This is a genomic window from Amycolatopsis sp. NPDC043885, from assembly GCF_056435685.1.
On sequence record NZ_JBWKEA010000031.1, the window covers coordinates 1 to 49,534 of the forward strand.

At 68.5% G+C, this 49,534-nt stretch carries 34 protein-coding genes and 1 pseudogene; 16 read left to right on the top strand and 19 right to left on the bottom strand.

What is annotated here, in order from left to right; genetic code table 11:
- The 13 genes and pseudogenes from AC069I_RS43230 to AC069I_RS43290 form a co-directional block, all read right to left on the bottom strand.
- A pseudogene (locus AC069I_RS43230) lies at window positions 1–287 on the bottom strand (hypothetical protein); the annotation flags it as partial.
- Window positions 288–370: 83 nt separating this feature from the next.
- Window positions 371–2,209 (bottom strand): ABC transporter ATP-binding protein, encoded by a 1,839-nt coding sequence (locus AC069I_RS43235; protein WP_478230750.1) that lies wholly within the window; start codon window positions 2,207–2,209, stop codon window positions 371–373.
- Entirely contained in the window at window positions 2,206–2,634 is a 429-nt protein-coding gene (locus AC069I_RS43240) for a lasso peptide biosynthesis B2 protein (protein ID WP_340684107.1), read from the bottom strand. The genes AC069I_RS43235 and AC069I_RS43240 overlap by 4 nt, the downstream gene beginning before the upstream one ends.
- Complete coding sequence (locus tag AC069I_RS43245) at window positions 2,631–2,885, bottom strand: lasso peptide biosynthesis PqqD family chaperone (protein WP_478230749.1); 255 nt, start codon at window positions 2,883–2,885, stop codon at window positions 2,631–2,633. Before AC069I_RS43245 ends, AC069I_RS43240 begins: the two co-directional genes overlap by 4 nt.
- Window positions 2,882–4,678: an asparagine synthase-related protein gene (locus tag AC069I_RS43250; protein WP_478267996.1), complete on the bottom strand. Its 1,797-nt coding sequence runs from the start codon at window positions 4,676–4,678 to the stop codon at window positions 2,882–2,884. Before AC069I_RS43250 ends, AC069I_RS43245 begins: the two co-directional genes overlap by 4 nt.
- Window positions 4,679–4,747: 69 nt before the next feature.
- Window positions 4,748–4,876, bottom strand: coding sequence for a lasso RiPP family leader peptide-containing protein (locus AC069I_RS43255; RefSeq protein ID WP_478230747.1), 129 nt, complete (start codon window positions 4,874–4,876; stop codon window positions 4,748–4,750).
- Between the two features lie 236 nt (window positions 4,877–5,112).
- Entirely contained in the window at window positions 5,113–5,859 is a 747-nt protein-coding gene (locus tag AC069I_RS43260) for an AfsR/SARP family transcriptional regulator (RefSeq protein WP_478230746.1), read from the bottom strand.
- A 3-nt stretch (window positions 5,860–5,862) separates the two neighbouring features.
- Window positions 5,863–6,666, bottom strand: a complete 804-nt coding sequence (locus AC069I_RS43265) for a hypothetical protein (protein ID WP_478230745.1) — start codon at window positions 6,664–6,666, stop codon at window positions 5,863–5,865.
- A 19-nt stretch (window positions 6,667–6,685) separates the two neighbouring features.
- Window positions 6,686–7,162, bottom strand: coding sequence for a poly-gamma-glutamate biosynthesis protein PgsC/CapC (locus AC069I_RS43270; RefSeq protein WP_340684112.1), 477 nt, complete (start codon window positions 7,160–7,162; stop codon window positions 6,686–6,688).
- Window positions 7,163–7,165: 3 nt separating this feature from the next.
- On the bottom strand, window positions 7,166–8,434 hold the full coding sequence (gene pgsB, locus AC069I_RS43275) for a poly-gamma-glutamate synthase PgsB (RefSeq protein WP_478267997.1): 1,269 nt from the start codon (window positions 8,432–8,434) through the stop codon (window positions 7,166–7,168).
- Entirely contained in the window at window positions 8,391–10,463 is a 2,073-nt protein-coding gene (locus AC069I_RS43280; RefSeq protein ID WP_478267998.1) for a hypothetical protein, read from the bottom strand. Before AC069I_RS43280 ends, pgsB begins: the two co-directional genes overlap by 44 nt.
- A 213-nt stretch (window positions 10,464–10,676) precedes the next feature.
- Window positions 10,677–10,874: a DUF397 domain-containing protein gene (locus AC069I_RS43285; RefSeq protein WP_478230743.1), complete on the bottom strand. Its 198-nt coding sequence runs from the start codon at window positions 10,872–10,874 to the stop codon at window positions 10,677–10,679.
- Window positions 10,875–10,879: 5 nt separating this feature from the next.
- Entirely contained in the window at window positions 10,880–11,734 is an 855-nt protein-coding gene (locus AC069I_RS43290; protein ID WP_478230742.1) for a helix-turn-helix domain-containing protein, read from the bottom strand.
- 1,206 nt (window positions 11,735–12,940) lie between these two features.
- Between AC069I_RS43290 and AC069I_RS43295 the strand changes: the two genes are divergently transcribed.
- The gene (locus tag AC069I_RS43295; RefSeq protein ID WP_478230740.1) at window positions 12,941–13,243 is read left to right on the top strand and encodes a hypothetical protein; all 303 of its coding nucleotides are present in this window, start codon (window positions 12,941–12,943) and stop codon (window positions 13,241–13,243) included.
- Between the two features lie 119 nt (window positions 13,244–13,362).
- On the opposite strand, the gene AC069I_RS43300 is transcribed toward AC069I_RS43295, so the two are convergent.
- Together AC069I_RS43300 and AC069I_RS43305 are read right to left on the bottom strand one after the other, a co-directional pair.
- Window positions 13,363–14,016 carry an RlpA-like double-psi beta-barrel domain-containing protein gene (locus AC069I_RS43300; RefSeq protein WP_478230739.1) on the bottom strand — a complete coding sequence of 218 codons (654 nt, stop codon included), beginning with the start codon at window positions 14,014–14,016 and terminating at the stop codon, window positions 13,363–13,365.
- Window positions 14,017–14,052: 36 nt separating this feature from the next.
- Window positions 14,053–15,342 carry a glycosyltransferase family 2 protein gene (locus AC069I_RS43305; protein ID WP_478230738.1) on the bottom strand — a complete coding sequence of 430 codons (1,290 nt, stop codon included), beginning with the start codon at window positions 15,340–15,342 and terminating at the stop codon, window positions 14,053–14,055.
- Window positions 15,343–15,661: 319 nt separating this feature from the next.
- On the opposite strand from AC069I_RS43305, the gene wecB reads away from it, so the two are divergent.
- The 5 genes from wecB (at window position 15,662) to AC069I_RS43330 (ending at window position 21,331) form a co-directional block, all read left to right on the top strand.
- The gene (gene wecB / locus AC069I_RS43310; RefSeq protein WP_478267999.1) at window positions 15,662–16,915 is read left to right on the top strand and encodes a non-hydrolyzing UDP-N-acetylglucosamine 2-epimerase; all 1,254 of its coding nucleotides are present in this window, start codon (window positions 15,662–15,664) and stop codon (window positions 16,913–16,915) included.
- A 110-nt stretch (window positions 16,916–17,025) separates the two neighbouring features.
- Complete coding sequence (locus AC069I_RS43315; protein WP_478268000.1) at window positions 17,026–18,579, top strand: DUF2334 domain-containing protein; 1,554 nt, start codon at window positions 17,026–17,028, stop codon at window positions 18,577–18,579.
- A 62-nt stretch (window positions 18,580–18,641) separates the two neighbouring features.
- Window positions 18,642–20,222, top strand: a complete 1,581-nt coding sequence (locus tag AC069I_RS43320) for a DUF2334 domain-containing protein (RefSeq protein WP_478268001.1) — start codon at window positions 18,642–18,644, stop codon at window positions 20,220–20,222.
- Between the two features lie 61 nt (window positions 20,223–20,283).
- Window positions 20,284–20,649 (top strand): helix-turn-helix domain-containing protein, encoded by a 366-nt coding sequence (locus AC069I_RS43325; RefSeq protein ID WP_340684123.1) that lies wholly within the window; start codon window positions 20,284–20,286, stop codon window positions 20,647–20,649.
- A gap of 97 nt (window positions 20,650–20,746) precedes the next feature.
- Entirely contained in the window at window positions 20,747–21,331 is a 585-nt protein-coding gene (locus AC069I_RS43330; RefSeq protein ID WP_478230734.1) for a lamin tail domain-containing protein, read from the top strand.
- 340 nt (window positions 21,332–21,671) lie between these two features.
- Here AC069I_RS43330 and AC069I_RS43335 read toward each other — a convergent pair whose 3' ends face one another.
- Complete coding sequence (locus tag AC069I_RS43335; protein WP_478268002.1) at window positions 21,672–21,833, bottom strand: hypothetical protein; 162 nt, start codon at window positions 21,831–21,833, stop codon at window positions 21,672–21,674.
- 14 nt (window positions 21,834–21,847) lie between these two features.
- Between AC069I_RS43335 and AC069I_RS43340 the strand changes: the two genes are divergently transcribed.
- On the top strand, window positions 21,848–22,117 hold the full coding sequence (locus AC069I_RS43340; protein WP_478224609.1) for a hypothetical protein: 270 nt from the start codon (window positions 21,848–21,850) through the stop codon (window positions 22,115–22,117).
- Between the two features lie 48 nt (window positions 22,118–22,165).
- Here the strand turns inward: AC069I_RS43340 and AC069I_RS43345 are convergent, their stop codons facing one another.
- Window positions 22,166–22,519: a hypothetical protein gene (locus tag AC069I_RS43345; RefSeq protein WP_478224608.1), complete on the bottom strand. Its 354-nt coding sequence runs from the start codon at window positions 22,517–22,519 to the stop codon at window positions 22,166–22,168.
- A gap of 262 nt (window positions 22,520–22,781) precedes the next feature.
- On the opposite strand from AC069I_RS43345, the gene AC069I_RS43350 reads away from it, so the two are divergent.
- The 8 genes from AC069I_RS43350 (at window position 22,782) to AC069I_RS43385 (ending at window position 47,051) form a co-directional block, all read left to right on the top strand.
- Window positions 22,782–26,210, top strand: coding sequence for a non-ribosomal peptide synthetase (locus AC069I_RS43350; protein ID WP_478268003.1), 3,429 nt, complete (start codon window positions 22,782–22,784; stop codon window positions 26,208–26,210).
- Window positions 26,207–29,662: an acyl carrier protein gene (locus tag AC069I_RS43355; RefSeq protein ID WP_478268004.1), complete on the top strand. Its 3,456-nt coding sequence runs from the start codon at window positions 26,207–26,209 to the stop codon at window positions 29,660–29,662. Before AC069I_RS43350 ends, AC069I_RS43355 begins: the two co-directional genes overlap by 4 nt.
- Before the next feature lie 13 nt (window positions 29,663–29,675).
- Window positions 29,676–34,988, top strand: coding sequence for a type I polyketide synthase (locus AC069I_RS43360; protein ID WP_478268005.1), 5,313 nt, complete (start codon window positions 29,676–29,678; stop codon window positions 34,986–34,988).
- A 112-nt stretch (window positions 34,989–35,100) separates the two neighbouring features.
- Entirely contained in the window at window positions 35,101–38,139 is a 3,039-nt protein-coding gene (locus AC069I_RS43365; RefSeq protein WP_478268006.1) for a non-ribosomal peptide synthetase, read from the top strand.
- Complete coding sequence (locus tag AC069I_RS43370) at window positions 38,136–43,568, top strand: non-ribosomal peptide synthetase/MFS transporter (RefSeq protein WP_478268007.1); 5,433 nt, start codon at window positions 38,136–38,138, stop codon at window positions 43,566–43,568. Before AC069I_RS43365 ends, AC069I_RS43370 begins: the two co-directional genes overlap by 4 nt.
- Window positions 43,565–44,836: an ATP-grasp domain-containing protein gene (locus AC069I_RS43375; RefSeq protein ID WP_478268008.1), complete on the top strand. Its 1,272-nt coding sequence runs from the start codon at window positions 43,565–43,567 to the stop codon at window positions 44,834–44,836. Before AC069I_RS43370 ends, AC069I_RS43375 begins: the two co-directional genes overlap by 4 nt.
- Window positions 44,833–46,110 carry an ATP-grasp domain-containing protein gene (locus tag AC069I_RS43380; protein WP_478224601.1) on the top strand — a complete coding sequence of 426 codons (1,278 nt, stop codon included), beginning with the start codon at window positions 44,833–44,835 and terminating at the stop codon, window positions 46,108–46,110. The genes AC069I_RS43375 and AC069I_RS43380 overlap by 4 nt, the downstream gene beginning before the upstream one ends.
- Entirely contained in the window at window positions 46,107–47,051 is a 945-nt protein-coding gene (locus AC069I_RS43385; RefSeq protein WP_478224600.1) for a TauD/TfdA family dioxygenase, read from the top strand. Before AC069I_RS43380 ends, AC069I_RS43385 begins: the two co-directional genes overlap by 4 nt.
- 310 nt (window positions 47,052–47,361) lie before the next feature.
- On the opposite strand, the gene AC069I_RS43390 is transcribed toward AC069I_RS43385, so the two are convergent.
- Window positions 47,362–48,750, bottom strand: coding sequence for an MFS transporter (locus AC069I_RS43390; protein WP_478268009.1), 1,389 nt, complete (start codon window positions 48,748–48,750; stop codon window positions 47,362–47,364).
- Here AC069I_RS43390 and AC069I_RS43395 point away from each other — a divergent pair.
- Window positions 48,749–49,099 carry an ArsR/SmtB family transcription factor gene (locus tag AC069I_RS43395; protein ID WP_478268010.1) on the top strand — a complete coding sequence of 117 codons (351 nt, stop codon included), beginning with the start codon at window positions 48,749–48,751 and terminating at the stop codon, window positions 49,097–49,099. The two genes, AC069I_RS43390 and AC069I_RS43395, sit on opposite strands and share 2 nt — an antisense overlap.
- Before the next feature lie 37 nt (window positions 49,100–49,136).
- Here the strand turns inward: AC069I_RS43395 and AC069I_RS43400 are convergent, their stop codons facing one another.
- A complete protein-coding gene (locus AC069I_RS43400; protein ID WP_340681308.1) occupies window positions 49,137–49,478 on the bottom strand; it encodes an ArsR/SmtB family transcription factor in 342 nt (113 codons plus the stop codon).
- Window positions 49,479–49,534 lie beyond the last annotated feature (56 nt).

Sequence of the window (49,534 nt, forward strand, 5' to 3'; positions counted from 1 at the left end):
ACCAGATCATAATCCTGAAGATGCCGATAAATATACTCAGTCGCCATCTGAGTCTTACCGATACCACCAAGACCATGCAACGCCGAAGGAAGCACCGCCGCGGTACCCCTGTTCCGCCGTTTGGCCAGTTGCTTCAAAAGTTCGCCGCGCCCGGTGAAAAGGGGATTGCGCGGCGGAACATTACCGAACAACCATGGCGGATCGTCCGCCTCACGGGCCGGAAAACGGCCGGTGGCACTCAGTGCTGCGCACGCTGAGGCAAGGGGACGTTCGGCTGTCTCAGGCATCTTGGGCTCACAGTCTTGCTGGACTCATATTCGGGCACGACACTCGCCAGGGTCGCTGTCGAGTCGACAGGGTTCTGGAACGATCACCCAACTCCTTCTTCGCTTTCCACCACAAGCGCGTCCTGTCCCGGCTTCTCCGCCAAAGTGCCAGGCTCAGGATCCGGGCCGGCGGAGAGGAGCCGCCGGTAAAGCGCGCTCGTCCGGAGAAGCTCCTCATGGGAACCCACCGCCTCCACCCGGCCCTCATCGAGCACGATGATCTGATCCGCCGCGCGTACGGTGGACAACCGATGCGCGATCACCAGAAGCGCACGGTGTGTGGAAACCTCTCGCATCGCCGCGGTGAGGGCCCGCTCGTTGAGCATGTCCAGCTGCGAGGTCGGCTCATCCAGCAACAGCAACGCCGGCCGGGCGAGCAAGGCCCTGGCAATGGCGATACGCTGCCGTTCGCCGCCGGACAGGAGCGTGCCGTGGTCACCGACCTCGGTATCGAGACCGGCCGGCAGTCGTGCCACCAGTTCTCCGAGGCATGCCTCGTTGACGACCCACCGAACCTCGTCCTCTGTCGCTTCGGGTACGGCGTAAGTGATGTTGTCGCGAAGCGTCCCATGCAGCACAGGTGCCTGCTGCTCCACAAGATTCACCAGAGTACGGGCATCCGCTCGGGTCATGGAACTCGCCGGACGCCCATCGATCTTGATCTCCCCACGGTCTGGATCGTAAAAGCGCTCGATGAGCTCCAGCACCGTCGACTTGCCCGCTCCCGACCTGCCGACCAGCGCGATGTGACCACGACTGGGCAAGACGAAGGAAAGTCCTTTCAGGACAGGACGGTCGTCGTAGCCGAACCAGACGTCACGAAACTCCACTACCGGGGTCTCACGAACTCGTCGGAGTGCCATCACCTGACCACTCCCCAGCGCTCGGTCCTTCTCGCGCGGCATCGCGAAAACCTCATTCACGCGATCCAGCGCGCCCAGCCCTCGCTGTGCCGTGGAAAAGGCGTTGAACAAGGATGACAACGGCATCACCAGATAGGTGACATAGAGCAGGAACGCGACGAGATCTCCCAGTGACGTCGTACCATTCGTGACCCGGAGACCGCCGATCAGCAGAACGACCAGTACCGAACCGTTGACCGCCAGCTCGATCGCCGGCGCCACCGTCGAGTCCAGCCTGGCCAGCCGCACCCCGGCCCGATAGGCGTCGCGGGCATGAGAACCGACACGTTCGATCTCCCGCCGCTCGGCCTGACAGGCACGGACCGTCCGAGTGGCGCTGAGCGCACGTTCGAGTGCCGCGGTCATGCTACCCACGCTGGTCTGTGCTTCGTTGGAGGCACGTCGGATGCGCGTCAAGACCGCCAACACCGTGGCACCTGCGACAGCGACGGCCGCCAGTACAAGCAGGAACAGCTGCGCGTCGAGCCACACCATCAGGACAACCGCGCCGGCAACCCCGAGGGAATTCGTGACGATATCGGAAAAGCTTTGTGTCGCCGCCTCGCGCACCATCGACGTATCGGTGTTCGCCCGGGAGATCAGGTCACCGATACGCTGACGGTCGCAGACCCGCATATGCAAACGCATCAAATGGGCCGTCAGGCGTAACCGGAGACCGAGAAGGATGCTCTCGCTGGTGCGGTCCAGCAGAAAGCGGCCGACAGCGTCCACGACGGCTTGGATGACGAACACCGCGAGAAGCGCGACCACCAGCCAGCTCGCGACGGTGCCGGCCTGCGCGGCGTCGATCACCTGTTTCACCAGCATCGGCTGGACCAGCCCGACAAGCGTACCCAGCAGGGTCAGCAGGGTGGCGATGACGACCTGCCGCCCATGACCGCGGAGCAGTCGCCACAAATGAGGCAAACGAGTCAGCGATTCACCGCCCGCCGCCTCGGCATTTTGGCTCTCCTCGTTCACGAGTCCACCGGGGGAACGATCATCAGACGCTGGAAATAGTCGTCGGAGAACTCTTCTCCCACGAGGACGCCGTCCACCTCGACCCACGCATGGGCGGCGAACGGACCGACCTTTCTCGCGCCCACGCACCAGGTCGGCCATACACCCCAGGCGCGGCAGAGCAACGCGGTGGAAATGGACCGGGGAACACACCCCTGCGCGCCCCGGCACACCAGGCTCACCGTCGTGACCGCGTCACGTGCGGCCGATGCTTGGCCGAGGCCCGCCGGACGAGCTCCCCTGCGGATGTAGCCGAGTACCATACGGATCCGCGCGGGCGGCAGCAAGGCGAGCAGCCGGGCAAGAGCGACGGCTGCCCGCGCCAGCAGCCGCCGCGGCAACGGGATTCCCTCGCCACGCCGGGGCAAGGTCATCGGGGTGGTCATTTCTCCTCCACAAGGCCGGCTTCACGGAGCTGATCCAGAAGGTTGCCGACGTCGGTCGAAACGGCGTCGCGGCGCGCCGGATAGAGTTCGACCACCGCATCGACGGCATCGTCCTCGTTCTTGCCATCGAGCAGCACACCTATGGCCAGGGCGCCGGTCGGATTGAGCGTCCAATACCGACCGCTCGCCTCGTTCAGCACCACGGCGCCGTAGTCGGTTTCGCAGAAGACGACGTTCTTGGCCAGCTTCACGATCGCGGTCCCGCCTGCGCTGACTGGATTCCGAGCCGTCGAAGCCAAGCCTCGGAAGTGAAAGTCTGCTGAAGCGACTCGTGCGGACGGGTCAGCGAAGGCGAGTAATGACTGGCTGCCCGCAACTGATCGGCATCGACAAGTCCCAGTTCCGCGAGCCGGGAGTCCTCACACAGCGCCATCAGGTCAAGATGGTTGGCGCGCAACCCTGCCTCCTCCTCGGCCGAACTTTCGGCCTTGGTCGTGCGTTCGAGCGAAGCCTCGGGGACGATCCCCTTCATGGCCTCCTTGATCAACGGTTTGTATTCCCAGGGCGTGGACCGCTCATACGCGCGAACGGCCAAGCACGCCTCAACGACCTGATCGTCGAGAAAAGGCACAGCGAACGGCACGCCGGTCGGTCCCACCAGCTGCCCGAACGATCGGGCGATCCGCGCACTCGACCGGATGGCGAGGAGATCGGCATGCTTGCTGGGGTCACCTGCCAGCGGGCGTACGGCTTCTTGCCTCACTCGAAGCATCTGGCGGACAAGATCGACGCAGTCGCGACTGACCCACGGCGGCAACCGCGGTGGCTCGTCCCAGTCGAACTTCGGAGACCTCAGCGCTTGGCGCGGATCGGTGATCCGCTCAGCGGTGCCTGCCCACCAAGAACCGTACGAACGTGGTCGAAGCAGCTGCCACACGACGTTCATGAGCGGCCAACGCCCCTGAGCGTGGTACGCCCGAAGCCGGGGCAACGCGATCCATGGCGCCATACGAGTCAACGAACGCAGATAGTTCAGATCGCCTTCCAGGACCTCGTCGCCCCCGAACCCGGTGAGGTGGACCCGCGACCCCAGCGCGGCCATCCGTTCGAAGCCCGTCAGTATCTGAGCCCGGTCGATCTGCCCGATGAAGGGCCGGTCCAGGCAGTCGGCGGCGGTGGCTATGCCCTGATAAACCAAGGGAAGTTCGTTTCGGGGCAGGATCTCGTGTCCCACCCCGGGCAAGGCGAAGATCGCCCTCATGGCCCAAGGGACGTCGTCATCAGCCGGATCCAGACCGACCGTGGTGTAGGCGATCAGTTCGGCAGGACTGTCTGCCGCGAGAAAGCATACCGAGGTCGAGTCGAGGCCGCCGGAAAGGTCGCAGCTCACTCTGCCGCCGGCGGAAGTCCTGACCGCGACCGCATTGGTGAGCGCGAGTCGAAGCGCGCGTGCGCCGTCCTCGAGCGGCACCACCGGTTCGGGCGGCGACCACCAACGGAAGGTCGCCGGTCGCCCGGCCTCGTCGGTCAACAGAAAATGATCCGGTGGAACAGCGTCGACGCCCTTCCACATGGGGAGATCGTCCAGTGGGTACGGTGGCATCGGGTCCAAAAGTGACAGTGCCACCGCGTCGAGGTCCAGTTCGGCACCGAGCACCCCGGCGAGCACGTCGGCCCGGTCGGCGGCGAGCACTTGTCCATCCACGTCGGCATAGAGGACCTGGCGGACACCGGCCGCCGTTCCCCGCACCAGTGAACGGCCTTTGACGTACGCGATCACGTGATAACTGCCGGGTAGCGAAGACAGCACCGTGCTGACAGCAGTGACGTCGCCGGTCCTCTCGAGGATGCCGGCGAGACGGGCGGCGGTGACGGACACGTGCCCGATCACCGCCACCCGCGAATTCCCCGCCTCGGCTACCACGATCTCGTCGTCACCCCAGTTGCCCACCAGCCAGGGGCGGCCAGAATTGTGAGACACGGACACCCGCCCCTGGGCGAGTAGCAGCCTCGTGACCGTGCTTGTCACGTCGGCGTCTGGCATGACGACGAACCATGAAGTGTCGGGCGCCAACGCAGGGAAATCCATCATCTGGCTAGATACCTATGCCTCTCACCAGTGCCAGTGGCGGTGGCCGCGACGGCAGTAACGGTCACGGCCCCAGCCGCACTTGCCACATCCGGTCACCTTCGAGAAGGCCCCGGCGGCCTGCAGCGCCGGGGACTCGTAAACACCCTTCACAACTACTCCTTACATTTCGGTTAATTGCAACAGCCTGACCGGACGCATCCGGTCCGACTAAGGTAATTCTGCCCCAAGCAGAGCCATTTCCGGTACATTCTCGGCACAGCGCGGACGGGGCCGATTTCGACTTCGCTGCCGTGCGTGGCAATGAGGGTCAGAACACGAATAGCCATTCACGATCGCCCGGCTCACGCCTCACCGGCCACCGGCCAGGGATGAAGAGTCGTCCGTGTTCACAACGTGTCCGCGAGCATTCGCTCATGCAGCCGGCGCAGCTCGGCACCGGGCTCGATGCCGAGCTCGTCCGTCAGTGATCGGTAGGCCGATTGGTACGCGTCCAACGCGTCAGCTCGCCGGCCAGAACGGTGCAATGCGACAAGTAGCAGGCACCACAGCCGCTCGCGTGTCGGATGTTCGATCGTCAGCGCACGGAGGTCTGGGACCACCGTATGGTGCTGCCCCAGCATCAGCCGTACGTCGATCAGTTCCTCGCGGGCGGTCCAGCGCAGCTCTTCCAGGCGAGCCGCTACGGGACGCCTGATGGACAGCGGAAGATCTTCATACGGCTCGCCGCGCCAGAGCCCGAGCGCTTCGCGGAAATGCTCGACAGCCTCGCCGTCGGCAGACCGGTTTCGCGCTTCGCGCCCCAGCCGTACCGACTCCTCGAATCGGAAGACGTCGAGTTCACCCGGCTCCACGCTTATCCGGTATGCACCGACCCGATTGGCGATCCTGCCGGGATCGCCCCCGAGTGCCGCCAGCGTCCGACGCAACTGCGAGACATAGGTTTTGACATTCCCTGACGCAGACCTCGGCGGTGGCCCCTCCCAGAGCGCATTCTCTATCAGCGGAGTGGACACCCAGCGTTCCGCATGGAGAAGCAACAGAGCCAGGAGCGTTCGCGGCTTGCGCGGCCGCACACAGACCGGTCCTTCGACCTGGCCGCTCAGCTCCAAACTCCCTAGTACCCGGAACAGCATTCGTCAGATCCGTTTGGCAACGCGAAACCCCTGAAACAGCCGGCCGCCGTGCGCCACGGCAGGAGCGGATCCGCGGAGGAGAACACGATGAAGACCACGGGTATCCCTGCCGAGGTACACACCGACGGGGTCGACCGGGCCACCACCGTTCGCATCGAGAGCGAAGAGCAGAAGATCACCAGGCTGAAGCAGGCTCTGTTCACGCGCCTCGGTTGAGATCACCACTCCTCCGGAGTCGGCTTTCACCATGGCGAGCGAGGCTTTCCGCGGCAACCCGTAAACGAGTGTGATCAACCGGGAGCCGCTGATCTTCGAAGCATCCCCCGCCCAATGATGCCGAGCGGTGTCGAGCACGTCGGGGCTCCGATCGGCGAGTGCGGCATCAAGCCAGCCGCGGAACCATCCGCCCCCTTCAGCACCCTCCTTCCACGGCTCCGGCAGGAGACGCACCCACGCTTCGCCTTTGACGACAGAAGCGCCGGACCGTGTTACCGGGAATTCCCGAGCGGGGCCGGCCAGGACAACGGTACGGGCGCCGTCGGTGAACGTCGCCACGACCGCACCCGCGTTGTTCCGTACCACGGTCCGCGCCGGACGTGGCAAACGTTCATAGCGATACTCGGCCACCGGGTAGGGACCGGCCATGATCCGAACCGCGAGTGCGTTCACCGGCGGGACCGTGGTCACCGTCCGCACACCCGGCCCGAGGTGAATGGTCACCACGGACAAGACGACGACGGACAACCAGAGCGCGATACGCAGGTTGCGGACCCACTTCTTCCGGGGCGAAATGCGGGATACTCGCATGGGGCAGATCCTCTGCTTGTCAGACTGTGGAGACGAAACCGGCGAGAACGCCGCTTGCCAGGACCGCACCGGTGACCAGGCTGACCGTCGCCGTGGCCAGCATGGTGGCGACGGGTGGCTGGCGGATCAACTGGTAGGCGATCAGTCCCGGCACCACGAAGCCCAGCGTTTGATGGGCGAACAGCAGTGGGTAGTCATGCTGCAGGACCAGGAAGAGCGTGCTCTGCAGCAAGACGGCGAGCAGGACGATGGCCGAGAAGAGGCGCTTTCCGTACAAGATGGTGAGCCGTTGCAGCCCCTTCGACCCCGCATAGGTGAACACGGTCATCGCTACTACGATCGCGGCACGCCGGTAGTCCTCCACAAGCGTCAGCGCGAGCCAGCCCGGACTGATCATTCCACCGGGCGACAGATTGGTGAGCAGTACACAGGCCAGCGCCAGCACGAGGCCGATGGCCAATCCGAGTGTCGCGACGCCTGGCAACAAGGTTCCCATCGGTTACGATCCCTCCCTTCCTCGTTCCGCGGTCCAGACAACGGCGTCGGCCGTTATCCGCTCCAGAGCCTGCAGCTCGCCCAGGAGCCGCTCTCCCTGGCCGTGGATGCTGCCGATCGCGACGACTGACGCCTCACCCTCGATCCCGTCGACGACTCCGTCGAGAAGCTCGGATGAGCTGCGACGACCGCCGAGATCGCATACCCGGTCCTGCCATTGGCCTGGAATGGCACTTCTCGCGCTCCGTGTCGGCTCACCGATCAGGATCACTCGCTCCGGGTCGAGCCGCGGGATCAGTGATCCTATTTGGCGATTACGCTCGATCCGGTCGGGGCGACATCCGATCACCACATGCAGCGGGCGAGTGATGAGCTTCTCGGACATGAGCTCCTCGATGTTCATCAACGTGGATTCCGGATCGTTGACGGCGAGGAGGTTGGCGAATCTCAGCTGCTTCCCGCGCACCCGGAACCGATCGACACTCAGCGCTCCCGGGTCGGGTGGCGCGGACCACATACCGCGCAACGCCGCCCCGCGATCGACCCCCAGGAGCGCCGCGACGGCCAAGGCTATGGCGACGTTCTCCTTGAAAGTGATCCAGCCGAAACCCTTCATGTCCTCATCCGTCACGGTCTCCGGATCGATCACGACGAGCTCGCAGTTTCGCCGAGCCGCCTCCTGCTTCAGCACCGAAAGCCGTTCTCGTTCGGCGGTGACGCAAATCCCTCCCTTCGGCATCGACCTGCTGAGCGAGCAGGCGATATCGTCAATCGTGGGGCCCATTTCCTCGACGTGGTCCAGGCGGACATTGGAAATGACGCCGATTGTCGAGGAGATCAGCTTGCTCTGGTTGATCTCCTGCAGCTCTGGCATCACAGCCATGCACTCGACGACCAAGGCATCGGGCGAGTAGGCGACGGCGCGGCGCACCACACCGACCTGCTCGATGACATTGGCGATGCCGAATTTCCGGTAGACCGGGTCTTCATGCGCGTCCGGATGAACGAACCGGGCAGCGGTTCCTGTCGTCTTGGCGACGGTCACCAGATCGCCACCTCGCAGCGCACCTGCGCACAACCGGGTTATCGAGCTCTTCCCGCGAGTACCGTTGACCAGCACTCTCGTCGGAATGGACCGGAGATTGGCGTGGTGACGGCGCTGTTCGAGGATGCCGGCCGTCAGGGCAAGGACACAGAGGACTACATATACGACGTAACAGAAAAGCACATCAGCTCTCTCGCCGGGCAAGCTCTTTCCGATACTCGGAATCACTCGCTGTTCTCCTGCAGATCTCGAGGCATAAGGTGATCGTGCCGATCTGGTCTTGCCTCACCGGGTGGATCCCGGATACGTGGTCGCCGGATGCCAACCGCTCCGCGAGCGTCGCCGTCCGCCGCAACTGCCGTACGACAATGAACTCATGCCAACCGAAGTTCAGCAGAGCGATGACGAGACCGATGAGACCGGCCGAGAGAGCGCGCCGGCTCACTTCGTTCTCCGGAAGTCCTAGCATGGCTGTGTCTTGTTCGGAGATCACACTCCATTGCAGGGTGCCCGCCGGTCCCGGTGCGCCGATCGCGGCGGAGGCGATCACGGACTCACCGCCCCGGGATCGCCCTATCTCCGCGCGAGGCCGCCCCGCGAGTGCCTCACTCGCGCTTCGTCGGAGAGAGTCCTCGGACAGCGTATGGAACGCGAGATACCCCTCGGTGTCGGCGATCGTCCGGAAACCGGGATCGACGACCCGGACTCGACCGGCGCGCCGGTGCAATAGTTCCGAAAGGTGCTCCACATCGAACTCGGCGACGACGCCATGGCGGGCATCCGGCAGTTCCGCGTACGCGAAGATCACGGGGAGGCTTCCGGCGGTGTTGTGCTGACGTACACCTTCGCCGGAAGGCAGCCGGGCTTCGGCCCGCAGTGGCGGCCGCCCGGTCCGGGCGCCGATCCGGCCTGCCGAATCCACTACATAGATACTCCGGTACCTGGCCTCCCTGGCGATCAGGCGCTCCATGAGCGGGAGTACCGAATCAGTGTCCTTGTTCCCTTTGGTCCTCGCCAAGAGTTTCAAGTCCGCGACCGCTCCGTTCAGGCTGCGGCGGACCGTGTCCGCGATACGCGAAACCTCCATTCCCCGTTCACGCACGACGAGTTCCGGCACCCTGGGTGCCGCACCACCGGCGGCCACCAGCACAGCGCACGACCAGGCCAGCATGGTCGCCGCGGCGCCGACGATCGTCAGTCGTGCCGACGGCACCCACCAACGCAGGCGTCGTCCGTGTTCCGCCGCACAACTGAGTTGCTCCAGCACTGCGGCGATCCGGCGCACCTCACGCACTTCCAAGCCACGCGACTTCGGCGCGCCGGCCCCGGAGGCGACCGCCAGCGCGCCGGTTCGCAGCCGGTGAACCGGAACGACAATGGTCCTGCGTACCAGTACGAAACCGAAGACCGCCACGACCACCAGGCTGACAACAGTCACCGGGTGGCGATCTGTCTGCGTGTGCCCTTCCACCGGCACGTGGGCCATCGACACCAGCGAGAGCCTCCACGCCCCGGATAGACCGGCTACCGTCAGCGGCGCATGAGCGACCACCAACGCCTTCTCACGGACACCATCCGGCCCCGTTCCGTTCCCGGCGACAAGGTCGACGGTGCTACCGGTACGTCCCCCCGCCGATTCGGCCGCGGCCTTGTTGATCAACCCCTGGCTGACTCGGGCATCCACGGCAGGAGCGGGTCCTCTCGAATCGAGGACGCGACCTTCGTCCGTGACCACCAGCACGCTCTGTCCGAGTCCCGAGTCCAACGGAACCTCGGAGGTCACCAGGTCGGTGAATGCCACCAGGGTCCGCTGCTCGTTGCCGGCGAGCATCGGGACCGTCGCGACCATGACGACGCCCTTACCCGTCGACGCCACAGGACGAACGCTCGCTTCCTTCGTGACTTCACTGTCGAGAGACGCGAAGGGCAGGGGTTCGCCGCGAGTGGCGAGCAATCGTCCCGTCGAGCTCTGCATGAGTGCCATCCCGCGCCATCGGGGATACACCTCACCCAGAGAACCGAGCAGGGCGTCCGGTTCCCGGCCCTGCTCCCGCTCGGACTGCGTCAGTCCGAACCGGAGTTCCATGACGGATTCCGCCACGGTCTTCGCCAACGCGCCGGCAGTTGCTTCAGCGAAACGTTCTTGCGACTGCACGACGACATCGGGTACCGGTCTCGCCGACGGAGAATCGAGAAGCAGGACGCAGGCGGCGAGCAACAAGGTCAGCACCAGAACTACGGCGGAAGGGGCACCCACGCCTCTGGGAAATCCTGCCTCGGCAAGGTGCTTCTCCAATCGGATTGTGCGCTTCCGCACGAATTGTTTCCTCTCGACCTGAGCGCGGCGGTTTCACCAGCCCTGCGCGATGAGGGCATCATTCCCCTTCACCGCCCGCCGGTGAAGGAGCCATCCAGCTGGCCGCCGGGCGCAGAGTCTCACCCTGCCGAGCACCCGCAGGTCACATCGGGCTCAAGGAACTTTCAGAGTGTCGACCAAGGCCATCCATACCGCATTGGTGACTACCAGCGCCGGACCCGAACGGTCTTTGGAGTCGCGTACCGCTACGTGCTTCTCCAGCTCGGCAACCTCTACACAGGCACCTTCACCGACGCTTCGAAGCGGCTTCCGCCAGACCGCGTCCGGCGAAATGATGTTTCCCTGCTCCACTCGCGCTACAACTCCTTAATGATCTTGCCGACAAAACTGGTGGTTTGCTCCGGAGACAGTGCCATCTCCCTCAGCCGCCCGAAAACACAGGTGTATCCCGCGATCTCACTCTCGCGCTCCAGGTACAGACCCCCCACAGGAGTCTCGACATAGACGACGTCCGGATCGGACTCCTCGTGGAACTCCAAGACCGTGAACGGTCCTACCATCGCCGGGTGTTCACCGGCCGCGATGGGCAGAACCTGCACGTTGACGTGCGGCAGTTCCGAAATCTCCAGAAGGTGCGTGAGCTGGTCACGCATGACAGGCCTGCCGCCGACCGGCCGTCGCAAAGCCGCCTCGCTATGCACCGCCCACAAGCTGATCGGGCGGCTGGAGTGCAGGCGTTCCTGGCGTTTCATGCGCAGCATCACCTGTCGGTCGACCTGGTCCTCCGTCCGGGGAACCACGGTCGCCGCCGTGACCGCACGGGCATACTCCTTGGTCTGCAAAAGCCCGGTGATCACTTCGCCTTCATATGTTCGACTCGTGGCGGCTTCAGCCTCCAACCCCACATAGGTCGCGAGCCACCCGGGTAACACATCACCATAGCTGTGCCACCATCCCCGAACACGGGATTCTCTCGCGGCCTGGACAAGACGATCCGCTTCAACGCCTTGTACGCCGTACAAGTCCAGCATCAAGCGGACGTCACCTGGACTGATACTGCCATGACCGTTCTCGATGCGCGAAATCTTCGAGTGCCTGCATCCGAGATATTCGGCGACTTCGCCGATCTTCTTGCCTGCCTTCTCCCGATGGCGACGCAGTTCGCTGTCCAAACGCCTACGACGGACAGTGGGGCTGTAATCAGCGGCCAATTCTTACTCCTTTCATTGCGGGGTAGCTTCCACCACTTGTGCTGATTTGCGGTAGACCCAGACAGAGTAACGCCCCGACAACCCTGTCGGCGGATGTACAGCTGTGTACGTACAGGCCAAGCTGTTCGCATGACCAATCCGGCAAAACCGCACGTGAAGGCCATGTTACGGCCACACTGGCCAACATACATGAATGAGATTCACGACGCGGCATCGTCCATCTGGGGGTAACCGGAATGGCGTACATTTCCAGAACATGAAAGATCGTCGCCAATCTTGCGGACCGCCCGGAAATGACCCGGCGCGACTCATGGCGCGGTAAAGGATCGATTTTTCTGGTGTCGGAATCTTTTGTCCGCTAGACCGATACCAGTGCCGCCGGACGGCGTGCGCGTCGCCTCCTCGAGCGCGCGCCGCCGTCCGGCATCCAGAGCGGCGGTGAGGCTGGGAACCCTCCCCGACATACCAGCCTCACCGCCCCCTCAACTGCGCGGAAGCCACGCCCCGCCGCGAAACGCACGCGCCGAATGCGCATTACCGCCCTCCCGTCATCCGCATGAGGAGGGCAGATCACCCCTGCCCGGTTTCCCGCCGCGCGCCATCGAGCACCGGCCGGTCGGAGACCGCGGTCGCCGGCTCTGCCAGTAGACAAGAAAGCGGGTTCCAGAAATGCCCTCTCAAGGTGTTGCGGAAGCGGTCGTGCCCAGTTCACAGCTGGAACACATGTTGGCGACGGCCGACGCCTATCGGCGGTTCTACGGCTGGCCGACGAGTGTGGACCACACGACCGGACAGGTCGTGCTCACCGTGTCCGGCGAGGTGAGCGCGATCGTAGCGAGGAAGCCACTCTGCGAGGACGCCCAAACGTTGCTCGCCATCCGGATGCTCGCCGGCCCCGTCGTCACCTTGCCTGGCGCGGATTGTGCCTTCCTTACTGGTCCTGCGTGCCATTTGAGCCAGGCGACGGTGACCGACCTCCAACGGCTCGGCGTTCGCCTGCAGTGCGGGGGGTCACTGATCCCCTTGCCCCCGTCGAGAGCCGGCGACGACGCGGTGCGATGGCTGTGCGGGCCGAAGCCGACCCGGCCGCTTCCCCCGTGGACCGCGGTCATCGGAGCTCTCCGCGCCTCCTCGGCGATATGCCCCCTCTAGTGCCACCCGAAGACGAGGTTCGATCCTTGTCCCAAGAAAGGAAGGGCTCCTGCTGTGTTCAACTACACCGCGACACTGTCAGCTGCGGAAAACTGGGTGAACCTGATCCCACGGCGGCCGCTCTGGCACCATGCGGATGTCGAATGGGAGTTCGAACCAGTCATCCAGAGAGCCGCCGGAGTCCTGAAGCTCACGCTGCGCGCGCCGGACAGAGCGGCCAAGGTCCGGGCCGTTCAGATCGCCGATGTCCGCGACACGGCCAACGCCGCGGGCTCGGTCATGGCAGTGCTGGACGACATCTACATGAAGATGTTCGAGATCTCCGGAATCCCGGCTCCTCCGATACCGGTCCGGTAGGCCGGCCTCGCTAGCGCGCAAAGGGTCACCTTCAGGGAACCTGCGTCCCTGAGGTGACCCTCACTGCACCCCGCGGCACACCTGACGCGAGAGAACGCCGAAACAGGCACACCTCCGGGTCAGCCGACCACGATGCTCGCGCCCCGCAGCGAGATGTACCACGCATCGGACCTGAACTCCGGCCCGCGCTCCTCGCCGATGTAGAGATCGAGGTGCCGAGGGCCGCCCAGACCAGGGGTGAACTCATCGCGAATCTGCCACTTCGCCGCGGTGATCCCGGCACAAACCCCACTCGGAGGGGTTTCACCCGACTCGGTGGTGCCGCACCCGACAACGGAGAATCGCGAGCCCATGGCCAGCACATCACGGTCGGCCGCGGCACTGACGAACGGCTCAAGCGGTTCGCCCCGACTGTCCAGTGGAGCATTCTCGAGCCAGTATCCGATGTTGTACGACCAATTCAGGTAGCGGCCCGTATGCGGCCCACTGGTGATTCGCCCGGTCCCCTCGTCACGTACCGCATCGGCGAATCCGACTGGATAGCGGCCCAACGATTGTTTTCCAGCGGCGCACTCACTGTCCGGACAGCCGAACACCTCCGCGGAAGGACCCGCATGATAAGTCTCGACAGCCGTGTAGTAGACGGTGATCAACCATCCGCTGGACGGCTCGTGGCGAGCCTGCTTGCAGCCGATCACGCCGAAGACGATCGAGGCGACAATCGAAATAGTCTTGATTCGGTAATGGTCACCCTTGCCACCGGGTCTTCGCATACCGTTCACCACTCTTCGGCCCATGCGCTTCGTATCTCATCTCGTGTGCCGCCCCCTGGCCACAGTACGCTCGACCAGACGTTCTGTCTTCACCCAGTCGACACGGCCGCCGACGTGCCGGGCGACTCCACGGCAGCCCGCGACCGAGCCGAGCACCAGGAAGACCGGATAGGTCATCGAGGTGACCACACATCGCCACAGGGGCTCGTCACGCAGTCTAAGCCGATGGGTGAATCCCCAGACCGCACCGGGCAACAGCAGCGCACCCAGCCACGTCACCCATGCCGACACCGCATCGGTCGTACCGCTCGCGAGCGGGAACAGAGCCGTCCCGCCGAGCCCGACGTGGATGGCGATGCCGAGAAACAGGAACGCCAGCAGGGCGACGATCGGTACGCACCAAGGAATGATCAAGTAGTGCAGCAGGTCGACCAGCCCCAGCGCGGAAACGTGACGAGAGGTGAGCAACCCGGGCAGATGGCGAGCGCACTGGAGGTTCCCCTGCGCCCACCGGGTACGTTGCCGAACCAGCCGGCGAATGTCGACGACGGCCTGCTGGGTCACGACGGCGCGTCTCACGTAGCGGACTCTGACCCCTGCCCGATGCAGCCGTAGTCCCAGTTCGGTGTCCTCCACCAGACAGGACGACCACGGGTCGTTCCCGAAAGCCATGAGTACCGAGAGCTTGACGAACTGGCCGTTGCCGCCCAGTGCGACCGTACCGACGGTGTCACGCACCGTCTGAGCCGCGTCGGCGACGCAGCCGAACTCGATGTCCTGCAGTAACCCCAGCAATTTGTGCCGATTACGAATACGGACCCTGCATTGGACCGCACCGCTCGTCCCGTCGGCGAGGTATCGATCGACTTCGGTAAGCAGGTTTCGGCTGACCCGGCCGTCGGCGTCGACCACGCCGACCACGGTCTCATCTGCCGTGCCCTCTTCCAGCGCGAGTTCGCGGATCAGCCGGTACGCGGCGTTGAGAGCGGCACCTTTGCCTTGTCGTGCCTCCGGCAGATTACGCCGAAGGACCAGCAATCGATCGTCATAGAGGGACTCGAGCACCGTCGAGGTCCGGTCGGTACTCCCATCGTCCACCACCAGCACGCGCAGCCGATTCTTGTCGTCGGCCAAGGCAAGGAGAGACCGTACGGTGTCAGCGATCACCAGTTCCTCGTCAAGCGCCGGGACCACAAGCCAGAAACACGACGGTCTGCCGGGGCCTGCCGCGCCTGGCATGGGAGTTCTCAGGCTCAGCAAAGACAGAATAATATTGTAGATCGGCCATCCGAGCATGAGCGCCAGCATCAGCGAATAGATCTGCATGGTTTCTACTTGACCGCCCGTCGTAAACGCAGGCCAAGGGATCGCAGCGCGAGCAAAGAACAGGCGACCACCAGTACATGCACGGCCACTTGCACCACCCCGGACGATCCGAAGAGGGCAAATCCCATGAATAAAGGGACCCCGGTCGCCGGAATCGATGTAACAGACATCTTGACAATCCTTTTGACGGCGTGCGATACATTAAGAACCAGCTGCAGAGCGCGGAAGCGGCCACTCCCATTAACACTGAACCCACCCTGCACAGCCTGGGCAACAGTCCCATGAAAATTCGCGCGGGGTTCACCGAGTGGGAGTATTAATGGATTGCACTGTTCGGAGCAGCTCAGGGGCCATTCACCGGGACGACCCCGGAATAGCGGCCGATACGTCCCGAACGGCACCCGAAGTGGTATTACTGGGCGGCACCCGACCAGAGGCGGTGAAGCTCGCACCGATCGTTCGAGCGATGCGAGACCAAGGCCGGATCCGACCGGTGCTGGTCGCGAGCGGACAGCACGAAACGATGTTCGGTCAAGCCTTGTCGTCCTTCGGACTGAGCCCCGATGTCCGGCTGGACATCGAGCGCCCGACAGGAACTCTGTCCGAACTACTGGGTGAACTGGTGAGGACCCTCGACGTTCACCTCGAACGGCTCCGGCCCGCCGCTGTCGTCGTTCAAGGTGACACGACGACGGCGCTCGCCGGCGCCCTGGCGGCCTTCTGGCGTCACATTCCCGTAGTTCACGTCGAGGCCGGACTGCGGTCCCATGATCCGCGGGCACCCTTTCCCGAGGAGGCCAACCGTAAACTGGTAGCCCAACTCAGTACGTTGCATCTCGCGCCAACCGCTCGTGCGGTGAACAACCTCCTGGAAGAAGGCATCGCCGGCCCAGAGGTACTGCTGATCGGCAACACCGTGGTCGACGCGGTGCTTTCGATAGCGCGTACACCGACCGCGTACCACGATCACCGGCTTCCCTCCGTCGAGAACCGGGCGCGTACCGGCAAGTCTCGCCTGCTTCTCGCCACGATGCACCGCAGGGAATCCTTGGGCGCTCCCCTGGACGGAATCCTCGCCGGCCTGCGCGCGATAGTGAAGGAGCACGCGGACGTCGAAGTGGTCTTGCCGGTCCATCCGAACCCTCAAGTCCGTGATCAGGTGGTCACCGGCCTCCTCGGTGTGGACCGTGTCCATATCACCGGCCCCTTGCATTACGCGGAATTCTGCCGACTGCTCTCCTGCGCGCGCCTGGTGCTCACGGATTCCGGAGGCGTGCAGGAGGAAGCGCCCAGCTTCGGAGTTCCGTGCGTCGTGCTGCGCGAAGTCACCGAGCGCATGGAGGCCGTCGAAGCGGGCGTCTCGGTGCTGGCGGGACCAGATCCCGTCCTGATCGCGCGGCATGCCGCTCAGCTGTTGGCCGAGAACCGGCACGAGGGCTCGAATAATCGCGCCAATCCGTTCGGTGACGGTCTGGCCGCTGTCAGGGCTGAGCAGGCCATCGCACACCTGCTCGGGCTCGACTCCTGCGCGCCCGCAGCTGCGCAGCAAGCCATACTGGCAAAGGGGAAGTGATGAGCACTCTCACCCCTTCCCTGCGTCGGAGGTCCCGTTCATGGCCCGCGTGGCTCCGGCTGGCATGCGCCTTTGTGCTTGCCGGTTCTGTCCCCGTCGCCGTATCCGTCGTGGACTCCGGGTCGCGGATCACGCCGGCGGAAACATCCTCCGTTCCCGGCAAACCGGGGGATCCGGCCCCGGGCGCCCTGCCGGGCTGGCGCACGCTGGTGCTCTACGAACCAGGTACGGATGGCTCCAGTGGTGAGGTATACGGAGTGCAAGCGGCGAACCTCGTCTCCCATGGCGGCTCGTTCGAGCTGCGTCAGGCCGACAGGTACCGGCCGGGCGATGCTTCCAAGTTCTCATCGATCGTGTACATCGGTCATCGCGGCACCGCTCCTGTTTCCGATGGCTTGCTCGCCGATCTGGTCACCGCGGGCAAACCCGTCCTGTGGATCGGGCACGGGATCGAGAGCTTGTTCACCCGGGATCCGGCCTACCAGCACAAGACCGGGTGGCGGCCTGCCGGCCGTGACGAGCAGGCCATCGCCGGTATCGACTACAAGGGGATCCGGCTCGGGCGTGACGACCACGCTGATCCGCCGACACGGGTAGAGCTCATGGATACGGTCAAAGCCCAGGTACTCGCCGAGGTCGTTCACGACGACGGCAACCGGACTCCCTGGGCGGTGCGCTCGGGCGATTTGACCTACATCTCGGAAATCCCGTTCACCTATGTCGGGCAAGCCGATCGGTATCTCGCCGCCGCGGACCTCCTGCGCCCTCCAATGTCTCCGGCGCGGGCTCCACGAGCTCTCGTTCGCTTGGAAGACGTCGGCCCGGCAACCGATCCCGGCGTCCTGAGGACGGTCGCGGATCACCTCGCACAACGCGGGATCCCCTTCACGGTCGCTGTATATCCCCGTCATCGGGACCCGCGAGGGGTAACGAACAATGGCGTTCCACTGGACATCCGGCTGACCGACCGGCCGGATCTGGTCGACGCGTTGCGCTATCTGATCAGCCGTGGCGGCGCGCTCGTGTCGCACGGCTACACGCATCAGTACGGCGACGAACCCAATCCGCACAACGGCGTCAGCGCGGCCGACTACGAGTTCTATCGCGCACGCCTTGGTGCCGGCAACGCGACCGAACTGGTCGGTCCGGTAGCGGGCGACTCTTTCGCGTGGGCACGGGACCGGATCGACCAAGCCCTCTCCGAACTCGCCGGCGCCGGGCTACCCCGGCCGGCGATGTTCGAGTTCCCGCACTACACCGCATCCGCGGTGGACTATCAAGCCGCGACAAAGGCGTTCGGTATGCGGTACGACCGGGGAACCTACTTCCGGGGATGGTGTGAACCTGCCTGTGGCCAGGCCGGCGCGGTCGATCCGGCGGGGAGCTACCTGCAGACTTTCCCCTACGTCGTCCGCGACATCTACGGTGCCGTGGTCGTTCCCGAGAACCTCGGCTATCTCCCGGTATGGCCGGACATTTCAGAACGCGACCGCGCGATAGCCGCGGTGGTCGCCGAGGCTCGGGCCCTCCGCGTCGTCGACGATGGAGTCGCCAGCTTCTTCTACCATCCTTCCCTCGGTGCCGAAGCGCTCATGAAGGTCATCGACGGCATTCAGGCTGCCGGCTACCGGTTTGTGCCTGCCGCGGAGATCGGGCGCGGTTGAGGCTGAATCACAAAGATACGGAGTTCTTCTTGACTAGAATGCTTGGCGTTCGGCGCATCATCATGACCCTTCTGGTGCTGAGCACCACGCTGGTGATCACCTCCCCCGCCGCGAGTTCCGCGACCACCCACTTGTACCCGGCCGCTCCCGGCGCGGAGCCGGGCCGGCGGACGCTCGTGCTCTACGACGCCGACGGTGAATACGGTTGGCTCGGGGAGTCGTACGCGGTCATGGCGGGCAACCTCCTGTCCCATGGCGGCGCCTGGGCCATGCTCCCGGTCCAGCAGCATTTTCGGAACGAGTTGCAGGACTACACCGCCGTGGTCTATATCGGCACCAGTGACCACAGACCACTACCCAGTGCGTTTCTCGACGCCGTGTTGAAGACGCGTACGCCGGTGCTGTGGATCGGCGGCAACATCGGTCAGCTTTACGACAGGGACCGTGACTTCTCGAGAAAATTCGGCTGGCGGCCGGCCGGGGTCGATACGAGCGCGACAGCCCGGGTAATCTACCGCGGCGAATCGTTCGACCGTGACCGTGCCGCGGCTTCGAGCGGCATCATGCGCTCCAAGATCAACGACCCCGGCCACGCGGCCCCCGTGGGCGAGGCGGTTCGCCCGGATGGCAGCCGATTCCCTTGGGGAGTGCGCTCCCGGCATTTGACATACCTGGGTGAAGTGCCGTTCTCGTTCACCGGCCTCAACGATCGTTACCTCGCGGCCGCCGATCTGCTGTCCCGCCACGCGGGCCCTTCCAAGTCGGAGGGCAAAAAGGCCCTGATACGGATCGAGGATGTCGGCCCGGACGCCGATCCCGCGCAACTGCGGGCGATCGCGGACTACCTCCACGCGCGTCGAGTCCCCTTCTCGGTGGCGGTCTACCCCCGCTACCGAGATCCACGAGGTCGTCACAACAATGGCGAACCGGTGGACAAGACCTTGGCGGACACGCCCGCGGTCGTCGCCGCCCTGCGTTACATGACCGCCCGACGGGGAACGTTGGTGATGCACGGCTACACACATCAGTACGGAGAGGGCTCGAATCCCTACAGCGGGGTGAGTGGCGAGGATTACGAATTCTATCGAGTGCGGCTCGGCGACGACGGCGGCCTGCGCTACCAGGGCCCGGTCGCCGCCGATTCCCGGTCCTGGGCACGGCAACGGCTCGCCAGCGCGGCACGAGAATTCCGCCGAGCCGGGCTGGCCGTGCCGACCATCTTCGAGTTCCCTCACTATGTCGGCTCGGCGATCGACTACACCGTGGTAAACGAGCTCTTTCCGACCCGATACGACCAGGGATTCCATGCCGCGGGCTGGTGCCCGAACGGCGCGTGTGGTTCGGGAAAACCGGAGTACTCCCGGGCCACGAGTCAGCGTTTTCCGTTCCTGGTGCGAGACATCTACGGGTCGGTTGTAATACCCGAGTCACTCGACCACGTATCTCCGGCGAGTTCTGGCGAGTCCCGCCGGCTCCCAGAAGACATCCTGGCCACCGCCAAGCGGATCGCGGCGGTCCGTGGCGGTGTGGCGAGCTTCTTCTACCACCCGTATCTGGGAACCAGCTACCTCAAGCAGGTGGTGACCGGAATCCAAGACCTGGGTTTCGCGTTCGCCGACGCGGCGGAAATCCAACGTGGCTGAGCGCGTTCTGCAAGACGCAGCGTCGCGCACGTGCCGCGCACCTTTCGACAGAGGAATCCAAGTGTACGACCGGGAACCACCTGAATCGATTGCGGAGCTGATCAAATGGATCAGGGAAAGGCGTGGTTTCAGCCAGCGTGAACTCGCCGAGTCACTTGCCTCGGCGTCTGGTCGTGACACCGTGACCCGTGCGGACATATCCCGATGGGAGCGAGGGAAACGCATCCCCACCAGCCATTGGCTGCACTGGCTGAGCCGCGTTCTCGAGGTACCGTTGCCCACTCTGCAGTACGCGGCATCTCTCGCCAGGCGCGAACGCCTGCTGGCGCAGATGCTGCAGCCACAGCCGTGGACCCTGCTGCCATTCGAGCTCGATCGGCGGAGCGCGGAATCGAACGACCGACAAGATTATCAGGAGCCATTATGATGGCCTCTTTTCTGTGGTCGCCCACATTGACAAAATCTATCTCAGGGTCTCATCGAGAACCCTGATTGCATCAGAATCCCAACCAGGAGAATACAATATGAAGCGCACGTTTTGCGTGATCGCAGCGACGGTCGCGACGGTGTTCGGCCTCGGCGCCGCCAATGCGGCCGTTGCCGAAGAGCAGGTTCCTGTGGTGCCGCGCAGCGTTCACATCAGCGAGCTTTCCACCCAGGGTGTCGGCCCGGACGCGACGTTCAAGGAATTCATCGAACTGTCCAACCGCGCCAACTACACCGTGACCATCGGTGGTGCCAAGCTGCTGGCCAACTACAGCAACTTCGAGTTCGAGATCGCCCGGATCCCGACCGGTACCCGGCTGGCGCCGGGACAGACCTACCTGCTGGCGAGCCAGCGGCTCGCGGGGTCGGTACAGCCGGACCAGATCTTCACGACCACCAATGACATCCCCAACTCGGTGGGGATCTCCCTGCAGACCGGCATGGGCCGGCAGCTGGACGTCGTGGGCACCACGTACAGGACGACGTTCTACGCGGGTGTCCCCGCTTCGCCGCTCAGCCCGCAGGACGCGGCACAGAAGAAGTCACTCCACCGAGTGAACTTCGTCGGTAACAACCAGGTCGACTTCCAGAAGCTCCCGGCCAGCCCGGGCCGTCCTGGCTGATTTCACACACGACACTACTGCTCCGGGGGGCTCGGGCCAGGTTCTGGCCCGAGCCCCCACTATTGATGGTAAGGCGTGAACAGGTCACCATCACGCCCCGGCAAACACGGCCACAGGCGTCCTCCAAGGCCCGGCACCCCCTTTGCCCTGCCCCTTATATTTGAGGGGAGAGGCAAAGGTGGCGTGATCGAGTCCCCGTCATGAAGGTCGACAGAAGAAGGCTGTGCCTTGACTGTCCACGCGGGACAAGCCCGGACCACAAGATGTCCGGTTGATGTCCACATGTGCGGGTTTGAAGAGGGTCGTGAGTGGCGTTTCGGGTTAGAACCCGAAACGCCACTCACGACCACCCCGCGCCGACCACGCCACGTTTGCATCCTGTCCACGAGACAAGGAGCCGCACGTGACCGATGATGCCGCGGACGGTCTTGGCAAGAAGCTCGGCGAGATCGCCCGCGCGCTGGAAGGCGGAGCCGGATGTCGACTCGACGCTGGACGCCATCGTGATAGCCGCAAGTGGGCGACATTTCGATCCGGTCGGCCCTGACCGTCCACAGGGGAACCGCGAACCACTCGGCCAAAAGCCGCCCCGTCCTCGTCCTCGGTCTCGACGCGCCGGGAGCGGGCAACGACGCGCGCCACGACACCGCCGTGACGCACGAATTCTGGGCGACCCTGCCGGATTTTGTGCGCGCCCATCTCGATTGCCCGATCGTCGATTCCCTGCGGCCCATCACTCAGAAGCACACCATCGAAGGTCTCGTGATGGGCGAATCCGACTCCTGAGGCTGTTTCGCGCGGGAGAAAATCCCGCCGAAGTAACGTCCCTCTGATTCACGAATTCGCCTGAAATGGATACACGTCGATTCGCGAGGCAAGCGAGCCGAACGACTCATGCGTGAGGCTGGGAAGCGTGCCGACCCACGTCGGTCGTCCATCGCCGGGCGGGTGTTCGTCGCGTCCGGGAAGCCGATGTTCTCCGCCTGCCCCGCGCGGGACCGCCGTGGGCGTCTTGGCAAGCCCTTGAACCTTCACGCCGCCGCGGCCGGCGTTGAAGGCGAGGTTCACCCGTGCGATCGGGGATCCGTATTTCTGAATCGATTGTGGAAAACGGCTCGCCGGTTGCCGGTAAAAGTGGCTCATGGCATGGTGTCGGTTAATATCCGACGTGTCACCGAAAGTGATCAACCGAGTGTCGTTGGTGGCCGAACGATGGTCACGAAGTGTCGTCCAGTGTGCGGATTCGGGCGTAAGCCGTGGATAACTGCGACGTATGGTCCAATATAGATGGATCATTCGGACTAAATCAGCGGAAATCGTATTCCTCGGCGCGGCCGGTCGTCTTAACCTTGCGTAATTCTTCACCTGAATCTGCACTGGGGAGCAAGATGAAGTCCACGCCGTTGTCGTCGCGCGCCCGGAAGACCTCGGAGCGACTGCTCGACGCCCGATGACGGAGCCCGGCTGCGTCAGCCGATTCGACAGGCACGCCCGGCAATCGCCCGACCACGTCGCGGTCTTCGAGCACGGCACCGGGCTCACCTACGGCCGGCTCGCCGGGCTCGCGGGCGGCCGCGCGCTGCGGTTACGCGACGCCGGTGTCCGGCCGGGGGAGCGGGTCGGGCTCGTCACCGGGCATGGCAGCGCCGCGATCGCGGCGATCCTCGGCACCCTCGCCGCGGGCTGCACCTACGTCCCGCTGGACCCGACCTTCCCCCGGGAGCGTCTCGAGTACCAGCTCACGGCCGCGCGGGTGACCGCCGTGCTCGCGGATCCGGAGTACGTCGAGCTGGCAGAGTCCTTGTGCGGCACCGGATCCGTGCGGCTTGTACGCGCGGGCACGGAAACCGCGCCGCTCCCGGTGCCGGAAGCCGATCCGGACGGCTTGGCGTACGTGCTGTTCACCTCCGGGTCCACCGGCCGTCCGAAGGCCGTCGCGCAGACCCACCGCAACCTCCTGCACGTCGTAGACAACCAGATCACCGCCCTCGGCATCACCGCGGCCGACCGGCTCAGCCTGCTCGCGTCGTTCGGCTTCGACGCGGCGATCCCGGACCTCTACCCGGCACTGCTCACCGGCGCCGCGCTCGTACCGGTCGACCTGCGCGCGCACGGCCTCGCCCACGCCGCGCGCGAGCTGGCCCGGCACGAGGTGACCGTCTACCACTCGACGCCCACGGTCTACCGGCACCTGCTCGACGTCCTCGGCGAGACCGGCCTCCCGTCCGTGCGGACCGTGCTGCTCGGCGGCGAGCAGGCGACCCACTCCGACGTACGCCGGGGCCGGTTCGCGCCGGAGTGTGTGTTCGTCAACGGCTATGGCGCCACCGAGGTGACCTTCGCCGCGCACTACCGGACGACCGCCGCCGAGCTGGACCCGGACGCCGACGGGCCGCTGCCGATCGGGCACGCGCTGCCCGGGTTCACGCTCACCGTGCTGGACAGCGGCGAACTCGAAGTGCGCGGGCGGCATCTCGTCGACGGCTACCTTGACCAGCCGAGCCCGGCGTTCGGGGTGACCGCCGACGGCGACCGTCGTTACCGGACCGGCGACCTCGGCAGGCTGCTGTCGGACGGGAACCTCGTCTGCCTCGGACGGCTCGACCGGCAGGTCAAGGTCCGCGGCTTCCGGGTGGAGCTGACCGAGATCGAGGCCCGGCTCGCCGAACAGCCCGGCGTGGGCGAAGCCCGCGCGATCGTGCGCGACGGCGACCTGCTCGCCTACGTGACCGCGTCCGGCTCGCGTCCGGACGGCCGGGCGCTGCGGGCCGCGCTGGCGGACGTCCTGCCCGGCTATTCGGTCCCCGCGGCCGTCGCGGTGCTGGACGGTTTTCCGCTGACCGTAACGGGAAAACTCGACGAACGGGCGCTGCCGGACCCGCGGACGGCCGCGACCGTCCCGGCCGAGCGGCTGACCCCGGCCGAGGAACGCGTGCACCGGATCTGGTGCACGGTGCTGGGCCGTGACCGGGTCGGGCGCACCGAGGCGTTCTTCGACGCCGGCGGCGACTCGCTGCGGCTCGGCCGGGTGCAGGCGCGGCTGGCCGACGAGTTCGGGGTGGACGTCCCGCTGCTCGTCCTGTTCGAGCGCACGACGATCGCCGGGCAGGCCGCCTGGTTCACGGAGTCCACTTCGGACACTCGACCGCCGCCTGCCGCGGAGGAGCGGGCCGGGGATCTCATCGCCGTCGTCGGGCTGGCCTGCCGGTTCCCCGGCGCGCCGGACGCCGCCTCGTTCTGGTGGAACCTCTGCGCGGGCGTCGACTCGATCCACGACTACACCGACGAAGAGCTGGCGGCGCTGGGCATCGGGCCGGGCCTGCGTGCCGACCCGGCATACGTGCGGGCGGGCGGCCGGATCGACGGTGTCGAGGAGTTCGACGCCGGGTTCTTCGGGTTCACCGCCGACGAGGCCGCGCGGACCGACCCGCAGCACCGGCTTTTCCTCGAAACGGCGTGGCAGGCGCTGGAGGACGCGGGACGCGACCCCGCCGCCGAGACCGGCCCGGTCGGGGTGTTCACGGCCGCCTCGGTGAACCGCTACTTCCTGTTCCACCTGTTCGGCAATCCGGCGGTGACCGGTGACGTCGACCCGGACGACTGGGAGGGGCGGCTGACCGGCCGCCAGCTCGCCGATCATTTACCCGGCCAGGTCGCATACCGGCTGGGGCTGACCGGGCCGGCGGTGGCCGTGCAGAGCGCGTGCTCCAGCTCGCTCGCGGCGGTGGCGCTGGCCGTGCAGAGCCTCGCGGACTACCGGTGCGACGTCGCGCTGGCAGGCGGGGCGAGCGTGACGTGGCCGCGGTACCGCAGTGGCGGGCTCGCCTCCCCGGACGGCCGGTGCCGCGCGTTCGACGTCGGCGCGGCGGGTGCCGGGTTCAGCTCGGGCGCCGGGGTGGTCGTGCTGCGGCGGCTGGCGGACGCACTCGCCGACCGCGACCACGTCTACGCTGTGCTGCCCGGCTGGGCGATCACGAACGACGGCCCGGACCGCGCGGGCTACGCCGTGCCGGGACCGGCCGGGCAGGCGGCAGCGGTGGCCGAGGCGCTGGCCGTCGCGGAGGTCGCTCCGGACGAGGTCGCGCTGCTCGAAGCCCACGGCAGCGGCACCCCGCTGGGTGACGCGATCGAGGTGGCCGCGCTCAACCGCGTCTACGGGGACACGCTGCCGGAAACGTGTGCGCTGGGCTCGGTGAAGACGAACATCGGGCACCTCGACGCGGCCGCCGGTATCGCCGGGCTGATCAAGGCCGTGCTGTCCGTACGGCACGGAGTCATCCCGCCGAGCCTGCACTTCACGGCCCCGCACCCGGAGGTCGACCTGGCGGGCGGACCCTGGTACGTCCCGGCGAAGGCCACCGACTGGCCCGCCCGCGAGCGGCGGGTGGCCGGGGTCAGCTCGTTCGGCATGGGCGGCACGAACGTGCACGTGATCGTGGAGGAGGCCCCTGCCGTCCCACCACGGCAAGCGGCGAACGGTCCGTTCGTATTGCCGGTGTCCGCGCGTGACGCGAAAGCGTTGCGCGAGGCGGTATCCCGGCTGCGCGACCGGCTCGCCACGGACGCGCCGGACCTCAGGGACGTGGCGTACACGCTATCGGTGCGGCGGGCTTTCGCGTGCCGGGCCGCCGTGGTGGCGGACTCGGTCACGTCGGCGGTCGCCGCGCTCGATGCGTTGCTGGCGAACGGAACCGACGTCGAGGGCCCAACCGGGGCGGAGCGAGACCTGGCTGCCCACTGGGCCGGAGGCGGCGAGATCGAATGGATAGCGGACGGCGATCCCGGCCGCGTCCCCTTGCCGGGTTATCCGTTCCAGCGGGAGCGGCACTGGATCGAGCCACCGCATCACCACACAACCGACCAGGAGACCCCTCGGTGACCGACACCTTGCCCGTCGTGGGAGGCCATGGCCCGCCACTGTCCTATCCGGACACCACGATCACTGGGCTGATCCTCGCCCAGGCCGCGCGCACCCCGGATGCCGTCGCCGTCCGGCAGGGTGACGCCCGGCTCACCTACCGCGAACTGGTCGCGTCGGCGACCGGCGTCGCCCGGCTGCTGTGGGCCCGGGGTGCCGGGCCCGGCACCCGCGTCGGCGTCTGCGCCGACCGGCGGCCGGAGCTGATCTCGACCGTCGTGGGCGTGCTGCTGTCCGGGGCCGCCTACGTGCCGCTCGAACCCGGCGGCCCGAAGGCGCGGCTGGCCGAGATCGCCGCGGACGCCGGGGTCTCCCTCGTCGTAGGTGATTGTGCGCGGGCCGAATTCGGTGCCACGGAAGGCATCGAGGCCGTTGACGTACCCCCGCCCGCGGACGGCCCTGTCGAGTGCCCCGCCGGTCCGGACGACCTCGTCCACCTCCTCTACACCTCCGGCTCCACCGGTCGTCCCAAGGGCGTGCTGACCAGTCACCGCAACGTGGTCGCGTTCGTCACCGGGTTCGCCGCCGCCCTCGGGATCCGGCCCGGCGCCCGGGCGCTCGGCATCGCCTCGCCCGCCTTCGACGCCTTCACCATGGACGTGTTCGTCCCGCTGGTGAACGGCGGATCGGTCCAGCTCACCGGCACCGCCGACCGGGCCGACCCCGAGCGGCTGCGGCGGTTCCTCGTCGAGCACGACGTCGAGTGGGGCTTCGTCACGCCGACGCTGCTGTCCATGGTGGACCCCGCGGCCGTGCCCGGCTGGCGTGTCATCGCCTGCGGCGGCGAGCCGGTGCCCGCGGAGCTCGCCGCGCGCTGGCTGCCGGGACGGCGGTTCTTCAACGCTTATGGCCCGACCGAGACCACCGTCGTGGTCGTCACCGACGAGGTCACCGGCATGCCCGCCGATCCGCTGCCGCTCGGCCGCCCGACGCCGAACCACCGGGCGTACGTCGTGGACGCCGAGCTGCGGCCGGTCGCGCCGGGCGAGATCGGCGAGCTGCTCATCGGCGGACCGGGCCTCGCGCGTGGCTACCTCGGCAGCCCCGAGCTGACCGCCGCGAAGTTCGTCGACGACCCGATGACGCCGGGGGAACGGCTCTACCGCACCGGTGACCTGGCCCGTGAGCTGCCCGACGGCCGTCTCGAGTTCGCCGGCCGCGCCGACCGCCAGGTGAAGGTCCGCGGCCAGCGGATCGAGCTGGGCGAGGTGGAGGCCGCGCTCGCGACTCACCCGGACGTCGTCGCCGCCGCCGTGGCAGCCGTCCCCGGGCAGGGCGGCACCCGGCTGGTGGCGTTCCTGGCACCGGCTTCCGCACCGTCCGATGTGGACGCACTCGGCCAGGACCGGCTCACCGCGGCGATGCGCCCGGCCGCGGTCCGGGTGCTCGACCGCCTGCCGGTCAACCCGGTCACCGGCAAGATCGACCGGCCCGCGCTGCGCGACCTGGCCGAAGCGGTGCTGGCGGGACGACGGGAGGACCTCGGCCCGCTCGGCACCTCGGCCGAACGCGCGGTCGCGGCCATCTGGCGGCGAGTGCTCGGTGACGGCGCGGGGACGGATTTCCTGGCCTCGGGCGGGAATTCGATCGCCGCGATGCGCCTGGTCGCGGCGCTGCGGGCGGAGCTGGCCGCCGACGTCGCCACGGAGGACGTGCTCGCGAGCGGCACTCTCGACGGGCTCACCCGGCGGGTCGCGGCCGCGCCGCCGCTGACCGGACCGGGGCTGACCACCGGGCACGCGCCCGCGCTGTCCCCGCAGCAGCGGCGGCTGTGGTTCCTCGACCAGCTCGCCCCGGACGCCGCACCGTACAACATCGCGATGGCGTTCCGGCTGACCGGCGCGCTGGACGTCGGCGCCCTGCGCCATGCCTTGCGCGCGGTCGCCGAGCGGCACGACGTACTCCGCTGGCGGATCCGGGCCGTCGACGGCGCGCCGCTGGCGGATCTCCTGCCGCCGTCGGATGTTCCGCTGCCGGTGGCGCCGGTGACCGAGGACGGTCTGCGGTCCCGGCTGGCCGCCGACGCCGCGACACCGGTGCGCCTCGACCGCGAGGCTCCCTGGCGCGTAAGGCTTTACCGGCTCGGCGAGACGGAACACGTGCTCGGCTTCACGCTGCATCACGCGGCGTTCGACGGCTGGTCGCAGGACCTGCTGTGCGCAGACCTGTCGGCGGCCTACCGGGGTGAACCGCTGCCGCCGCCGGTGGCGTCCTATGCGGACTACGCGGTGTGGCGGGCCGGACGCGACGAACGCCGGGAAGCTGTGGACGTCGCCTGGTGGAGCGAACATCTCACCGGCGCACCGACCACAGTGGACCTTCCGCGTGACCGGCCGCGCCCGGCCGTGCAGACCTACCGAGGCGTGAGCCTGCGTCAGTCCTTTTCGGACGGCGTCGCCGAGTCGGTGCGGGCGCTGGCCGCCCGCACCGGCACGACACGCGCCGGGGTGCTGCTCGCCGCGTTCGGCCAGCTGCTGCGGCGGCTCACCGGCGCGACCGACCATCTGGTCGCCACGGTCGTCGCGGACCGGCAGCTCGCCGAGTGCCAGGAGGTCGCGGGGTTCTTCGTGGACATCGTGCCGGTGCGGCTGCGGGCCGACGACGCCGCGGACTTCGCGACGCACGTCCGTGATGGCGGCGCGGAACTCCTCGCCGCGACCGCGCATCCGGCCGCGCCGGTCGAACGGCTCGTCGAGGCGCTCGGCGTGCCCCGCGATCCCGCGCACGCCCCGCTCGTGCAGGTGATGTTCAACGTCCTGAACTTCACCGAGCCGCGGCTGGACCTGCCCGGCGTGCGGTCGGCGTGGCTGCCGGTCGACAAGCCTGGGTCGCCGTTCGACCTCACGGTGTACGTCCACGACGACGGCGTCGAACTGCTGTACAACCCGGACCTGTTCGACCACGCCCGGATGGCCGGGCTCGCCGAGGACTACGTCGCTCTGCTCGGCGCGCTGGCCGCGGCGCCGGACGCGGCGGTCGGGACGAGCGTGCCGGAGCTGCCGCGGGCGGACGTCCGCACGGCCGCGCCCGCCGCGACGACCCGCGTCCGGGCACGGCCGCCGTCGGTGGCCGCGGATCCGGCGGCGCTCGCCGCGACCGAGGCCGTGATCGCTCGTGCCTGGTGTGACGTCCTCGGCGTCGCCGAAGTCGGGCACACCGACAACTTCTTCGACGCCGGCGGGAATTCGCTCGCCTTGGCCAGGGTGCACGCCCAGGTCACCGCCCGGCTCGGCCGCCGGATCCCGATGGTCGACCTGTTCACCCACCCCACTGTCCGCGCCCTCGCCGCGCACCTGCACTCCGGCGGCGCAGCTGTCCCGGAACTGGCCCGCGCCGCCGAGCGCGTCGCCGCCCGCCGAGGCCGGACCCAGACCAGAAGACCCCGTCGCACCGCCGGCCCGGCCGGCTCCTGATAGGAGCACCACCGTGAACCACCTCCCCGAAACCGGCACCGGCGATCCCGGAGCCGAACCGATCGCGATCGTCGGACTCGACGTGCGCGTGCCCGGCGCGCGTGACGCGCGGCAGTTCTGGCGCAACCTCGTCGACGGCGTCGAGTCGATCGTGCCCGCCACCCGCGAGGAGATGATCGCCCGCGGCGCCGCACCGGACACAGTGGACGATCCGAGCTGGGTGAACGCCACCGCCGTGGTCGACGGCTTCGACGAGTTCGACGCGGAGCTGTTCGGCATGACCAGCCGCGAGGCCGAGATCACCGACCCGCAGCATCGGCTGTTCCTCCAGTCGTGCCACGCCGCGCTCACCGACGCGGGCTACGACCCGGCCCGCTTCGACGGCGCGATCGGCGTCTACGGCGGGTCCGGGGGCACCGGATACCTGACCGAGAACCTGATGCGCAACGAGCGGCTCCTCGCCTCGCAGCACGGCGGGATCGGCATCTCGACCGGCAACCAGCCGAGCTACTTGACGACCTCGGTGTCGTACAAGCTCAACCTGCGCGGTCCGAGTCTCGCGGTGTTCACCGCCTGCTCGACGTCCCTGGTGGCGGTGCACCTCGCCTGCGAGGCGCTGCGCAACGGCGAGTGCGACATGGCGCTGGCCGGTGGGGTCAACGTGGAAATGCCGCACGGCGTCGGCTACATGGGTGTCGACGGCTTCACCTCGCCGGACGGCCACGTGCGCGCGTTCGACGCGGGCGCCAACGGCACGGTCTGGAGCAGCGGCGTCGGGGTCGTGCTGGTGAAGCGGCTGTCGCAGGCGATCGAGGACGGCGACCACATCCGGGGTGTCGTGCTGGGCAACGCGATCAACAACGATGGCGCCACCAAGGTCGGTTTCTCCGCGCCCAGCGTGTCCGGGCAGACGGAGGCGATCGCGCAGGCCGTCGGCATGGCCGGTGTCGATCCGCGCACCATCGGTTACGTCGAGGCGCACGGCACCGGAACCGCGCTGGGTGACCCGATCGAGATCACCGCACTGTCCACTGTGTACGGGGACAGGGTCGCGGACACCGGCTGGTGCGCGATCGGCTCGGTGAAGTCCAACATCGGCCACCTGTCGCAGGCGGCGGGCGTGGTCTCGCTGATCAAGGCCGTGCTCGTCATGGAGCACGGGCTGATCCCGCCGACCATCAACTATCACGAACCCAACCCGGGGATCGACTTCCCGGCGAGCCCGTTCTTCCCGGCGCGCGAGGTGACGAAGTGGGAGGCGGGCCGGGTGCCGCGGCGGGCGGGCGTCAGCTCGTTCGGCGTCGGCGGCACCAACGCGCACGTCGTGCTGGAGGAGGCGCCGAGTCCGCAGCGGTCCCGGACGCCGCATCCGGCGCATCTGCTGCGGGTGTCGGCCAACACCGCGGAAGCGCTCTCGGCCGCGGTCGACCAGCTCGCCGAGCGGCTGGCCGGGGACGTCGACCTCGACCTCGCCGACGTGGCGTACACCCTCGCCGCCGGGCGCACCGAGTACCCGCACCGCGCGGTCGTCGTCGCCCGTGACCCGGAGGACGCGGTCGACGGGCTGCGCGACCCCCGGCGCCTCGTGTCCGCACAGGCCGGGGAGACGAACGTGGCGTTCCTCTTCCCCGGGCAGGGTTCCCAATACGCCGGGATGGGCGCCGAGCTGTACGACGCCGAGCCGGTGTTCGCCGCGGCCGTCGACGAGTGCCTGCGGCTGCTCGAACCCGAGCTGCCGGAGCTGCGCGACCTGATCTTCCGGCCCGGCGGCGAGCAGGCGCTGCGGGAAACCCGCGTGACCCAGCCCGCGCTGTTCGTCGTCGAGTACGCGCTGGCGAGGCTGTGGCAGAGCTGGGGTGTGCGGCCCGCGGCGATGATCGGTCACTCGGTCGGCGAGTACGTCGCCGCCACCGTCGCCGGGGTCTTCACCCTGCCGGACGCGCTGAACCTGGTCGCCACCCGCGGCCGCCTCATGCAGTCGATGCCCGCCGGGGCGATGCTGGCCGTCCAGCTCGACGAGGAGAGCGTCACCTCGCGGCTGCCGGGCACGCTCGCGATCGCCGGGGTGAACGGGCCCGGCACGTGTGTCGTGGCCGGGCCGTCGGACGCGGTCGCGGATTTCGCGGCGACGCTCAAGGCCAGCGGCGTGCAGTGCCGCGAGCTGGTGACCTCGCACGCGTTCCACTCGCCGATGATGGACCCGATCCTCGCCGAGTTCACCGCGGCCGTCGCCGCCGTCACCCGCATCGCGCCCGCGCTGCCGTTCCTGTCGAACGTCACCGGCGACTGGATCACCGACGCCCAGGCCACCGACCCGGCCTACTGGGCCTCGCACCTGCGTCAGGCCGTCCGGTTCGGCGACTGCGTCAAGAACCTGTTCGCGCGCGGCGGCCGCTGGGCGCTCGTCGAATGCGGCCCGGGTCATCAGCTGTCCGGACTGTCCCGCGGCCAGGTCCCCAAGGGCATGCCCGCGCCGCAGCCGAGCCTGCCGGGCCGTACCGAGCGCATCGGCGACGTCGAAACACTGTACGGCGCGGCCGGTCTCTTGTGGACGAACGGGGTTTCCCTGGAACCGCGCATGTTCGGCGCGCCCGGCCACCGGGTGCCGCTGCCCGGCTATCCGTACGCGCGCAAGCGGTACTGGGTCGACCCGGACCCGATCACGGCTGCCCAGCCCGCGCGGTCGACCGGTCCGCTGCCGCTGTCCGAGTGGTTCGCGGTCCCGGCGTGGCGGCAGGCGGAACCGGACCTGAGACGCGAGCCCTTCGCGAACGCGCTCGTCTTCGCCGCTGACGACGTCTTGCCCGGTCTTCTGCGCGAGGCGGGTGTGACGGTCACCGAGGTGCGTCCCGGTGACGGGTTCGCCGCGACGGAGACCGGATTCACCGTCCGGCCCGGGGCCCGCGAAGACTACGACGCGCTCGTGGCCGCGCTGCCCGCCCGGCCCGAGCGGGTCGTCCACGCCTGGACGCTGGCCGGGGAAGAGCGCGGCATGGCCGCACAGGACCACGGGTTCTTCAGCCTGCTCAATCTTGTTCAGGCCTGGGGCGAGCCGGTGCGGATCGACGTGCTGAGTACCGGCACCGTCGACGTCACCGGCACCGATCTGAACCGCCCCGAGCACGCGACCCTCGCCGGCATCGCCCGGGTCGTGCCGCTGGAAGTCCCTGGCACGGTGGTGCGCCGGATCGATGTAGATCGCCCGCAGGACGCTGTCGCTGAGCTGTTCCGCCCCGCCGACGCGGCCGCCGAGGTCGCGCTGCGGGCCGGCCGTCGCTGGATACTCGACTATACCCAGCTCGCCCTGCCCGAGACCGCCGAACCGGTGCTGCGCGACGGCGGCCGGTACCTGATCACGGGCGGGACCGGCGGCATCGGCATCACGCTCGCCGAGGACCTCGCTCGCCGGGTGCGGGCGAAGCTCGTGCTGCTCACCCGCGCCGGGCTGCCGCCGCGGGCGGAGTGGGACGCGCACCTCGCCGCGCACGGCGGCACCGACCGTGCCGGGCGCGCGATGCTCGCCGTGCGGCGGATGGAGACCGCGGGCGCGGTAGTGCACGTCGTCGCCGCCGATGTCACCGACGCGGGGCGCCTGCGTGAGGTGCGTGAGCTGGCCGAGCGCGAGTTCGGCGGCCTCGACGGGATCGTGCACGCGGCCGGGTTGCCCGGTGATGGCGTCGCCGAGGTGAAGGAGCGGGCCGCGGCCGAGGCCGTGCTGGCCCCGAAGATCGCCGGGACGCTGGCTCTTGCCGAGGCGTTCGCCGACCTGCCGATGGACTTCGTCGCGCTGTGCTCGTCGATCACGGCGGTGACGGGCGGCATCGGGCAGGTCGACTACTGCGCCGCCAACAACTTCCTCGACGCCTACGCGCGGGGCGGCCACGGCTGGCGGGCGCGGCTCGTCTCGCACGCCTGGGGTGGCTGGGAAGAGGTCGGCATGGCCGCGGAAGTGGCCGCGCCGACCACGATCCGCACCACCCGGTCGCGGGCACTCGGCCCGGTCGAGCACCCGGTGCTCACCACGCGCACCGAGGACGGCGCGCACGGGCTCGTCTCGGCGGCCACGCACTGGCTGCTCGACGAGCACCGGATCGCCGGGGTGCCGGTGGTGCCGGGTACGGGACACCTGGAGACCGTCCGCGCGGCGGTGGCCGCGGCGCTGCCGAAGCCCGGTGACGGGCACGTCGTCGAGTTGCGGGACGTCGCCTTCCTGGAGCCGTTCGGCGTCCCGGACGGCGCCACCGCGGAGTACCGCGTGGAGTTCGACGGCGACGACTTCACCGTGAACAGCCACGTCGCCGGCGCGAGCCGGACCCACGTGCGCGGATCCGCCGGATGGGTCGAGGCGGGGCCGACGTCCACTGTGGACATCGAGGCGGTGACCGGGCGGACCGAGCCGATCGACGACGGGCACGGCTTCGGCACCGGCCGCACCAGCATGGTCACCTTCGGCCCGCGCTGGGCGGCGTTGCGCGAACACCGCATCGGCGCGGAGGAGGAGCTGGCCACGATCACGGCTCCCGACGCGGCGGCGGGTGACGCCGGCGCGTGGGGCCTGCACCCGGCACTGCTGGACGTCGCGACCGCGTTCGGCCGCGGCCGGGGGAGCGGCACCTACCTGCCGATGAGCTACGGCCGGATCGTCGTGCACGACGCGCTCCCGACGAGTTTCCGCAGCCACCTGCGCTACCGCGACTCCGGCGGCGACCAGGTGGTGGCGGCCGACCTTTCGCTGTGCGACGAGACCGGTCGCGTGCTCGTCACGATCGAGGATTTCGTGCTGCGCCAGGTCGATCAGGCCGCCGTCGGCGGCGGCCTGATTTCGGCGTCCACTGTGGACACTGTTGGGACGTCGACCGGGATCCGGCCGGTGGACGGCGCCGAGGCGTTCGTGCGGGCGCTGGCTCCCGGTCTCGGCGGGCAGGTGGTGATCAGCACCCTCCCGGTGCGGGAGCTGATCGAGCACCAGGTCACCGTCGAGGAGCTGGACGAACCCGACGAAGCGCCGGTGAAGGTGTCGGAGGACGACTACGTCGCCCCGCGCACCGAGCTGGAGGCCGAGATCGCCCGCCAGTGGACCGAGCTGCTCGGCGTGGAGAAGATCGGCGTGCACGACGACTTCTTCGCCCTCGGCGGCAACTCGCTGGTCGCCATCCAGCTCATCGCCCAGGTGCGCAAGGCCACCGGCACGCGGCTGGCGATGAAGACGCTGTTCGAAGCGTCCACAGTGGCCACTCTGGCCGAGCGGATCGAGGAGCTGCGCGCCGGCAAGGCCGAGGCGCCGGACGAATCCGCCCGGACCACCATCCCGAAGCTCGAACGCTGAAGCGGTGGGTCAGGCCTCGTGAGTGGCAATGATCGTTCTAACCGTCATTACCACTCACGACCCCCTGGACCGACGCGGCACTTGCGCTTGACCTCTCACTGAACAGGAAATCATGAGCGACACGAAGGAATGGACGTTCCCGGCCTCGTTCGGGCAGGAGCGGATCTGGCTGTCCGGCCAGCTCGACCCGGCGTCCCCGGTGTACAACCTGCACTGCCAGGCCAGGCTGGACCGCCCGCTGACCGCGGAGCAGTGGCGCGCCGCGCTCGGCGTCATCGTCGGGCGGCATGAGGCGCTGCGCACGTCGTTCCGCATGGAGGGCGGCGCGCTCATGCAGGTGGTGCACGCAGAGGTGCCGATCGAGCCCGAGGTGCACGACCTGCGAGACCTGCCCGCCGACGCCCGTGAAGACCGGCTCGCCGAACTCGTCGGTGGTGTGTCGCGCGGGGCCATCCCGCTCGACTCGCCGCCGCCGTGGCGGGCCCAGGTGTGCCGCATGGCCGACGCCGAGTGGGTGCTCACGTTCGTCGTGCACCACACCGTGTTCGACGCAGGCTCGGTGCTGGTGCTGGGGGCCGAGCTGGGCGAGGCGTGCGACGCCGTGTTCGAGGGCCGCGAGCCGAAGCTGCCCGAACTGGCCATCCAGTACCCGGACTTCTCGGCCTGGCAGCGCGGGCAGCTCGAAACGTCCAGCGAGCAGCTGGACTACTGGCGCAAGCAGCTCGCCGGGCTGCCGCCGGTGCACGGCCTGCCCACTGACCGGCCGCGGCCCGCGGAGCTGACGTTCGCCGGTGACCAGGTGCACTTCACCCTGCCGGACGGTCTGATCGACCGGGTCGGTGAGCTGGGCCGGGAGCTGTCGGCGTCGCCGTTCATGGTGCTGCTGGCCGGCTACTCGGCGCTTCTGTCGCGACTGTCCAGAGCGGACGACATCGTCGTCGGCGTCCCGGTCGCCGGCCGTGACCTTCCCGAGCTGGCCGACCTGATCGGCATGTTCGTCAACCAGATGGCCGTGCGAGTCGACTGCTCGGGCGCGCCCGCGTTCACCGAGCTGGTCGGCCGGGTCCGGTCCACGTTGCTGGAGGCGATCGACCACAGCCAGGTGCCGTTCCAGGCGGTCGCCGAGGCGGTCGGGGCCGAGCGCGATCCCGGCGTGCAGGCGCTGTACCAGCTCGGGTTCAACTTCCTGCCCGACTCGGGGCTGGAGCCGATCCGTTCGGCCACCGCGAAGGACGACATCGCGATCGACCTGACCGCCGTGGACGGCAGGCTCGTCTACCGCACCGACCTGTTCGACCGCGAGACCGCCGAAGCCATCGCCGAGCGGTACGTGCGGCTGCTGAGCGCGGCGGTCGCCGATCCGGCCCGGTCGGTCGCGGATCTGCCGCTGCTGTCGGACGCCGAGCGCGAGCTGGTCCTGACCGGGTGGAACCCGACGGAACTGTCCACTCCGGACACCAAGACGGTGCACGCCCGTTTCGAGGAACAGGCCAGGCGTACCCCGGACGCGCCCGCCGTCGACTTCGGCGGAGTTCTCCTGACGTATGCCGAGCTGAACACGCGAGCCAACCGCGTCGCGCACCGGCTGCGCGAGCTGGGCGCCGGTCCCGGCACCGTCGTCGGCGTGTGCGTGCCGAACTCGGCGGATCTGCTGACCGGCGTGCTCGGGGTGCTGAAGAGCGGCGCGGCCTACGTCCCGCTCGACCCGGCCAACCCGGCTCCCCGGCAGGCGCTGATCCTCGCCGACGCGGGTGTCCCGTTCGTGCTGGTCTCCGGAGAGTCCACTTTGGACACCAAGACGCTGGCCCTCGACGACCCGGCCGAGTGGTCCGCCGCGGCCACCGAGGACCCGGACCCGACGGCCGGGCCGGGCGACGTCGCCTACGTGATCTACACGTCGGGCTCGACCGGGCGGCCCAAGGGCGTCGAGGTCGAGCACCGGGCCGTCGACACCTACCTGGCGTGGGCGCGCGAGGCGTACCCCGGCCTGGCCGGACGGGCGTTGCTGCACACGTCGCCGTCGTTCGACCTCACCGTGACGACGCTGCTCGGCACCCTCACCGCCGGGGGCGCGGTGGTCGATGGCGGACGCCCGACGTTCGTCAAGGCGACCCCGACACACCTCGCCGTCCTCGCCGAGGAGCTGTTCCCGACGGGTGAGCTGGTGCTCGGCGGTGAGGCGCTGACCGCCGAGGCCGTCCAGCCGTGGCGGGGTCGGCACCCCGGCACGCTCGTCGTCAACGAGTACGGCCCGACCGAGGCCACCGTCGGCTGCGTCGTGCACCGGGTCGAACCTGGGGACGAGCTGCCGTCCGGGCCCGTCCCGATCGGCCGTCCGGTGCCCGGCACCCGCGTGTACGTCCTCGACGAACGGCGGCAGCCGGTGCCGCCGGGCGTCCCGGGCGAGTTGTACATCGCCGGGTCGCAGCTCGCCCGCGGCTACCTCGGGCTGCCGGATCTGACCGCCGAAAAGTTCACCGAAGGTCCGTACGGCCGGATGTACGCGACCGGCGACCTCGCCCGCTGGCGCCGCGACGGCACGCTCGACTACCTCGGCCGCGTCGACGAGCAGGTGAAGCTGCGCGGCTACCGCATCGAGCCCGGCGAGGTCGAAGCGGCGCTGCGTGAGCTGCCGGAGGTGCGCGACGCGGCCGTGGCGGTCCGCGGTGACACGCTCGTCGGCTATGTCGTCGGCAGCACCGAGGGGGCGGCCGACGCCCTGCGGAAGACGTTGCCGGACTACCTGGTGCCGACCCGGTTCGTGACGCTCGAGGCGCTGCCGATGGCGGCCAGCGGCAAGCTCGACCGGGCCGCGCTGCCGGATCCCGAACCCGGCGAGACGCCGGCGTACGTCGCACCCCGGACCGCGGCCGAAGAACTCGTCGCCGAGGTGCTCGGCGAGCTGCTGGGCGTCGACGACCTCGGCGCGCACGACGACTTCTTCGCCCGTGGCGGCAACTCGCTGCTGGCGATCCGCGCGATGTCCCGGATCCGCAAACAGGTCGAAGTCGACATCCCGGTGCGGGGGCTGTTCTCCCTCACCACCGTCGCCGGGCTCGCCGCCGAGATCGAACGGCGGCTCGCCGAGGACCTCGACCAGCTCAGCGACGAAGAGGTCCAGCGTCAGCTGGCCGAAGGCGAGCTCTCATGACCGCGATCGACGAAACCAGCAGCGCGGCCGCGCGCCGGGCCCTGCTCGAACAGCGGCTGCGACGGCGCACGGAGCGGGCCGCGACCATCACGCCGCGCCCCGCCGACGCCGTCGTCCCGCTTTCCTATCAGCAGGAACGCGTCTGGTTCATGGAACAGTTCGCGCCGGGCACCGGGTCGTACCACATCCCGGTGCCGATCCGGCTGACCGGCAGGCTCGACGTCGCCGCGCTCCAGTCCGCTTTGGACACCCTGCCCGCTCGGCACGAGGCGCTGCGGATGCGCTTCCCGGAGGGGGACGACGGACAGCCGACCGTCCACATCGAACCTTCGGTCTCGGTTGATTTGTCCATAGTGGATGCGGGAACTGAGGAAGCCGCCCGCGCCGCCGTCGACGCCGCCGCGGCCGAGACGTTCGACCTGGCGACGGGCCCGCTCCTGCGGGCGACACTGGCCCGGGTGTCCGACGAGGAGCACCTGCTGGTCTTGTGCACGCACCACATCGTGGGTGACGGCTGGTCGGTCGACCTGTTGCTGCGTGACCTCGCCGCGCAGTACCACGCTCTGAGCACCGGCGGCACGGCCCAGCTGCCCGCGCTGAGCATCGGGTACGGCGACTTCGCGCACTGGCAGCGCCGCACGCTCACCGGTGGCGAACTCGACCGGCAACTGGAGCACTGGAAGGCACAGCTCGCCGGGGTCGAGCCGCTGGAGTTGCCCACCGATCGGCCCCGGCCCGCCAAGCAGAGCTTCGACGGCGCGATCCACGAGTTCTTCGTCGAGCGCGACCTCGCCCGCGCGCTCGGCGAGCTGAGCCGTGAGCACGGCGTCACGCTCTTCATGACCCTGCTGGCTGCCTACCAGGTGCTGCTTTCGCGGTACTCGGGCCAGGAGGACTTCGCGATCGGCTCGTCGTCGGCCGGACGCGGCCTGCCCGAGCTGGAGGGCGTGGCGGGCATGTTCATCAACATGCTGCCGCTGCGTGCCCAGCTCGCGGGTGACCCGACGTTCGCCGAGCTGCTCGAACGCACCCGGCGGCACGTGCTGGACGCGTTCGAGCACGCCGACGTCCCGTTCGAACGGCTGGTGAACGCGCTCGGCGTGCCCCGCGACGTCAGCCGCTCGCCGGTGTTCCAGGCGATGTTCGTGCTGCAGAACTACGAGATGGGCCGGATGGGCGCGGCCGGTGAGTCCGAAGTGGACTTCCGCTGGCTGCCGATGGACCTGCCCGCTACCCGGTTCGACTTCGAGTTCCACGCGATCGAGGTCGAACGCGGGCTGATCGGCAAGCTCGTATACAACACCGCGCTGTTCACCCCGGACACGGTCGACGGGATGGCCGGGCGGCTGGTCACGCTGCTGCGCTCGATCGTCGCCGACCCGGACCGGCGACTGTCCGAAGTGGACATTCTCGACGCCGCACAGCGCGAACTCGTCCTGGAGCGCTGGAACGACACGACCGCCGAGTTCCCGCAGACCACGCTGCACGTCCTCGTCGAGGAGCAGGCCGCCCGGACCCCGGACGCGCCCGCGGTGACCTTCCGCGGTGCGTCGCTGACCTACCGCGAGCTGGACGAGCGGGCCAACCGGCTCGCGCACCGGCTGCGTGGGCTCGGCGTCGGACCGGGCGTGCTCACCGGTGTGTTCGCGGAGCGGTCTTTCGAGCTGGTCGTCGCGCTCCTCGGCGTGCTGAAGGCCGGTGGCGCGTACGTCCCGCTCGACCCGGAGTACCCGGCCGACCGGCTGGCGTTCATGCTGCGGGACGCGGCCGCGCCCGTCGTCGTGACGCAGGCGGCGTTGCGTGAAACACTGCCGCCGGGGGACGCGACCGTCGTCGTCCTGGACGACCTCGCCGAGACGGCCGGGCAACCGGGCACCCCGCCTGAGCCGCTTGCCGGACCGGATGACCCGGCATACGTCATCTACACTTCGGGCTCCACCGGTCAGCCGAAAGGCGTGCCCAACGGTCACCGCGGCATCGTCAACCGGCTCGACTGGATGCAGCGCGCGTACCGCCTCGACCACACCGATTCGGTGTTGCAGAAGACCCCGGCCGGTTTCGACGTGTCGGTCTGGGAGTTCTTCTGGCCGCTGATCACCGGTGCGCGGCTCGTGCTCGCCGAACCCGGCGGCCACAAGGACGCCGCGTACCTGCGTGAGCTGCTCGCGTCCGAGAGCATCACCACCGCGCACTTCGTGCCGTCGATGCTCACGCTTTTCCTGGCCGAACAAGGCGTCGAGACCTGCACGGCGCTGCGGCGGGTCGTGTGCAGCGGCGAGGAGCTGCCGCTCGACGCGGCCCGCGAGTTCACCCGGCGGCTGCCGGACTGCGAGCTGCACAATCTCTACGGCCCGACCGAAGCCGCCATCGACGTCACCGCCTGGCACTGCACGCCCGCCGCGCTCGCCGACGTCGCGTCGGTGCCGATCGGAGCGCCGATCCAGAACATCCGGATCTACGTGCTCGACCGTGCCGGGCGGCCCTGCCCGGTCGGCGTGCCGGGCGAACTGCACATCGCCGGCGTCGGCCTCGCCCTGGGGTACCACAACCGCCCGGAGCTGACGGCGGAGCGGTTCGTACCCGACCCGTTCCACAGTGGACGGATGTACCGCACCGGCGACCTCGCGCACTGGCGCCCGGACGGGACGATCGCGTTCCTCGGCCGGATCGACCACCAGGTCAAGCTGCGCGGCCTCCGCATCGAGCTGGGGGAGATCGAGACGACCTTGCGCGCCCAGCCGGGTGTGCGCGACGCCGCGGTGATCGTCCGCGAGGACACGCCGGGGGACAAGCGGCTGGTCGGGTACGTCGTGGGCGACGCTGATCCCGGCACGCTGCGGACGGCGCTCAAGCAGAGCCTTCCGGACTACATGGTCCCGCCGTCGTTCGTCGCGCTCGACGAGCTGCCGCTCACCCCGAACGGCAAGCTCGACCGCAAGGCACTCCCCGCTCCGGTCGCGTCCCGGGACGCGACCAAGGAACTGGTCGCGCCGTCGACCCCGGTCGAGACCCTGCTGGCCGAAATCTGGCGGGACGTGCTCAAAGTGGACGAGCTGGGCGTCGACGACGACTTCTTCGACCTCGGCGGCCACTCGATGCTGGCCACCCAGGTGGTGGCACGGATCGGCAAGGCGGGCGCCGGGCAGGTCGGCGTCATGGACCTGTTCCAGCACCGCACGATCCGCGAGCTGGCGTCCTTCATGGACGATGACGCCACCGACCGGCCGCGGCATCTGCTGTACGAGCTGACCAAGCCGACGACGCAGCGGACGCTGACCTACGTCTGCTTCCCCTACGGCGGCGGCAGCGCGATCGTGTACCAGCCGCTGGCCGACGCGCTCCCGGCGGGCTACTCGCTCTACTCGGTCGCCATCCCCGGCCACGACGTCGGACTGTCCGAAGAGGCCCTGCCCTTCGACGACCTGGTCGAGCGGCTGGCCGACGAGATCCTCGACCGCGTCGACGGCCCGCTGGCCATCTACGGCCACTGCGGGGTCGGCAACGCACTAGCCGTCGCCGTCGCCCGGCTGCTCGAAGAGCGCGGCCGCGAGCTGGAGGTCGTCTACATCGGCGCGATCTTCCCGTTCGCCCGCATGAAGGGCCCGGTGGGCACGCTGCGCACCCGGCTGGAGAAGCTGCGCAGCAACCGGTACTACTCGAACTGGCTCAAGGGCATGGGCGTCGACACCGACGACCTCGACCCGGCGCAGGCCGACCGGATCATCACGAACATGCGCGCCGACAGCCGCGCCGCCGAGGAGTACTTCAGCGGCCTGCTCGACGCCCGCGTGGCCAAGCTGCGCGCGCCGATCGTGTCGGTGGTCGGCTCCGAGGACCCGGTCACCGACTACTACGCCGAGCGGTACCGGGAATGGGAGTTCCTCACCGACACCACCGCGCTCGTGGTGCTCGACCGGGCCGGGCACTTCTTCCTGCGCTACCGGGCCGACGAACTCGCGGAGATCGTCACGCGCGTGCATCCGGCGCTGGACGACCCCGGCGAACTCGACGTCCGGGTCCGCGGCGAAGACGCGGCCTGGGCGGTGCACGAGACCCACCGGGCGGACGTGGACGAGAAACCCGCGGTGCGGCCGAGCATGGCCCGGTTCGTCACCATCACGGTCGGGCAACTGGTGTCCTCGACCGGTTCGGCGCTGACGTCCTTCGCGGTGCCGATCTGGCTCTACACGCGCACGGGCTCGGTGGCCGACCTCGGCCTGCTGTGGGCGCTCGCGCTGCTGTTCGGCGTGCTCGTCCTGCCGGTGGCCGGCGCACTGGTCGACCGCGGCGACCGGCGGCGGATCATGATCGCGGCCAGCGGCATCGCCGGCGGGATCCAGCTGATACTGGCGTTGCTGCTGATCACCGGGCATGTCCAGCTGTGGTTGTTCTACGTGTTGATCCCGCTCGGGTCGGTGGCCGCTTCGTTCCAGCGCATCGCCTATCAGTCGTCGGTGGCTCAGCTGGTGCCGAAGCAGTATCTCGGGCACGCGATGGGTCTCGCGCAGCTGTCCACCGGTTTCGCCCAGTTGCTGATGCCGGTGCTCGCGGCCGGGCTGCTGGCGACGATTCAGTTGTCCGGCATCCTGATCCTGGACATGGCGAGCTACGCGTTCGCGATCGTGGGCCTGCTGCTGGTGCGGTTCCCGGACATGATGGGCTGGCGCCCGCGCGAACCGCTGCTGACGGCGATCGCAGGTGGGCTGCGGTACTCGTGGAACCACCGCGGTTTCCGCACGATGCTGCTGTACTTCGCGCTGGCGAACGTCTTCCTCGCTCCCGCGCTGGTGCTGGTCTCGCCGCTCGTGCTGTCGTTCGGCTCGGTCACCGACGTCGCGCAGGTGGCGCTGGCCGAGGCCATCGGCGCGGTGGCGGGTGGGATCGGGATGGCCTTGTGGGGCGGCCCGCGGCACCGCCGGATGGTCGGTGTGCTCGTCGGCAACATAGGGATCGCGCTCGGCAGCCTGGTGATGGGCCTGCGGCCGTCGCTGATCGTCGTCGCGGCCGGGGTGTTCCTCCTGGCCGCCGCGATGTCCGTGTCGCAGGGCATCTACGCGACGCTGGTGCAGGTCAAGGTGCCGCAGCGGTTCCACGGCCGGGTGTTCGCGATCAACCAGACGATCACCTGGTCCACGCTGCCGATCGGGTTCGCCGTGCTGGCGCCGCTGGCCGTCGGCTGGTTCTCGCCGCTGCTGGCACCGGGCGGCGCGCTGACCGGGTCGGTCGGCGCCGTGCTCGGCACCGGCGAGACCCGGGGCATCGGGCTCGCCTATGTCGTCTTCGCGCTGATCCTGCTGCTGATCAACGTGGGCGGGTTCTCGCTGCGGCGCCTGCGCCGCTTCGACACCGAGGTGCCCGATTCGCTGCCCGACGATCTGGTGGGGGCGCAGGAACGGGAGCGCAAGCTCGCCGGGAAGGAAGCCGCATGAGTACGGCAGTGCTGGTCAGGGAGGCCCGCGGACACTGGGTCGGCGAGGTCGCGCCGTCGATGCGGGCGGCCGGGCACCGCGTGGTGCTGCTCGCCCCGTCGATGGACGAGGCCGAGCGCGCCGCGCTGACGAACGTGGTAGACGACGTCGTCGCGCTCGACGACGTCCACGACCCGGAAGCCGTCGCGGCGAAGGTCCGGGAGATCGACGGCGGCGCGTTGGCCGGGATCTTCACCGGCTCGGACGGCGCCATCGCGAGCACCGCCCACGCCGCGGAACTGCTCGGGGTGGCGCGCTGCCCGGCGTCGGTGTTCGCCTTGTGCGCGAACAAGTTCGCGGTCCGGGAGGCGCTCGCCGCGGCCGGGCTGCCCGGGCCCGCGCACGCCCTGATCTCGTCGGCCGCCGAGGCGGTATCGGTCGCTTCCGCGGTCGGGCTCCCGGCGATCGTCAAACCGGTCAACGGGGCGGGCAGCAATCTGATCCGCGCGGTGTCCACTGTGGACGAACTAGCGGCCGCGTACGAGCTGCTGGCCGCGCGGCTGCCCGAGTCCGCGGATCCGCGCTACCACCGTCCATTGGGGACACTGGACCCTTCGGCGACATTCCTCGTCGAAGGATTGCTGTCCGGCCCGGAGTACGCGGTGGACGTGCTGGTCCGTGATGGGGTCGCCGAGCCGGTCGAGATCCTCGACAAGCCGCTGATCGACGAGCGGAAGTTCGAGCTGGCGCTGTCGTGCCCGCCCGCCGGGCTCACCGCCGACCGGGCCGAGCTGGTGACCGCCGCGGCGGTCACCGCCGTCCGCGCGCTGGGGCTCGACAACACCTGTGCCCACGTCGAGTTGATCGACGACGTCGACCGTGGCCCGACGATCGTCGAGGTCAACGCGGGCAGGCCCGCCGGCTCGATCATGCCGCTGCTGGCGAAGCTGCGCACCGGCATCGACGTGTTCGCCGAGCTGGCGGCGCTCGCGGTGGGCGCTCCGCCGCCGGTGCGGGAACCCGCGAAACTGCCCATCCCGCTGGGCATGCTGATCCTCTACGCGGCCGGTTCGGGCCGGTTGACCGGCATCGGCGGGCTCGACGAGATCGCCGAGCTGCCCGAGGTGATCGACGTCGTCACCACCGTCTCGCCGGGGGAGGTGCTCACCGACGAACAGGAGACCTACGCGGTCAACCTCGTCGTGGCCGGGTTCGCCGATCACGAGGACCTCGCCGACCTGCACGCGGAGGCGAGCAAGCTCGTCCGGCTCGAACTGGAGGAAGTGTGAAAACCGCGTTCGTGGTCTGCGAGACCGCAGGGCAGTGGATCGCCGACTTCGTGGCCGCTGTGCACGCGACCGGCCTGCGGGCCGAGCTGGTCACCCAACCCCTGGAACCGGCCGAGCAGGCACAGGTGGCGGAACTGGTGGACGGCATCGTCGTCGTCGACGACGTCCGTGACGCCGAAGCCGTCGCCGAGGCGATTCGGGTGCGGACCGTCAGTCCGGCCGGGGTGGTGACCGCCGCCGAGGGGATCATCGCGAGCGTCGCCCGTGCGGCCGAGCTGCTCGGGGTGGCGCGCTGCCCGGCGTCGGTGTTCACCGTGACGCACAACAAGTTCGCGGTCCGGCAGGCGTTGGGCGCGGCAGGGTTGCCGGGGCCACGCTGCGCGCTGATCTCGGCCGAGTCCGAGGCGGCGTCGGTGGCTTCGGCAGTCGGGCTCCCGGCGATCGTCAAACCGGTGAACGGCGCGGCGAGCAATCTCGTGCGTACTGTGTCCACAGTGGATGAACTGGCGGCGGCGTACCGGCTGCTGGCCGAGCGGTTGCCGCTGTCGGAGGACGCACGGTACCACCGGCTCGTCGGTGGCGGACCGGCGCCGATCGACCCGCTGAAGGTGTTCCTCGTGGAAGGCCTGCTGCGCGGTCCGGAGTACGCGGTCGACGTCCTGGTGCGCGACGGCGTCGCGGAACCGGTCGCCGTGGTGGAGAAGCCGCTGATCGACGAGCGCAAGTTCGAGCTGGGCATGGTCTGCCCGCCGCTCGAACTGTCCGAAGAGGACACCGGGCGGCTGTTCGCGGCCGCTACGGCCGCCGCGCTCGCCCTGGGTCTGGACAACACCTGCGCTCACCTGGAACTGATCGACGATGCCGAACTGGGCCCGACGATCGTCGAGGTGAACGCGGGCCGCCCGGCAGGCGGCGCCCAGCCGGTGCTGCTGAAGCTCGCGACCGGCATCGATGTCATCGCCGAAGCCGTGTCGCTGGCATTGGGCACGCCACCGCCCGCGCGAGGTGCGGGCCTGCCGGTGCCGGTGGGCTACCTGATCTTCTACGCCGAGGGCACCGGGCGGCTGATCCGCGTCGAGGGCACCGACGAGGTCGCCGGGCTGCCCGAGGTCCTGGAGGTCGTCACGATCGTGCGCCCCGGCCAGCTGCTCACCGACGACCAGGAGATCTACGCGGTGAACGTACTCGCCGCGGGGTTCGCCGACACCGAAGACCTCGCCGCGCTGCACGCCGAGGCCGCCAAGCTGATCCGATTCGAACTGGAGGAGTCATGACCGCCGAACTCGCGGCGAACCTCGACAGCGCCCACCACGTCGAGGGCAACGAACACACGGAGATCACCGTGTACGCGGCCACGGGTCTGGACTGGGTGCGCGCGCATCGCGAAGTGCTGCAGGGCCGGCTGCGCGAGCACGGCGCGATCCTGCTGCGCGGGATGCCTGCCGATCTGGCGGTGTTCAACCAGGTCACGGAGGAGATCGGCGGCTCGCTGCTGACGTACACGGAACGGTCGACGCCGCGGTCGGCGGTCTCGGGCAACATCTACACCTCGACGGAGTACCCGCCTGCCGAGTCGATCCCGATGCACAACGAGAACTCGTACTCGGCGCACTGGCCCGCCCGCCTGTTCTTCCTGTGCGACACCGCGGCCGAAACCGGCGGCGCGACGCCGATCGCCGACAGCCGCGCGATGTACCGCCTGCTGCCGGAGGACCTGCGGGAGCGCTTCGCGGGCGGTGTCACCTACACCCGGGCGTTCCGTGAAGGCCTCGGGCTGACCTGGCAGGAGGCGTTCCAGACCGACGACCGCCAGGCGGTGGCGGACTACTGCACCGGCAACGGGCAGACGTACGAGTGGACCGACGAGGGCCTGCGCACCCGGCACGTGCGCCCGTCGTTCGTCGCGGAACCGCACACCGGCGCGACGGTGTGGTTCAACCAGGCCAACCTGTTCCATGTCTCGAGCCTGGGGGAGGAGGTCAGCGAGGCGCTGCTGGAGCTGTACCCCGAGGAAGACCTGCCCCGCAACGCCTTCTTCGCCGACGGCTCGCCGATCCCGCAGGCGGACCTGGCCACGATCAAGGCGACGTACGACGAGGTCAGCTACGCGTTCCCGTGGCAGCCGGGCGACATCATGGTGATCAACAACATGCTGATGGCGCACGGACGCGAGCCGTTCACGGGCAAGCGGCGGACCCTGGTCGCCATGACCTGAGCCGCCTCAGGCCGCGGCGACGCTGGAGAAGGGTGACGCGCGGGTGCTGCCGTTGCGGCCTCGTGAGTGGTAAGGACGGTTATTGAGGGGTGAGGCAAAGGTGTCGGGTGCGGTGGGCGGTCCGCTCATGGCGGCCTTCGACACACGCCCAGACCATGTCGACGACGTAGCGAAGGCCTCCTTCCCTGCCTTCAGGGTAGGCAAGGAGGCCTTCACCACCACCTGGGTCGATCACTTCGGCTGACGGTGCGAAAGTGGCTTCGTAACACGCCACAGTTGCCTTACCCCTCAAGAGAACCGTCCTTACCACTCACGAGGCCGCCGGCCAGCGGCGGTGGTCCTGGTCGATGACGAACTCGTGGCTGTGCCGCCACGTGCCGTCGCCGGCCTGGACGGCGTCGGCGAGGTGAGCGGGGTCGATGGGCTCATGGTGGGTGTGTTCGAGAAGCAGGGGGTCGCGGCGTGGCCACGAGCGGATCGTGACGGCGAGCCCGAGTAGTGCGAGTGCGCCGAGAACGAGCCAGGTGGTGGTGAATCCGGCGGTGGTGGCGAGCCAGCCGGCGATGGGGTAGGCAAGCAGCCAGCAGGCGTGCGACAGCGAGAACTGGGCGGCGAAGATCGCGGGCCGGTCGCTGGGTTGGCTGGACCTGCGCAGGACCCGGCCGACAGGAGTGAGCACCAGTCCGGTGCCGAGGCCGATGATCGCCCAGACGGTGAGCGCGGCTCCCCAGCGCCAGTTGCCGGAGTCCGCGGTGGACAGTGCGATGGCGCCGGTCATTCCGGTGAGGAGGGTTCCGCCGCCGGAAAGCATGACGGTGCGTTCGGGGATCCGGTCGAGGGCGCGGGGGAGCAGGAGTGCGACCAGGATGGTGCCGATGCCGTTGCCTGCCAGGAGAAGCGCGACGTCGGCTTGGGACCGGCCGAGGGTGTCCTGGACGTAGTTGACCGTGTTGACCATGACGATCGAGCCGGCCGCGGCGACCACCAGGTCGAGACCGAGTGCTCCACGCAGGCGCGGGGTCGCGGTGAAGATCTTGATCCCGGCGAGGGTGCGGTCCCAGATTCCGCCGCGGTGACTGCGGGTCGCGTCGGGGATGCGGGTGCTCAGCACGAGCACGGCGGAGGCGACGAACCCGATCGAGGTGCCGGTGAACAACCAGTGGAAGGACACGAGGCTGAGCACGGCGGCGGCGAGCAGGGGACTGAGCAGGCTCTCCATCGTCGAGGCCAGCTGCGACAGCGAGAGCGCCTTCGTGTAGTCGCGTTCGTCGGGCAGGATGTCCGGGAGGGCGGCCTGGAAGGTCGGGGTGAACGACGCCGACGCGGATTGCAGGACCACGATCAGGACGTAGATCTGCCAGACCTGGTCGACGAAGGGCAGCGCGAGGACGACGAGCGCGCGGACAGCGTCCAGGCAAACGAGGAACAGGCGGCGTGGCACCCGGTCGGCGTAGGCCCCGGCGAGCGGCGCGACCGTGACATAGGTGATCATCTTGATCGCCAGCGCTGTTCCCAGCACCGCGCCGGCACTGGCCCCCGCCAAGTCGTAGGCCAGCAGGCCGAGCGCTACGGTCGTCAATCCAGTGCCGAACAGCGCGACCAGCTGTGCCCCGAACAGATGCCGGTAGTCCCGATGGCCGAACAACGACACGCTCCACCACTCCGCTCGCTCGAAGCCCCTTCCATGATAGGTGCTCATGTACGCACATGACGAATCAGGCGACCAGTGGACCCGGCTGCCTCCGGATGACCAGGTCGAGGCCGCGTCCACGTCGTTGCGGATGCTGGCCGATCCGACCCGGATGCGGATGCTGTGGCTGCTCAGTGGGGAGGAGTACGACGTCGCGTCGTTGTCGGCCGCGGTCGCCATCGCGCGTCCGGCGGTGTCCCAGCATCTGGCCAAGCTCAAGCTGGCCGGTCTGGTCACGCAACGCCGGGACGGCAGGCGGATCCTCTACCGCGCTCGTGGCGGGCATGTCCGGCGTCTCTTGGCGGAGGTCATGAACGCGGCCGACCACCATCTGCACGGGATCCCCGACCACGATTGAGCCACTGAGCGCTGAATCCCTGGCTCCGCGGATCAGGTCAACGGGCGGCCGCTCGGGGCTCGGCGTCGATGTGGTCGGCGTGGAAGAGGGCCTGCTTGAGCAGCCTGCCGACGTGCTCGTTCGCGGCGGAGTAATAGACGAAGGTGCCTTCGCGGCGGCCTTTGACCAGGCCGGCGAGCCGGAGTTTCGCCAGGTGCTGGCTGACCGCGGTGGGGGCGGCGCCGGCGAGTTCGGCGAGGCAGGCGACCGAGGATTCGCCCTGCAGTAGCGCCCAGAGGACCTTGATCCGGGTCGGGTCGGCCAGCAGGCGGAAGGACTCGGCGGCCAGGTGTACCTGCTCTTCGTTGGGCATGTCGAAGTCCGGCAGTGACGTGTGCATGCGGCGAGCATACCTGGCTGCCCAGCTTCTTGCGTATCTGCGTGACTGCGTATATA

Bases quoted from the DNA above. Each gene is read 5' to 3' on its own strand.
- AC069I_RS43350 (WP_478268003.1), top strand. From the start codon at position 22,782: ATGACGGAGCCCGGCTGCGTCAGCCGATTCGACAGGCACGCCCGGCAA.
- AC069I_RS43400 (WP_340681308.1), bottom strand. From the start codon at position 49,478: ATGCACACGTCACTGCCGGACTTCGACATGCCCAACGAAGAGCAGGTA.
- AC069I_RS43265 (WP_478230745.1), bottom strand. From the start codon at position 6,666: ATGCGAGTATCCCGCATTTCGCCCCGGAAGAAGTGGGTCCGCAACCTG.
- AC069I_RS43330 (WP_478230734.1), top strand. From the start codon at position 20,747: ATGAAGCGCACGTTTTGCGTGATCGCAGCGACGGTCGCGACGGTGTTC.
- AC069I_RS43395 (WP_478268010.1), top strand. From the start codon at position 48,749: ATGTACGCACATGACGAATCAGGCGACCAGTGGACCCGGCTGCCTCCG.
- AC069I_RS43385 (WP_478224600.1), top strand. From the start codon at position 46,107: ATGACCGCCGAACTCGCGGCGAACCTCGACAGCGCCCACCACGTCGAG.
- AC069I_RS43320 (WP_478268001.1), top strand. From the start codon at position 18,642: ATGACCCTTCTGGTGCTGAGCACCACGCTGGTGATCACCTCCCCCGCC.
- AC069I_RS43260 (WP_478230746.1), bottom strand. From the start codon at position 5,859: ATGCTGTTCCGGGTACTAGGGAGTTTGGAGCTGAGCGGCCAGGTCGAA.
- AC069I_RS43390 (WP_478268009.1), bottom strand. From the start codon at position 48,750: ATGAGCACCTATCATGGAAGGGGCTTCGAGCGAGCGGAGTGGTGGAGC.
- AC069I_RS43375 (WP_478268008.1), top strand. From the start codon at position 43,565: ATGAGTACGGCAGTGCTGGTCAGGGAGGCCCGCGGACACTGGGTCGGC.
- AC069I_RS43300 (WP_478230739.1), bottom strand. From the start codon at position 14,016: ATGCGAAGACCCGGTGGCAAGGGTGACCATTACCGAATCAAGACTATT.
- AC069I_RS43305 (WP_478230738.1), bottom strand. From the start codon at position 15,342: ATGCAGATCTATTCGCTGATGCTGGCGCTCATGCTCGGATGGCCGATC.
- AC069I_RS43240 (WP_340684107.1), bottom strand. From the start codon at position 2,634: ATGACCACCCCGATGACCTTGCCCCGGCGTGGCGAGGGAATCCCGTTG.
- wecB (WP_478267999.1), top strand. From the start codon at position 15,662: ATGGATTGCACTGTTCGGAGCAGCTCAGGGGCCATTCACCGGGACGAC.
- AC069I_RS43270 (WP_340684112.1), bottom strand. From the start codon at position 7,162: ATGGGAACCTTGTTGCCAGGCGTCGCGACACTCGGATTGGCCATCGGC.
- AC069I_RS43370 (WP_478268007.1), top strand. From the start codon at position 38,136: ATGACCGCGATCGACGAAACCAGCAGCGCGGCCGCGCGCCGGGCCCTG.
- AC069I_RS43335 (WP_478268002.1), bottom strand. From the start codon at position 21,833: ATGGCGTCCAGCGTCGAGTCGACATCCGGCTCCGCCTTCCAGCGCGCG.
- AC069I_RS43250 (WP_478267996.1), bottom strand. From the start codon at position 4,678: ATGCCAGACGCCGACGTGACAAGCACGGTCACGAGGCTGCTACTCGCC.
- AC069I_RS43365 (WP_478268006.1), top strand. From the start codon at position 35,101: ATGAGCGACACGAAGGAATGGACGTTCCCGGCCTCGTTCGGGCAGGAG.